The organism is Vibrio sp. VB16 (genome assembly GCF_015594925.2).
Taxonomy (GTDB): Bacteria; Pseudomonadota; Gammaproteobacteria; order Enterobacterales; family Vibrionaceae; genus Vibrio.
Genome location: NZ_CP087591.1, coordinates 1095758 through 1153428, shown reverse-complemented (window position 1 = coordinate 1153428; position 57671 = coordinate 1095758). Strand labels below are relative to the sequence as shown.

54 protein-coding genes, 2 pseudogenes and 1 riboswitch (2 of these 57 running past the window's edge) are annotated in these 57671 nt (G+C 43.1%); of the genes and pseudogenes, 23 read left to right on the top strand and 33 right to left on the bottom strand.

The window, feature by feature from the left end; translation table 11 throughout:
• Positions 1-362: the final stretch of an efflux RND transporter periplasmic adaptor subunit gene (locus IUZ65_RS21565; protein WP_195706065.1), read on the top strand. 964 nt of this gene lie to the left of the window's left edge; only the last 362 of its 1326 coding nucleotides appear in the window; its start codon lies off the left edge, out of view; it ends in the stop codon at positions 360-362.
• Positions 359-3487 (top strand): efflux RND transporter permease subunit, encoded by a 3129-nt coding sequence (locus IUZ65_RS21560; RefSeq protein ID WP_195706064.1) that lies wholly within the window; start codon positions 359-361, stop codon positions 3485-3487. The genes IUZ65_RS21565 and IUZ65_RS21560 overlap by 4 nt, the downstream gene beginning before the upstream one ends.
• Before the next feature lie 24 nt (positions 3488-3511).
• On the opposite strand, the gene IUZ65_RS23455 is transcribed toward IUZ65_RS21560, so the two are convergent.
• From IUZ65_RS23455 to IUZ65_RS21550, 3 genes are all read right to left on the bottom strand, one after another.
• Positions 3512-3640 carry a hypothetical protein gene (locus IUZ65_RS23455; protein ID WP_269213791.1) on the bottom strand — a complete coding sequence of 43 codons (129 nt, stop codon included), beginning with the start codon at positions 3638-3640 and terminating at the stop codon, positions 3512-3514.
• A 157-nt stretch (positions 3641-3797) separates the two neighbouring features.
• The gene (locus IUZ65_RS21555) at positions 3798-4397 is read right to left on the bottom strand and encodes a thiol:disulfide interchange protein DsbA/DsbL (protein ID WP_195706063.1); all 600 of its coding nucleotides are present in this window, start codon (positions 4395-4397) and stop codon (positions 3798-3800) included.
• Between the two features lie 127 nt (positions 4398-4524).
• Positions 4525-4833: a hypothetical protein gene (locus IUZ65_RS21550; protein ID WP_231363618.1), complete on the bottom strand. Its 309-nt coding sequence runs from the start codon at positions 4831-4833 to the stop codon at positions 4525-4527.
• Between the two features lie 214 nt (positions 4834-5047).
• Between IUZ65_RS21550 and IUZ65_RS21545 the strand changes: the two genes are divergently transcribed.
• The 3 genes and pseudogenes from IUZ65_RS21545 to IUZ65_RS21535 form a co-directional block, all read left to right on the top strand.
• Complete coding sequence (locus IUZ65_RS21545; protein ID WP_231363617.1) at positions 5048-5686, top strand: GNAT family N-acetyltransferase; 639 nt, start codon at positions 5048-5050, stop codon at positions 5684-5686.
• A gap of 339 nt (positions 5687-6025) precedes the next feature.
• Positions 6026-7405, top strand: a complete 1380-nt coding sequence (locus IUZ65_RS21540) for a short-chain fatty acid transporter (protein ID WP_195706061.1) — start codon at positions 6026-6028, stop codon at positions 7403-7405.
• Between the two features lie 358 nt (positions 7406-7763).
• Positions 7764-7941, top strand: a pseudogene (locus IUZ65_RS21535) (LysR family transcriptional regulator); the annotation flags it as partial.
• A 54-nt stretch (positions 7942-7995) separates the two neighbouring features.
• Here IUZ65_RS21535 and IUZ65_RS21530 read toward each other — a convergent pair.
• The 5 genes from IUZ65_RS21530 to IUZ65_RS21510 all read right to left on the bottom strand — a co-directional run bounded on the left by IUZ65_RS21530 (position 7996) and on the right by IUZ65_RS21510 (position 12810).
• Positions 7996-8694 (bottom strand): 3-oxoacid CoA-transferase subunit B, encoded by a 699-nt coding sequence (locus tag IUZ65_RS21530; RefSeq protein ID WP_195706472.1) that lies wholly within the window; start codon positions 8692-8694, stop codon positions 7996-7998.
• A 28-nt stretch (positions 8695-8722) separates the two neighbouring features.
• A complete protein-coding gene (locus tag IUZ65_RS21525) occupies positions 8723-9376 on the bottom strand; it encodes a CoA transferase subunit A (RefSeq protein WP_195706060.1) in 654 nt (217 codons plus the stop codon).
• Between the two features lie 58 nt (positions 9377-9434).
• Positions 9435-10643 (bottom strand): acetyl-CoA C-acetyltransferase, encoded by a 1209-nt coding sequence (locus tag IUZ65_RS21520; RefSeq protein WP_195706059.1) that lies wholly within the window; start codon positions 10641-10643, stop codon positions 9435-9437.
• 389 nt (positions 10644-11032) lie between these two features.
• On the bottom strand, positions 11033-11788 hold the full coding sequence (locus IUZ65_RS21515; protein WP_195706058.1) for a nitroreductase family protein: 756 nt from the start codon (positions 11786-11788) through the stop codon (positions 11033-11035).
• Between the two features lie 119 nt (positions 11789-11907).
• Positions 11908-12810, bottom strand: coding sequence for a LysR family transcriptional regulator (locus IUZ65_RS21510; protein WP_195706057.1), 903 nt, complete (start codon positions 12808-12810; stop codon positions 11908-11910).
• A 217-nt stretch (positions 12811-13027) separates the two neighbouring features.
• On the opposite strand from IUZ65_RS21510, the gene IUZ65_RS21505 reads away from it, so the two are divergent.
• Positions 13028-13549 (top strand): NADPH-dependent FMN reductase, encoded by a 522-nt coding sequence (locus IUZ65_RS21505; RefSeq protein WP_195706056.1) that lies wholly within the window; start codon positions 13028-13030, stop codon positions 13547-13549.
• A gap of 150 nt (positions 13550-13699) precedes the next feature.
• Here the strand turns inward: IUZ65_RS21505 and IUZ65_RS21500 are convergent, their stop codons facing one another.
• Positions 13700-14032, bottom strand: a complete 333-nt coding sequence (locus IUZ65_RS21500; protein ID WP_195706055.1) for an antibiotic biosynthesis monooxygenase family protein — start codon at positions 14030-14032, stop codon at positions 13700-13702.
• Positions 14013-14201: an NIPSNAP family protein gene (locus IUZ65_RS21495; RefSeq protein ID WP_195706054.1), complete on the bottom strand. Its 189-nt coding sequence runs from the start codon at positions 14199-14201 to the stop codon at positions 14013-14015. Before IUZ65_RS21495 ends, IUZ65_RS21500 begins: the two co-directional genes overlap by 20 nt.
• Before the next feature lie 88 nt (positions 14202-14289).
• Between IUZ65_RS21495 and IUZ65_RS21490 the strand changes: the two genes are divergently transcribed.
• The gene (locus IUZ65_RS21490) at positions 14290-14979 is read left to right on the top strand and encodes an ArsR/SmtB family transcription factor (protein ID WP_195706053.1); all 690 of its coding nucleotides are present in this window, start codon (positions 14290-14292) and stop codon (positions 14977-14979) included.
• Positions 14980-15250: 271 nt separating this feature from the next.
• Here the strand turns inward: IUZ65_RS21490 and IUZ65_RS21485 are convergent, their stop codons facing one another.
• Both IUZ65_RS21485 and IUZ65_RS21480 read right to left on the bottom strand, forming a co-directional pair.
• Complete coding sequence (locus IUZ65_RS21485) at positions 15251-15547, bottom strand: DUF6506 family protein (protein ID WP_195706052.1); 297 nt, start codon at positions 15545-15547, stop codon at positions 15251-15253.
• 99 nt (positions 15548-15646) lie between these two features.
• On the bottom strand, positions 15647-16615 hold the full coding sequence (locus IUZ65_RS21480; RefSeq protein WP_195706051.1) for a nucleoside hydrolase: 969 nt from the start codon (positions 16613-16615) through the stop codon (positions 15647-15649).
• 371 nt (positions 16616-16986) lie between these two features.
• Between IUZ65_RS21480 and IUZ65_RS21475 the strand changes: the two genes are divergently transcribed.
• Positions 16987-17325: a cytosolic protein gene (locus IUZ65_RS21475; RefSeq protein WP_195706050.1), complete on the top strand. Its 339-nt coding sequence runs from the start codon at positions 16987-16989 to the stop codon at positions 17323-17325.
• A gap of 152 nt (positions 17326-17477) precedes the next feature.
• Here the strand turns inward: IUZ65_RS21475 and IUZ65_RS21470 are convergent, their stop codons facing one another.
• From IUZ65_RS21470 to IUZ65_RS21455, 4 genes are read right to left on the bottom strand one after another with little or no spacing between them, the layout of a single operon-like run.
• The gene (locus IUZ65_RS21470; protein WP_195706049.1) at positions 17478-18671 is read right to left on the bottom strand and encodes an MFS transporter; all 1194 of its coding nucleotides are present in this window, start codon (positions 18669-18671) and stop codon (positions 17478-17480) included.
• 11 nt (positions 18672-18682) lie between these two features.
• Positions 18683-19114: a hypothetical protein gene (locus IUZ65_RS21465; protein ID WP_229638273.1), complete on the bottom strand. Its 432-nt coding sequence runs from the start codon at positions 19112-19114 to the stop codon at positions 18683-18685.
• Between the two features lie 12 nt (positions 19115-19126).
• Positions 19127-19360 carry a glutathione S-transferase N-terminal domain-containing protein gene (locus IUZ65_RS21460; protein WP_229638272.1) on the bottom strand — a complete coding sequence of 78 codons (234 nt, stop codon included), beginning with the start codon at positions 19358-19360 and terminating at the stop codon, positions 19127-19129.
• 10 nt (positions 19361-19370) lie between these two features.
• Complete coding sequence (locus tag IUZ65_RS21455; RefSeq protein WP_195706048.1) at positions 19371-20234, bottom strand: MBL fold metallo-hydrolase; 864 nt, start codon at positions 20232-20234, stop codon at positions 19371-19373.
• Positions 20235-20337: 103 nt separating this feature from the next.
• On the opposite strand from IUZ65_RS21455, the gene IUZ65_RS21450 reads away from it, so the two are divergent.
• Complete coding sequence (locus IUZ65_RS21450; RefSeq protein ID WP_195706047.1) at positions 20338-21237, top strand: LysR family transcriptional regulator; 900 nt, start codon at positions 20338-20340, stop codon at positions 21235-21237.
• Between the two features lie 242 nt (positions 21238-21479).
• On the opposite strand, the gene IUZ65_RS21445 is transcribed toward IUZ65_RS21450, so the two are convergent.
• The 3 genes from IUZ65_RS21445 to IUZ65_RS21435 form a co-directional block, all read right to left on the bottom strand.
• Entirely contained in the window at positions 21480-22115 is a 636-nt protein-coding gene (locus IUZ65_RS21445) for an alternative oxidase (RefSeq protein ID WP_195706046.1), read from the bottom strand.
• Positions 22116-22335: 220 nt separating this feature from the next.
• Complete coding sequence (locus IUZ65_RS21440) at positions 22336-22905, bottom strand: YdeI/OmpD-associated family protein (RefSeq protein ID WP_195706045.1); 570 nt, start codon at positions 22903-22905, stop codon at positions 22336-22338.
• Between the two features lie 129 nt (positions 22906-23034).
• Positions 23035-23979, bottom strand: a complete 945-nt coding sequence (locus tag IUZ65_RS21435; protein ID WP_195706044.1) for an alpha/beta fold hydrolase — start codon at positions 23977-23979, stop codon at positions 23035-23037.
• Positions 23980-24163: 184 nt separating this feature from the next.
• Between IUZ65_RS21435 and IUZ65_RS21430 the strand changes: the two genes are divergently transcribed.
• Positions 24164-24883, top strand: coding sequence for a helix-turn-helix transcriptional regulator (locus IUZ65_RS21430; protein ID WP_195706471.1), 720 nt, complete (start codon positions 24164-24166; stop codon positions 24881-24883).
• A gap of 119 nt (positions 24884-25002) precedes the next feature.
• Positions 25003-25458: a homocysteine S-methyltransferase family protein gene (locus tag IUZ65_RS21425; RefSeq protein ID WP_195706043.1), complete on the top strand. Its 456-nt coding sequence runs from the start codon at positions 25003-25005 to the stop codon at positions 25456-25458.
• A gap of 83 nt (positions 25459-25541) precedes the next feature.
• On the opposite strand, the gene ppsA is transcribed toward IUZ65_RS21425, so the two are convergent.
• Positions 25542-27914 (bottom strand): phosphoenolpyruvate synthase, encoded by a 2373-nt coding sequence (ppsA, locus tag IUZ65_RS21420; RefSeq protein WP_195706042.1) that lies wholly within the window; start codon positions 27912-27914, stop codon positions 25542-25544.
• A 167-nt stretch (positions 27915-28081) separates the two neighbouring features.
• Between ppsA and ppsR the strand changes: the two genes are divergently transcribed.
• From ppsR to thiH, 9 genes and pseudogenes are all read left to right on the top strand, one after another.
• The gene (gene ppsR, locus IUZ65_RS21415; RefSeq protein WP_195706041.1) at positions 28082-28915 is read left to right on the top strand and encodes a posphoenolpyruvate synthetase regulatory kinase/phosphorylase PpsR; all 834 of its coding nucleotides are present in this window, start codon (positions 28082-28084) and stop codon (positions 28913-28915) included.
• Between the two features lie 320 nt (positions 28916-29235).
• A complete protein-coding gene (locus tag IUZ65_RS21410; RefSeq protein WP_195706040.1) occupies positions 29236-29829 on the top strand; it encodes a hypothetical protein in 594 nt (197 codons plus the stop codon).
• 320 nt (positions 29830-30149) lie between these two features.
• Positions 30150-31595, top strand: coding sequence for a hypothetical protein (locus IUZ65_RS21405; protein WP_229638270.1), 1446 nt, complete (start codon positions 30150-30152; stop codon positions 31593-31595).
• Between the two features lie 192 nt (positions 31596-31787).
• A riboswitch (TPP riboswitch) is annotated at positions 31788-31885 on the top strand.
• Positions 31886-32023: 138 nt separating this feature from the next.
• Positions 32024-32404 (top strand): annotated as a pseudogene (locus IUZ65_RS21400) (phosphomethylpyrimidine synthase ThiC); the annotation flags it as partial.
• A 44-nt stretch (positions 32405-32448) separates the two neighbouring features.
• Positions 32449-33720: a thiamine phosphate synthase gene (locus tag IUZ65_RS21395; protein ID WP_195706037.1), complete on the top strand. Its 1272-nt coding sequence runs from the start codon at positions 32449-32451 to the stop codon at positions 33718-33720.
• A complete protein-coding gene (locus tag IUZ65_RS21390) occupies positions 33710-34483 on the top strand; it encodes a HesA/MoeB/ThiF family protein (RefSeq protein ID WP_195706036.1) in 774 nt (257 codons plus the stop codon). Before IUZ65_RS21395 ends, IUZ65_RS21390 begins: the two co-directional genes overlap by 11 nt.
• A 7-nt stretch (positions 34484-34490) precedes the next feature.
• The gene (thiS, locus tag IUZ65_RS21385) at positions 34491-34727 is read left to right on the top strand and encodes a sulfur carrier protein ThiS (RefSeq protein ID WP_195706035.1); all 237 of its coding nucleotides are present in this window, start codon (positions 34491-34493) and stop codon (positions 34725-34727) included.
• A 1-nt stretch (position 34728) separates the two neighbouring features.
• Positions 34729-35499 (top strand): thiazole synthase, encoded by a 771-nt coding sequence (locus IUZ65_RS21380; protein WP_195706034.1) that lies wholly within the window; start codon positions 34729-34731, stop codon positions 35497-35499.
• A 9-nt stretch (positions 35500-35508) separates the two neighbouring features.
• Positions 35509-36621 (top strand): 2-iminoacetate synthase ThiH, encoded by a 1113-nt coding sequence (gene thiH / locus IUZ65_RS21375; protein ID WP_195706033.1) that lies wholly within the window; start codon positions 35509-35511, stop codon positions 36619-36621.
• Between the two features lie 349 nt (positions 36622-36970).
• Here thiH and IUZ65_RS21370 read toward each other — a convergent pair whose 3' ends face one another.
• Positions 36971-37927 (bottom strand): IS110 family transposase, encoded by a 957-nt coding sequence (locus tag IUZ65_RS21370; protein ID WP_195706032.1) that lies wholly within the window; start codon positions 37925-37927, stop codon positions 36971-36973.
• 287 nt (positions 37928-38214) lie between these two features.
• A complete protein-coding gene (locus IUZ65_RS21365) occupies positions 38215-38697 on the bottom strand; it encodes a GNAT family N-acetyltransferase (RefSeq protein WP_195706031.1) in 483 nt (160 codons plus the stop codon).
• A gap of 174 nt (positions 38698-38871) precedes the next feature.
• On the opposite strand from IUZ65_RS21365, the gene IUZ65_RS21360 reads away from it, so the two are divergent.
• The gene (locus IUZ65_RS21360) at positions 38872-39975 is read left to right on the top strand and encodes a mechanosensitive ion channel family protein (RefSeq protein ID WP_195706030.1); all 1104 of its coding nucleotides are present in this window, start codon (positions 38872-38874) and stop codon (positions 39973-39975) included.
• A gap of 203 nt (positions 39976-40178) precedes the next feature.
• Positions 40179-41186, top strand: a complete 1008-nt coding sequence (locus IUZ65_RS21355) for a Gfo/Idh/MocA family protein (protein ID WP_229638269.1) — start codon at positions 40179-40181, stop codon at positions 41184-41186.
• A gap of 61 nt (positions 41187-41247) precedes the next feature.
• On the opposite strand, the gene aroG is transcribed toward IUZ65_RS21355, so the two are convergent.
• Positions 41248-42303, bottom strand: coding sequence for a 3-deoxy-7-phosphoheptulonate synthase AroG (aroG, locus tag IUZ65_RS21350; RefSeq protein WP_195706029.1), 1056 nt, complete (start codon positions 42301-42303; stop codon positions 41248-41250).
• Positions 42304-42627: 324 nt separating this feature from the next.
• Here aroG and IUZ65_RS21345 point away from each other — a divergent pair, with 324 nt between their 5' ends.
• Entirely contained in the window at positions 42628-43284 is a 657-nt protein-coding gene (locus IUZ65_RS21345) for a hypothetical protein (RefSeq protein ID WP_195706028.1), read from the top strand.
• An 11-nt stretch (positions 43285-43295) separates the two neighbouring features.
• Here IUZ65_RS21345 and IUZ65_RS21340 read toward each other — a convergent pair whose 3' ends face one another.
• The 10 genes from IUZ65_RS21340 to ssnA form a co-directional block, all read right to left on the bottom strand.
• Positions 43296-44171 carry a DMT family transporter gene (locus IUZ65_RS21340; protein ID WP_195706027.1) on the bottom strand — a complete coding sequence of 292 codons (876 nt, stop codon included), beginning with the start codon at positions 44169-44171 and terminating at the stop codon, positions 43296-43298.
• Between the two features lie 484 nt (positions 44172-44655).
• Positions 44656-46038, bottom strand: a complete 1383-nt coding sequence (locus IUZ65_RS21335) for an NCS2 family permease (RefSeq protein WP_229638268.1) — start codon at positions 46036-46038, stop codon at positions 44656-44658.
• A gap of 159 nt (positions 46039-46197) precedes the next feature.
• Positions 46198-47514: a guanine deaminase gene (guaD, locus tag IUZ65_RS21330; RefSeq protein WP_195706026.1), complete on the bottom strand. Its 1317-nt coding sequence runs from the start codon at positions 47512-47514 to the stop codon at positions 46198-46200.
• A 161-nt stretch (positions 47515-47675) separates the two neighbouring features.
• Positions 47676-49076, bottom strand: a complete 1401-nt coding sequence (locus tag IUZ65_RS21325; RefSeq protein ID WP_195706468.1) for a nucleobase:cation symporter-2 family protein — start codon at positions 49074-49076, stop codon at positions 47676-47678.
• A 292-nt stretch (positions 49077-49368) separates the two neighbouring features.
• Positions 49369-52245: a molybdopterin-dependent oxidoreductase Mo/Fe-S-binding subunit gene (locus IUZ65_RS21320; RefSeq protein ID WP_195706025.1), complete on the bottom strand. Its 2877-nt coding sequence runs from the start codon at positions 52243-52245 to the stop codon at positions 49369-49371.
• 2 nt (positions 52246-52247) lie between these two features.
• Positions 52248-53042 (bottom strand): molybdopterin-dependent oxidoreductase FAD-binding subunit, encoded by a 795-nt coding sequence (ygfM, locus tag IUZ65_RS21315; protein WP_195706024.1) that lies wholly within the window; start codon positions 53040-53042, stop codon positions 52248-52250.
• Between the two features lie 503 nt (positions 53043-53545).
• Positions 53546-54430: an FAD binding domain-containing protein gene (locus IUZ65_RS21310; protein WP_195706023.1), complete on the bottom strand. Its 885-nt coding sequence runs from the start codon at positions 54428-54430 to the stop codon at positions 53546-53548.
• Positions 54424-54894 (bottom strand): (2Fe-2S)-binding protein, encoded by a 471-nt coding sequence (locus IUZ65_RS21305; protein ID WP_195706022.1) that lies wholly within the window; start codon positions 54892-54894, stop codon positions 54424-54426. Before IUZ65_RS21305 ends, IUZ65_RS21310 begins: the two co-directional genes overlap by 7 nt.
• The gene (locus IUZ65_RS21300; RefSeq protein WP_195706021.1) at positions 54891-57083 is read right to left on the bottom strand and encodes a xanthine dehydrogenase family protein molybdopterin-binding subunit; all 2193 of its coding nucleotides are present in this window, start codon (positions 57081-57083) and stop codon (positions 54891-54893) included. Before IUZ65_RS21300 ends, IUZ65_RS21305 begins: the two co-directional genes overlap by 4 nt.
• Positions 57084-57097: 14 nt before the next feature.
• On the bottom strand, positions 57098-57671 hold the 3' portion of the coding sequence (ssnA, locus tag IUZ65_RS21295; protein WP_195706020.1) for a putative aminohydrolase SsnA. It continues 755 nt past the right edge of the window; 574 of the gene's 1329 nt are visible here — the last part of the coding sequence; its start codon lies off the right edge, out of view — the gene reads right to left on this strand; its stop codon occupies positions 57098-57100.

Below are 57671 nucleotides of genomic sequence, written 5' to 3'. Positions count from 1 at the left end.
CTCAACCCGGTAAAAAACCCCCTTTAATCAGAGACACATTTGTGAAAGTGACATTAAAGGCACCTGTGTTAAAAAATCAGATATTAATTCCCGCAAACGCTATCCATCAAGGACATGTTTATGTCGTTAACAGCGACGGAAACCTAGAGATCAAATCGGTCACTGTTGCTTTTATTCAAGACCAAGTCGCCGTAATTAAGGATGGGCTTTTGCCAAACGATAACGTTGTGGTGAGCAAGCTATCTCCGGCCGTCAAAGGCATGCCTTTGAAACCTCAATCAGACAAAAAAATGGTGGCATGGTTGAATGACATCACTGGTTTCTCTGTTGGAAAAACACGGAAAACGGAGGGTAAGTTATGATTGCCTTCTTTGCTCGGCATTCGACTGGCGCAAATGTGCTGATGATAACAATACTATTATTAGGCGCATTTGCATTGCCCAAATTACAGAAAGATACCTTTCCCGTCACACCAACCAAAGACATTGAAGTCCGAATTAATTATCCAGGCGCCTCGCCAATGGAGGTGCTAGAGCAAGTATGTTCACCATTAGAAGATTCTCTGGATAAGCTCAACGGGATCAAAGAACTCACTTGCGATGCGAGAGAAAACATCGCAATTGCCAACGCGGAAATTACAGCCGGTGAAGATATTGATGTCCTCACAGCAGATATCCAGCAACAGGTCAATGCTATCAGCAATTTTCCAGATCGAGTGGAGCAGATTACCGTAACCAAAAAGGATCGGACGGCGAACGTTGCCAGCGTGGCGATAACCGGTGACATGTCTGAACAAGATCTCTATTACTATGCACAAGAGGTGAAAAATCGACTCAAAGCCCACCCTTTAATCGCACAAGTTGTGGTCTCTGGTTTTTCTGAACAAGAGATAGAAGTACGCATCTCAGATTGGAAACTAAAACAGTATGGGTTAAGTATTTCTGACCTTTCTACCTTAGTTGAGCAACAAAATATCAGCAGCCCTGCAGGGGTATTTACCAATCAATTGGAATCGTTAAGTGTCCGCTTTAACCACCAAAGTAACCATGTTGAGGACTTCAAAAACTTAGTCATCAAAACCAGCGAAAAAGGCAGTCAAATTCGTCTCGGTGACATCGCTAAAATTGAACAAAAATTCGCACTAGACGAAGAGAAAATTCTATTTAACGGGCAACAAGCGGCCCTATTACAGGTATCAAAGACCTATTTTCAAGACACGTTAAAAGTAAAAGAAGCGCTAGATAAGCTGATAAAGCGCGAACAAAATATGGCCGCCGCTGGCATTGAATTTACGATCACTCAAGATGTCAGCGTAAACATTAACGAACGCCTTCGTATATTGACCAGTAACGGAATACAAGGGCTAGCACTTGCGTTTTTAATGTTGTGGGCATTTTTCAATATCCGCTTTAGTTTTTGGGTTGCAATGGGTTTACCTGTCTCGTTCCTTGGCTCTATCTTTGTTATGCATTTACTCGGCTATACCATCAATATGATGACCATGGTTGGTCTTATTGTTGCGATCGGATTATTGATGGATGATTCATTAATCATCGCCGAAAACATAGCAGCAAAACGCCAAGCCGGTATGTCATCATACGAGGCAGCAATCGTTGGCACTAAACAAGTATTCCCTGGGGTCATTGCCTCGTTTGCAACAACGTTAATGGTCATCGGCCCGCTCATGTTTTTAAGCGGCAAGCTTGGGGAAGTACTACGCTATATACCGATCATTCTTCTGATCACTTTACTGGTCAGCCTTATTGAAGCATTTTTGATTTTACCCTCTCATTTAGCCCATAGTCATATAGAGACCAAATCCAACCCGATCAGAGATCGATTCCTCTCGACCTTCGAACGGATAAGAGACAAAATATTTGTCCCTATCTCAGTCAAAGCCATGGACGCTCCCTACTTTACCTTAGGGTTAATGTTAATGGTTGTGCTCGTTTCAACAGCCACTTTTCCTGCTGGTTGGCTAAAATTCAAAGCGATGCCATCATTAGAAAGTGATACCTTACAGGCCAGAATTTTATTACCGCAAGGGAGCCTTTTGAATCAAACTGAAACGGTAGTAAGCAAAGTATCCGCGGCGCTAACTGACCTTAATCAAGAATATGCCGCCAAATTCCCAGATTCGCCTCCCTTAATTGAAAGTACAACTATCATGTACAACACCAACGTCGATGCCAATGAATCTGGCCCCCATTTAGCGACAATCAGCGCCGATTTACTCGCGGCGCAGTTCCGACAAGAAAGCATAAAATCGTTAATTCAAAGCTGGAAGAAGAAGGTTGGACCAACAGCAGACGTGGTATCACTCAAATTCACAGATAAAGAGCGCGGAATTGCTGGCAACGGTATTGATATTAGAGTGCAAGGTAGCTCTCTTGATGAGCTGAACAAAGCGAGCCGCTCTCTTATCAAGTGGCTGAAAGGTTTCGATGGTGTATTTAACCTTTCGAATGACCTACGTGATGGCCGAACCGAGATTCGTGTGAGTCTAAAAGATGAAGCGGGTGTCGTGGGTATCAATGCAGCGCAAGTTGCACAGACATTAAGAAGTGCAATAAAAGGTGGTACTAACCTTTCAGTATTCCAAAATGGCGAAACTCTAGATATTACCGTCAGGGTAGATGAATTCACCTATCAGGCAAGTTTGAGCGGTCTAAAAGATCTCGCGGTTACCGCTTCGAATGGACAATTGGTGCCTCTCTCTAGTGTGGCCGAATTTCAAGAGAAACAGTCCTATTCGAGAATCAACCGTATTAATTCGCTAAATACCGTTACTGTACAGGGCAACGTGAATACCAGAATCGCAAACTCCAGAGAAATTATGCAAAAATTCTATGGGGAGTTTGTACCGAATTCAAAGAAAAAATTCCCTGATGTCACTTTTTTTTCTCAAGGACAAGACAAAGAGAGCGCTGACACTGGTTCGTCACTATTGACCTTTTTTTCCCTAGGTGTGATTGGCATCTTTCTCATTCTGGCTTTTCTATTCCAGAGCTTCAGTCAACCCTTCGCCGTTCTGCTTGCAATACCGATGGGGTGGATCGGTGTTATTTGGGGGCATCTAGGTATGGGGCTAGATCTCACCATTCCGAGCTTAGTCGGATTCGCGACTCTTGCTGGTATCGTGGTTAATGACAATATTCTTTTGGTTAATTTTGTTAAAGAAAATATGGCGAAAGGCCAACATTTAAAAGAAGCGTGTAAAGAAGCCGTTCATGACCGATTCAGAGCGATTTTTATTACCTCATTAACGACATTTGCCGGTCTGTTGCCTTTACTTACAGAAAGTAGCACTCAGGCTCAGTTTTTAATCCCACTCATTGCGAGTATTGCGTTTGGGTTGATGACGGCAACATTACTCGCTTCCATTATCGTCCCCTGCGTACTATTAATATTGGACGACTTGAAGCTAACGTCTTTTGTCCCATTAGAAAAACAATCGGACACTAAGTCCCCAGTCTCGATTAACTAAACCATCATTCTAAACGGAAATAAGTTAAGAAATACGTTCGATAGCGATCTGGTGATTCGATTCAGTATCAATAGCGGCTCTTGGTCCTAAACCTGAGCCGTTACAGCACCCTGACAATAATAAAATGATAGTCACTAAGATTGACCATTTCATAATACTCTCCTGCTTATTTTAATTATCTATTCATAGAGTATAAATAAGCTAGGAGAGCAGAATGTGACCAAACTTATAAGTCCGTGATTTCACCTCCCTGTTAATCACAAACTTACTTCGTATTGTCAGAGCATATCGACTTGAGCCGTCAATATTTTTACAGCGTTAGCAGATAATTGACAAGCTGGTAGTACTCAGCAATTGTTTCTATGCCATCTGACTTAACGATGTACTTGTTGTTCACAACTACACCGGGGACACCTGATAAACCCGTCGCTTTAAACTGCTTATCAAAGCGTTTTTGCATTGAGTCTACTGCAAAACCGTTAAACGCAGAGTCAAACTTCTTAGCAGAAACACCGTTATCGGTAAAAACCTGACGAAGTTCGGCTTCATTGCTTGGGGCCTTCTTGAAGTCATGGATCTGTTTGAACATTGGCATCACAACCTGGTCTTCAACCTTCAACGCCACCATTGTTGCGTAAGCTTTTGCCATTGGAACAGCCATATTGTTGCCCATGAAAGACACGTGCACCTTCTGGAAAGATGCGCCATCAGGCAACTCATCCTTCAACCCTTCCATCACGGGTTCGAACCCGTAACAATGTGGACAATAGAAAGAAAAGAACTCTGTTACCGTTGGGGAGGAGGCCTTAGCGGTGTCCAAGACCGTATAGTGTTTTCCTTCAGAAAACTGTGCGGCATAAGCAGATAGGCTCATCAAGGTTGTTGCGACTAACAATATAATTTTTTTCATTTCAAACTCATTCTCTTAAAAATCCGATACGGATTTTATGCATTACTTTCTAATATCGTCACCAGTTTGGCAGACCCTAGGTCTTACCAAATACATGGTCTTTGATTCACGTTACAAAAAGAAAAAGTTAAGAGATTGGAGGCTTATAGAGGGATTGAACGAGGATATTCGTTTTGTTAGAGAGCTCTCTTTCAATAAGCGCCAAAGTATAAGAAGGGGTTAGAAGCAAACTCTGGCTCAGTGCAGACGGCGGATACAATGCATGGACAGCAGACATGCAACAGTGCGATGTCGAGTTAGCGTTGGTCTCTAGTACCAATGTACTATGCTCTACAGCATCAGCATAAACTATCTGTGTATTTGCAGCATCGATAGGGCATATGTCGTAATTACCAAATGACACAACCACAGACGCACTCGCATTAAAACTCATCATCAATAATGACATGAGCAAAAAGCAAGTAATCGTAATAGGTTGAGTACGAAGCAACATATAATCACTAATCGTTGAGAGTAGTTATCATCATACATAAAGGTATTCAGGTTAACAACGGTGAAATGGTTCACTATTGTAGGTGTCAATTCAAAATTGAGTTGAAAGGTGTAACCAATCAGCAGACAATCGAGGTTATACCATACTAAGAAAGTTTGTGGTCAAGGATAAACGTTTTACCCAACAAAACGGAATGGAAGGGACCGAATTGATTAGCACTAAATCTACGGGTAACCTATGCCCGATTCTGGAGACATCTCGATATATCATTCGAGCATTTGAGAGGACGGATCTAACTGTATTTGCACAATACAGAGCAGACAAGAATGTCGCTCGTTACCAGAGCTGGAACAATTACACCTACCAAGATGCTGTTAAGCTATTCGAAAGAATGGATTATTCCACCTTTGGAAGTTTGGGTCACTGGTACCAATTAGCCATAGAACAAAAATCCTCAAAGGTACTTGTTGGTGACCTTGCGGTTCATTTTATTGATCAAGAAAAAATGGAAGTTGGGTTCACTATCTCAGCAGAGAATCAAAGAGAAGGCGTTGCATTTGAAGCCCTGTCCGCTTTACTCGATTTTCTATTTTTCACACTCAATAAACAGAAAATCGTCGCCTTCGTTGATATGAAAAATGAGGCATCATACAAACTGTTAGAAAAAGCAGGCTTTAAACGTACCGCCAACCTAAAAGCCGATGATTCCCCGCAGGCGGGTTGGGGAGACGAGTATTTCTACATAAAACTTCATTCTATGCATAGCCATTCCATAAAGATCAACGACATCAAATAACCAGTAAGAGATGTATTTACCTCTTTCGTTGTCCTCCGTTCCCCCTTTTTTACTCTACATCCCATTAATGCAAACCCAGCTTTCGCATAGTGGAAGGGTATTCGTTAAAAAGTCTACCTCCCTCGATATAACCAAATGATAGCGAAGGTATATTTGTTATGCGCGTTATTACTACGTTATGTCTAGCGCTAACAAGACGCTCTTTATATTGGGATGTATTTTGTAGTTTCATTCCTTAACGTATTGAAAATAATTTATCAATAATTGATTAAGTGTTATCGCCACTAAAGATAATAATTATTTTTACCATATCCTACGGTCATAAATTAGGAGATATATATGTCAACTGAGACCCTACCGAATTCAAAACAAACACTGTTACAAAAATTTTCAGGCGTCTGTACTGCGATAATTCAACGGTACCTGCCAGACCCATTTCTTTTCGCGGCCATACTCACTTTTATTGTATTCTTATTGGTTATGCCTATTACAAATCAAAGTCCATTACAAGTTGTGGATGCGTTCGCTGGAGGGTTTTGGAAACTGCTCAAATTTGCGATGCAAATGGCTCTGGTCGTCGTAACGGGACAAGCCATGGCTTCTGCTCCTGTATTTAGGAGAGGATTGTCATATTTGGCCATGGCGGCAAAAACACCCGGCCATGCCATTCTTATGGTCACTATTGTGTCTGCCATTGCTTGTTGGATTAACTGGGGATTTGGTTTAGTTGTTGGTGCTATTTTCGCAAGAGAATTAGCCACAAGAGTGAAAGGGGTTGATTATCGCCTTCTTATTGCTTCCGCCTATACAGGTTTCCTATTCTGGCACGCCGGTTTATCCGGTTCCGTTCCGCTCGCATTGGCAAGTGGTAGCAATCTAGAAACAGTAACTGCAGGTGCGCTTACATCACCCATAGGTACAAGTGAAACGATTTTTTCCAGCATGAATATCATTATATTGTTGGTGATGTTGGCGGTTATCCCATTCTTAAATCGCGCTATGCACCCAACCGCTGAAAATGTCTTTACTATTCCGCCTAACTTATTGTTTGACGAAGAAGAAACTGAAAAATACGAACCGAAAACGCCCGCAGAAAAACTTGAGCACAGCCCTTGGATCAATCGAATTTTGGCTCTACTTGGTTTTACCTACATAGTGAGTTATTTTCTTGATAAAGGGTTTGCACTGAACCTCAACATTGTTAATTTTATCTTCTTATTTACGGCTATTTTGCTTCATGGTACGCCAAAACGATTGTTAAAAGCCGTCGCTGAAGGCACTAAAAATACCACCGGTATTTTACTACAGTTCCCTTTCTACGCAGGTATTATGGGCATGATGGTAGCAAAAGGGCCGGATGGTGTTTCACTTGCCGGCGCTATGTCTGACATGTTTGTGTCTATTTCAAATGAAACGACCTTTCCACTATTTACATTTTTAAGTGCAGGTATAGTCAACTTCTTCGTTCCTTCTGGAGGAGGTCAATGGGCTGTACAAGCGCCAATAATGATGCCTGCTGGCCTTGCATTAGGTGTCCCAGCGGCAAAAACAGCAATGGCCATCGCATGGGGAGACGCATGGACAAATATGATTCAACCGTTTTGGGCGTTACCGGCATTGAGTATTGCTGGCTTAAGTGCGAAGGATATTATGGGGTACTGTATTGTATCCCTATTGGCATCGGGAGTTATCATAGGTTTAGGGTTAATGATTCTATAATTTAATTATTAACGGGCTTTAAGAACCACAAATAATTCTATTTGTGGTTCTTTTTTTTTGGTATATCCAGTATCAACTCTCCCTTTCATAGCGTTCAGATAAATACTCTTTTAGCTCACATAAAGCCAAGCGTAATATCCAGACTGTAAATACTAAGTATAAAAGGCACATGGTTGTTAGTTATTACTATAAATCGAATATTTGGGGAGGTATGGAGTAATCATAATGTTTTCGTTTTACATCAACGGCAGTTTTATTGATTAGCTATCTATATTTATCTAACCTCACTAAGGTGTAACAAATACGATTACCAACCTAACCACTACATTCAATCTTTTTGGTTATACGGATGTAATTCATGCTCGATAGAATGGCTTTTTGTATCTATGTTATCCGTACAGGCTCTATCTTTGCAGCAGCCCGTAAAGTTAATGTTTTAGTTTCCGCAGGTAATCGATGGTGACAAAAAAAATGAGAAGAAATTTGAGGTAGTTTTGTATCGACGGGATAATCGTTTACTCAGCGCTTATCAAGCCACCAATGCCTTTACGACAACGTTGACAGGCAGCAAGATTTGGCGCTGATAGGCTTTAAGGCTGACACATCTGTTTTAGATTAGTAGAAATAGTAAGTTCCGCCTCTGTTGCTGCTTGCACTTGCTCAACACTATAACCAGCCGCGATTTCGGTCAGTTCCATTCCTTGTGGCGTAATAGTAATCACCCCCATTTCAGTCACAATCATATTTACTTGACCCGACGCTGTGAGGGGAAGCGTACAATTTTTGAGTAATTTTGCCTGTCCTTTTGCGGTATGCTCCATAGCAATAATTACCTTTTTAGCACCAACAACAAGGTCCATAGCTCCTCCCATACCCGGAACCATTTTTCCCGGTATGATCCAGTTAGCAAGGTTGCCTTTTTCATCTACTTGCAGTGCACCCAACACACTCACATCGACATGCCCACCACGAATAATGGCAAATGAATCTGCGCTATTAAAATAGCTTGCCCCCGTATCAGCCGTTATAGGCTGACCACCCGCGTTAACTAAATCAACATCGGTATCGCTTTCACCCGCCAATCCTGCAATACCTAATAAGCCATTTTCGGACTGCAGTAATACCTCGACATCGGAATCAACTTCATTGGCGACTAACGAAGGCATACCGATGCCCAGATTAATCACATCGCCATCGCTAAGTTCCTGAGCAATACGCCATGCAATAAGACGGCGCATCTGATGTTTATCCGCCTGCACTTTATTAGGAGAAACATTGCTTGATGGCATATTTTCACTATCGGTTTTCTGGGTCATCTTAGCGCCCTCCTTGATAGATATAATCAACAAATAAACCTGGTGTATGAACACACTCTGGTTCAATTTCACCTACTTTAACTACCTGTTCCGCCTCTACGATAACGAGATCGGCAGCCGTCGCCATTAGAGGGTTAAAATTTTGAGTCGTTTTCTTATAAAACACATTTCCACGTTCGTCCACCACAGAACCGCGTATAAAGGCGATATCGGCCCGAATCGGTTTTTCTAACAAAAATGGCTTTTCATCCACCATTATGATCTCTTTATTTTCCGCGACTAATGTCCCCAGTCCTGTCGGTGTTAATACCCCACCTAATCCAGCACCACCCGCGCGAATGCGTTCCGCTAGTGTTCCTTGAGGTACCAATTCAACCTCAAGTACGCCTTCGTTCATCTGTTTGCCTGTTTCAGGGTTGGTACCAATGTGCGATGCGGTTAATTTTTTAATTCGAGTGGCCGCTATCAGACGTCCGGAACCTTTGGTTGGTGTACCGGTATCGGTAGAAATTAATTTAATATCCTTAATCCCATTGTCTAGCAGAATATCGATTAACCCTTCTGGCGCGCCGTTTGCCATAAAACCACCGATCATTATCGTCATGCCGTCATGCAATCGATTGGCAATTGCCTCAGCTGATATCTCTTTTTTCATTTTCTCTACCTTATGATATCAATCACATTCGTTATGTGATTTAAATGAAACCACGTAATTATTTACATCGACGAATAATGACCGCCGTCCCCATTCCACCGCCAATACACAAAGAAGCCAAACCAAGGTCTTGTTGTTGTCGTTCCAGTTCATAGATAAGGCTCACCAGAATTCGGCTACCTGACGCGCCAAGTGGATGACCAAGTGCGATGGCGCCACCATTTCTATTGGTGCGCTCTAGAAGCCACTCTTGATCGACGTCATGCTGTGAAGCGAGCTGCTTTAAAACACCAAGTGATTGGGCGGCAAATGCTTCGTTGAGCTCTAGACAGGACATATCCTGTAGAGACAATGCGCTTTTCTCCAATGCTTTGGCTATCGCAGGTACTGGCCCCAGCCCCATAACCTCTGGCAATACACCGGCCTGTGCATAGCTAACCACTTCTGCAAGCGGAGTTAATTGATAGCGTTCAACCGCCGATTTAGATGCAAGTATGAGCGCTGCAGCACCGTCGTTAATACCCGAAGAATTACCGGCAGTCACCGTTCCTTCTTTAATAAACGCAGGGCGAAGTTTTGTCAGCGACTCTAATGTGGTTTCCGTTTTCGGGTACTCGTCAACATCCACGCTATATTGCTTACGACGATGAGAGACCGACACGGATTCTATTTCGCTTCTGAACGCATGGCTGTCAAGCGCAGCGGCGGCTTTCATCTGACTGTTTAGGGCAAATTCGTCCTGCTCTTGACGGGATATATTGAGTTTTTCAGCAATGTTCTCGGCGGTATTACCCATTGGATATTGATGAAATGCATCGGTTAGTCCATCAACAAAAATACTGTCTTCTACCACCTGTTGCCCCATGCGTACACCAGTGCGTGCTAGATGAGACTGTAGGAAAGGCGCTTGCGACATACTTTCCATCCCGCAGGCAACGACCACTTCCGCATCACCAGAACGAATGTGGCTAGCCGCATCCATAACCGTTTTCATACCGCTACCACAGATCATATTTAAGGTATAAGCGGGAACCGTTTCCGGGATCCCTGCTTGGATAGCCGCTTGACGTCCAGGACCCATTCCTATGCCCGCACTAAGTACATTTCCGACAATGACTTCATCAACAATCATCGGGTCTAACTTACTTTGCGTCAATGCAGCTCGGATAGCGATGGCACCAAGATCCGGTGCACTTAGGGGTGAAAGAGCGCCGTTAAAGCTTCCAATCGGAGTGCGCTTCGCCGCAACAATAAAAACAGGTTCCATACCGAATTCCTTGTGATTTATAGAGTGTGGTGTAAGAACTTAGTGTACTAGTGAACCTAAAAAAGTGTTATGGCGATCTGTTCAAACGCGGTTTGCAAAAATGCAAAGTGATGTATGCGACAAAAAGTCGAATGTCCTAAAGTTTGAAATAAAGCAGGCTATAAACGCACGGCGGTACTAAAAGCCGATGATTCCCTTCAGGCGGGTTGGGGAGAGGAATATTCCTACATAAAACGTCGTTCGATGCATGTTCGTTCCATAAAATTCAATAAAAAAATAGCCAGTAATAGTAATACCACGCTAAGTAAATTCGTCATCCATTACTTATCTAGATTGGTATAAATTACTGACTATTCATCGTCTATCTGAAACATCACGATTGTAACAAATTACTCTACCGTATCGTCAAAACCGAAGCCTTGCGCTTTTAGCGTTTTCGCGATTGTCGGAAAATAGACTTGGCTGTAAAACGAGCCTGTTGAGGCGGCATAACTAGGCATCTCTGTCATACCAATCTTATCCCACCATTGGCGAAGATCTTTATCGTATTGTTTTGCACCGTTCGCCACACTATCGGCATCATACTTCTCATTCATGGCGAAACTTTCTATTGCCACTCTCGGTTTAATCGCAGAAGGCACATTTTTATCTGGAACACCGATGGTTGTCCCTACTAATGGATACGTGTTTTTTGGCAAGCCAAGCAGCTCAATCATGGCTTGAGGGTCTCGACGAATCCCACCAATGGCAGTCGTACCATATCCCATTGCTTCCGCTGCAGTCTGAATGGCATTTAACATGATACCGGCATCAACAGCGCCGGCCATTATCCCCTCAGCAGCTCTAGGGATAACGATTTCTTGTCCAAGCTCTTTCATTACTGATTCGGCTCTAAAGTAATCCACTACGATGGCCACAAATATATCTGCGCCAGCAACTTGCGGTTGACCACCTGCAATATCCGCCACTTTCTGAATCGTCGCTTTATCCTGAATAACAACCAATGAAATTTGCTGGCCATTAACGGATGTTGGCGCTTGATGTGCCGACTTTAAAATCAATTCCAAATCTACTTGAGAAACCGCCTGACCAGAAAAACTGCGAACTGAACGACGATTTAGCATTTGTTCTATTGTAGGGTTCATTAATTCAACCTATTAAAGTTAGTTTTAATCGCTTATAGCGCTTTTCTATACTTAGCCATGCTATGCACTAGTAACCATATGATTATTATCTAAATAAACCAACAATTAAAGTAATAACTCTAATCCCCTAGTTCTTCTATTACAAAATCAATAAAGCAGCGTACCTTCGCTGACATGTGTTTTCTACTTGGATACACCATAAAAACCCCGACAGAGGGCTTAGCCCAATCTTGAAAGAGTTCAACCAGCTTCCCTGTCTCCAATTCATCTTTTAGCGCGAAACACGGAATCCGAAAGATCCCTTGACCTGCCACCGCAAGCCCAACTTCTAACGTTGAATTATTGGTCAATACATGACTTTCTACATGGACGAGTATCTGCTCACCGTTAAGATCCTCGAATGGCCAGACATTCGGTTGTTTCAGGTTGCTATAGCTGATGACTTTATGTCGATCCAATTCATAGGGATGTTGTGGCGTACCATGCTTGGCAAGGTAACTAGGGGACGCAAGCACTAACGCCTCTGAACTTGTTATCTTGCGGCTGATCAGACTTGAATCTTCAAGGCGCATAGTGGCTCGGATGACAACATCGAAGCCATCGGATACAAGGTCAACTTTTCGGTCATTGAGGTCAATATCTAACTGGATCTTCGGGTATTTTTCAATAAATTGATCCAAAATTGGGCCTAGATTAGAAAGACCATACGACATGGGGCAACTGATCCGCAATAGCCCATGTGGTTCACCTTGTTTCCCTACGATAGCGTTTTCTGCCTGCTCCGCATCTTCAATTATTTGATTACTCAGCTGAAAATAGAGCTCGCCTTCCGGTGTTAAACTCAATGACCGAGTAGTTCGATGCAGCAAGCGAACCCCTAATCGCGCCTCAAGTTTATTCACCTCTTTGCTGATGTAGGAAGAGGAATGCCCACTCACATCTGCGGCCAAGGTAAAACTCCCTAACTTAACCACCTGAACAAAAATTACCATGCCGTCTAACAGGTTGCTCTTTACCGCCATACGAGTGCCTTTTATATATCTGCTATAGCCATTGTTTTTCTATTAGGAACCACTTTCTGTATCTCGTCGTTTTCTATACACAATAAACGCAAAACAATTACCCTATCGCTCATTACAAGTCATTTGGAAATAATCAGTCCACATTTAGGGGATTAATAAACATATAAACTTCAATTAGAGTGTATCCATACCCCAAGAAAAAGAAAAGGCATTGATTATGAAAGTACTCGCATTCGCAGCAAGTAGCAGCAAAAACTCTATAAACAAACATCTAGCTCATTACGCCGCACAACAAATAGAAGGTGCACAGGTAGAGCTTCTAGACATCAATGATTATGAGTTACCACTATTTAATGAAGACCGAGAAAAAGAACTTGGCCAGCCAGAACTTGCGAAAGCATTCTATCAAAAGCTTGGCGAAGCAGATGCCATTGTTATCTCATTTGCAGAGCATAATGGTTCTTATACCGCCGCTTATAAAAACTTGTTTGATTGGACTTCTCGAATCAGCATGCAGGTGTTCCAAAATAAACCCATCATCATGCTAGCCACGTCTCCGGGTCCCGGCGGTGCAAGTAATGTTCTTGCCGCGGCACAAGGTTCTGCACCTCATTTCGCCGCCGATGTAAAAGGGGCGATATCTATCCCAAGTTTCTACGACAACTTTGATTTAGAAACCGGGCAATTAACCAATAAAGCTTTTGTTGATCAGCTGTTGAGTGCGATTTCTCAGCTCTAATCAACGTATCAACCCGTCATTGAACAAAAAAGGCAAAACAGAAGAACCATTCTGTTTTGCCTTATCGGCTAGCTTAACTCTCATTAGGGTATAAAAGTAAAACGCCTTCAAATTAATTTAATGGCGTTGTCGACAAAATTCACCTCTTCTTTACGCTAAATCCGCAGGTGCCTGCCGACGATCATTCATTCCATAATCACGAGTGACCTCGGCAACTCTTAGCCTGTAGTCAGAGAAGAGGTCATACCTTCCTTGTTTCTGCGCAAATTGATGTTGGATACTGTTCCTCCACTCTTTAACCGCATCTTCGTCACGCCAGAATGACAGGGAGAGAAAAGTGTCAGGGTTAATTAGGCTTTGAAAGCGTTCGACAGATATAAATCCATCGATACAACTTAACTCTTCTTTTAGCGATTGCGCAATTTTAAAGTAATTCTCTTTTCCAGTTGCTTTAGGCGTCACCTCAAACATTACAGCAATCATAAATATCTCCTTCTAGGGCTCTATCGTTACGACCTTCATGTGGCATGAAATAGCCCAATAAATCCCCCCCACACTGTGGTATTACCTGGCTCCAATTTTCAGCATCTTGCTCAAACAGTTCGACCTTGAACGGGTCAATACGATATTCAATGAAGCATGTGATTTGCATTGGTATTGTCTCCTCTTATGTTTTAAGGCAGTCTACGTCTTCTAAATAGATATGCTTCGATGACTATCGAACTAAGTAGCAAGTTTAAATGGAACCTAACATTGCTTATGTAGCGAATCTTGTCGGTGATCAAGCTCGCTCGAAAATGCTAATAGCACTAATGGGAGGGAAAGCCTTAACGGCAACAGAACTCTCCATTGAAGCTGACATAACGCCTCAAACGGCAAGCAGCCATCTACAAAAATTAGTTGATGGAGAATTGCTGACGGTTAGAAAACAAGGAAGACATAAGTACTTTCAATTGAAAAACCAGAACATAGCTGAACTTTTGGAACAACTACTCAATATCAGTGCCGCTATGGCAAGTAATAAGGTTGCAACCGGGCCAACCGATGAGAGATTGAAGCGTTCACGAGTGTGTTATGACCATCTGGCCGGTGAACTTGGTGTGATACTCTTCGACACATTGGTATCGCAAGGAATACTTATTGATACTTCAAATAGCACAGAGTTAACCGGCGAAGGAAAGAGCTTGTTTACGAGTTTGGGCGTTGATTTCACTCGCTTCAAACAAAGTAGACGCCCGGTATGTAAAGCTTGCTTGGACTGGAGTGAAAGACGAAACCACCTAGCCGGAAGTTTAGGGGAATGGATTCTAACGGATGCAATTAGTCAAAAGTGGGCGTTTCGAGATCTCGACTCTAGAGCAATCCATTTTTCTAAGAAAGGATTGGATGCCTTTGCTCGAAAGTACCGAATAGCAAAATCGACAATATGATTTGGAGTGTCGGTACATTGGCCTTAATGGAAACAACAGAGTCAGGTTTTAGCTTTTGATAGGTGTTTTTTTTGTAATTCAACGTTAACTGAAAATCTATGTTCGTACCTTGATTCACTACACATAAAGGGGCATTTTCGTGTTAACCAGTGGCAACTATTGTGGTTCAACAAAAATGCACGACCTGTCACAGGATATCTTCGTAGCTGCTAGCACGGAATTGGACAAAGGCTTGTTAGTCGACTGACTTAACTCATATTGACTCATCGTGTTATGACAAAAATTTCGTCAATTTGTGGTGTTCAGTTTCGGTAAATATAACGTAACCTATAGGTATGTTCGTATCCAGTTTTGATATTATAGACTCACTACTTTCTTTACCGAATCCTCCGCACAATTCAATCACTTCTACACCGAGATTAATCATTTCTTTGGCAGCATTAATAGCATCATCGTCATTACTTACGCCGATAATTTCTGTTTTAAACAAGTCTGTATCTAACAACTTCCGATCTACCTTATAGTCATAATTTTGAGCTTTGACGATAAATCCATAGTACTTAATCATGAGTCAATCCTTATAGGAGCGTTTCTACGCAATTGTAGATTATTGCGTCTAGATGATTAGCCTGCCACGCATTTCTGAACATTTGTGACAGAACCAACTCTACTCCTGCGAATAGTGTATTAATGTCTCTCTGTAGAGTGAGAGTAGAGTATCGCTGTCTACTTGAACGCCGACCTGTTGTGCAGGAAACAAGCCCCATTCATCATTCATATAGTTACGTTGATCAGCTTTCTGAATAGTCATCCCTTCCGCTGGCCCATCTGTGACAACCCTGACCGGACCACTACGAGTTGTAAAAAGAGATGGTTGGATAACATAAGCAATGGCTGATGGGTCATGAACATGACAAGCATCCATTCCTACTTTTTCAGAATAAAACTTTAAGTAGTAACGACTGATGTTCCAGATGAACTGCCCAACCTCTCCAGCGTCATCTCGCAACTCATCAAGGTATTGACTGGTAAAAAAGCTCTCCTGCGTAACATCGAGCCCGATAATGACTACTGGCCATGATGCCGTAAACACCTTATCGGCAGCATGAGGGTCATCATGAATATTCGCTTCCGCAAATGGTGTCACATTCCCTCTGTGGTCGTTTTCACCGAACGCGCCACCCATAACGACCACTTCTTTTACCAAGTCGACGATGTCAGGAGCAGCTTCCAATGCAAGTGCAAGATTAGTTAGAGGACCGACAGCCACAAGAGTGATCTCTCCAGGTTCAGCTCGAACACTGTCGATAATGAACTGATAAGCTGGCTTTTTAATCGCTTTAGAATCTAGCGAACTTGGTGCTGTCACATCACCCAAACCAGTCTCACCATGCACCACAACCGTTGCTCCAACGGGATCTCTTATTAAGGGCTTATCCGAACCTTTAGCAACGAGCGCCTTCATACTGAATTTCTGCTTCAGATAGAGAGCATTTTGAGTGCCATTGTCTATCGTCGCATTACCATAAACAGTCGTGATCCCCATCAGCTCAATATCTGGATGCGCTTCTGCAAATAGGATTGCCATTGCATCATCGATGCCCGGATCTGTATCTAAGATGATTTTCTTTGTCATATCAGCTTCTAATTAAACAGTTGAAAGGAGTAGACGATACCTAGAAAAAACACTGATAAACGTGACTTGAATCTCATGATGAGAGCATATTAACTTAAACGATAAAGGTTTGGATTATTCGTATAAATATTGTACTACGATCATTGTGTTTCCGTCTTTTCTGGGAAAATGAGTTACATTTTAATTTCTTTAGCTAACGGGTTAATTAATGAGCTGGAAGCACATGAAGACTTTGGGGCAAAAACGTGTTTCAAGTTGGCCTAATGAATGTTCGGAAATGGCACAGAATTAACGCCTTTACCAACTAAATATCTACTACGTTCACCCCTGATAGTGATAAAATCTCCACATCAGAATTATCGAGAACATCTATGTTTATCCATCATGTTAACGGCATCGACTGGCTGGTGATTACCGCCTTTGAAGAACTGAAACCTCTATTTATTGAAGAAGCCGGGGCGATTCCCGCTTGCTTCTCTAGCACCAGTGAATTGAGTCTGATTGATCAAGCCAAGCGCACTTATGGATATTTGCCTACACTCAGCGGCATCATCACCGATACCGGCACTTTTCAACGTCGGAATAATGAAGAAGATTTGAACCCACAGCTTGCCTGCCTAGTTGAGGGGCGTGGTCGGGTGTTTATCTATAACGGCGGCTTTGTGGCTTTTGTGGGTGACGAGCAAACCTTTATTACCCGAATGGACTGAAAATTATTCAGTAAGTTAAAATCGTAGAATTGGCATCCCTAGCCGTTCATCCGCAAGCGTTTCGTTTATTAACAGGGTGCAAATTGAATGGAGCCGGATCCTAGCTTCAAATAGCTTTCTGTTCGTCTGGTTCATCGAAAGTCATTTAGTTGCTAAATTGACCCTGAGCTTGCTCTGTTTACGATTCGGAGGTCTACCGCGACTAACAAAACTGGAAGCAATGAGAGAAGCATAACGATTGCCAGTGTCGAGATACTGCTAATGCCCAAAAGCCCCGACATGGCGACAAGCAGTGCTCCTCCTATCATTCTTAAAAAACCATCAATAGATGTTGCCAATCCTGCGCAATATTTGAAAGATTCCAGAGCCAGAGAAGTAGCAGAACCAGATAAAAGACTAAATCCAGCCGCTCCCAAGCCAGCCAAGGCAAAGAACAGATAAGTTGCATCAGAACTCACAAGCAATAGTCCTACGCCTCCAACTACGATAATTCCAGACCCAAAGCGCACCGTATTTCTACGACCAAACGATTTCATCAATTTAGGCGCAAAAAGACTGGCAAGTATTTGAGCTCCGCCAATGACTCCGAACATAACGGAGAACTGAACTTGAGAGAAACCGCCTTCGCTTATTGCCACAATAGGAGCAACAGAAATGTAGGTCAACAGCGCACCAAAGCTGAGCATGTTCGTCAGTGAGTAAACCAAAAATGTACGATTGCTTAAAATATCGCGCACGTTACATTTAAGCGCCTGTGTTCCCTCTATATCAACAGTGGCTTTAACACTCTGTTTAGGTTGGAGTACAAATGCTGATAGTACAAAAAGTGAGAACGCTAAGCCTGCCATGAGGTAAAATCCACTAGTCCAGCCCCACAAAAGTGCTAACCCGCTACCAATAAGTGGAGCAATCGTTGGCACTGCACTGGTCACGCCTCCCATATAACTCAACCATTTACCTGCGGCATCGCCTTCGTAGTTGTCCCGTATCCAAGCCATTGCCGTGATCATGGTGAAAGAGGCACCTACGCCTTGAAGAGCTCTTGCTGCATACAGCATACTCATAGAGGAAGATGCCACTACAGACAGGCTACCTGCGGCATACATAAATAACCCAAGCATTGCAGAGAATTTACGCCCTTTTCGGTCAGACACAGGGCCAGCAATTAGTTGGCTAATACCAAGAGCCAAAACGTAAATAGAAATGGTCTGCCTAATTTCACTGTCAGAAGCCGCGAAAGTCTCTATCATCTGGGGAAAAGATGGCAAGTAGACATCAATCGCTAGCGGCCCCAAAGGTATGAGTGAAAAAATGACTAGCAGCGGAAGAAATTTGTTACCTACCATCTTAAACTCCGTTACTGACTTATCGGTGAATATAACGACATACCAGAACGTGATGCTATGGCATTAACAAAGCCCATCAAACGTTCACTCACTTCAAGCTCAGCAATCATGGTGTAGTTTCTCACCTCGGAAAATGCGGCAATATCATCAACGTTCAATTCACGCTCACCTGACATAAGGGCATCAATATCGATGAATGATTCAAGGTCTTCCAAGAGTTGCTTAAGTTCAGGAAGGTAGTCTTGTGTCTTCTCCAGCGCCTGTTCAATGGATTGGCTTAATGTCTCTTTGCGTGACTCTACAAATATACTAAGAGCATCTGGTGTAGACAACTCAGGAAGATTGAGTTGTGGCAATCGTGGATATAGAAGCTGCGCAGAAACAGGGTAAAGCTGTTTTAGAAGGTTTTGTAACTCTTTCGATATTTCGTAGCTCGCGAACAACGGCTTATCTTGTTAATCCAAATAACGGATAATATCCAGACTCTCGACCATCACCGTATCATCATGATCATCCTGCTTGGGAAGCTCAAGTACGGGTACTGTCAATCGTTCCAATTTTCCTTCTAGTGACTCTGGTAATTGACCTAAAGTCATAGGGCTAATTTCACAATCCAGATGTTTAAGCCCAATAACGGTCTTAACACGAACACAAAATGGGCAGCTATCAAATACATGCAGTTTCATCATAAAGCTCCTATTAATTACCATGCCAAATCGAATAAGCCATGCGTTCTACATGAGCAGGCAAATACTCTTCATAGCCTTGCCAGTGGCTGAATTTAGGTAGCTTTATCGACTCTTTTAGCTCATCGACAGATTTTCCTTCTTGCAAACCATTCCAAACTGCGTCAAAAAGAGCCTGAGCAAATTCTTCACTTTCTTGTAGTAGTTTTGGCGAGTCGACAGGGACATGACCATTTATGATAGTGTCAAACTCCAGTTCTTTACGAACACGCTTTATCGTGTTCAATGTAGCAACATAGTCCTGCTCAATTAAGCGTCCTCCGCTGACTAAGTACTGTGGTAAATGCCAGTCTACTGCAACTAGTACTTTGTCTTCCGGCATGTGAACAATACTCATACAGTTGCCATCATTCTTGCCGTAGTAATGCAGGTCGACATTTTTGCCACCAAGACAAACGGTCATCTGGTCTTTGTAGGTTGTTGTTGGGTAGGCTACTTTGTCTTCTAGGTCTCGTGAAAGCAGATCGGTACAGTATTCTTGCGCGATAAATTCGGCGCCTTGTTCTTTGAAAATCTTGCCGCCACGAGAGTGGTCAAAGTGATCATGGGAGTAAATAACTTTTTTGACTGGCTTATCAGTCACTTTACTTATCTCTTTCATCATTTGTGCAGAGCGAACTTCCCCAGAAGGGTCAGTCACTATGACGCCTTCGTCGGTAACAACCACTAGGCTGTTATAAAAAAACTGGGAGTACTGATAAATACCGTCTTTTAGTTCTTTTAATACGGGCTTAGACGGGTCGAAATCCGCCGCACTAGCACCTGCGACCATTCCTAGCGTCAGAGTTAAAGTAGTCCGTTTTGAAGTAATCGACATTGTTCTTTCCTTTTCACCATTGAAGATAAAGTAAAATATAATTAATATCATCAAATAGAACAATACATCCAAAAGTAACTTTACTTAATACAAAAGGTATCAAATGGATAAATATCGGAATATGCAGCTATTTTGTACTGTTGTCGATAAAGGCAGCTTTTCCAAAGCAGCGAAAGCATTAGGTATTACCCCTGCTATTGTCGGCAGACACATTGCAGCAATGGAAGATTCTCTAGGGTTCGTGTTGTTGAATCGTACAACACGCAGCATGCATCTTACCCCAGGGGGAAAAACTTATTATGAAGGTGCACAAGCCGTATTGAGTGATATTGAACAATTAGAAGATTCGCTGACAACGGCTCACCAGAACAATCCTGAAGGCCTAATCCGGCTGTCTGCACCCGATGCGATGGGGCCTTTTTTAATGATGGTGATTAAAGAATTTCGCAAGGAATACACTGGGATTCGTTTTGACCTTGCTTTATCTAATAGCCACCTAAACTTAATCGAGGAAGAGATCGATCTCAGCATCCGATTCTCGTTCGAGTTACAAGATTCGTCTTATATTGCGACCAAACTCGGAGAGTCAGAGTTTGGCTTGTATGCGTCACCTTCATACATAAGCGAGTATCAAGCACCTTCCGATTATACCGACTTAAAAAATCATGATTGCTTACATATGGGAAATTCGAGAGATGGCGACTACTGGATGCTAACTGTCGATGGAAAAAGCCTTTCATATCGGCAGCCGTGGGTCGCTGTAATTTCAGATAGCAATACCTTAATACAAGCGACAGTGGATGGGATGGGTATAGCAATGATCCCTAGCATATTTGTTAATCCGCACGTTAACAGCGGTAGCTTAGTTAAAATTGAAAACGTAGCTGAATTTCCAATCGTGAACATTTATGGGATGTATCCAACTCGTAAACACGTACCTTACAGACTATCGCTGTTTTTGGAGCACTTAAAAGTTAACTTTGTTCGTATAGTTACGCCGTAAATAACTATACGTACTACGCGAGCTTTTGTTAGGACAATGTATAAGAGTGGTATTACGTTCGCCCTAACCCTTCATTAGAGAAAGTAAGGGAAATCAGAGTAATGGTGTAGAGAACTCACCAATATTGATGAGATAGCTATACTGATTATTCTAGGTAAGTGTCGATTTATAAAATATCTACGATGTTAAATATTATTCAAAAGACACTTATTATCGTGGTACTTGCTCAATACAGACAACTGTTAGTATTGATGTGCAGGTAAGTCTCTTTTTTCATAAGCATCTGCAAATGAGTGGTTTTTATCACGATGCTTGGCTTCATCCATACGGATCCTCAAGATGACATCGTATAACGTTGCGTCTGGTGAAAGCTGGTAATAGTCGATAGCAATTTGGGGAGCTGCAACGTTTTCAACCTCTCCGTCATCAATTTTACCAAGATACTCCGTATAGCTCTTACAAGCTTCCTCTTCAAAATAACCGACGACTCTATGAGCAATTTTTGAGGATACTAGGTAAATTAAAGTGTAAACCAATATAAATACACCTTGGCCAATAAGAACCAGAGCTCTTTCAATCCAGCTCGGTTTAGCAACATCCAAAAATATCATTAAGTGCATTCTTTCATTTTCTGCTTCATCCAATAATTCTCGGATCCAACCTTCATCGTCTTTCATGCGCCTTAACGCTTTCATATGGTTGAACATACCAGCGACCATTCCGGGAACAGCAGCGATGGTTTCTAAAATGACAGCACGCTTGGCATACTTGCTTCCGTAGAAAATGTTGAGCGTAAACTTCAGTATCTGAGTGATTTTATAGGCCACTTTCTCAGAGATTTTGGTGGCTGGTTTATGACTTAATTCAAAATGTGACATGGGAAACGCCTCTTATTCTCAATAACATCTTCAAGATACAGTGTTTTGGGAAAAAAGACTCAATTATTTTTTAATTTATCAAATTTATTTGTAAGAAAGTATTATTCAAAGTCAGTGTAAAGACGCGATGATTTGCGCTTTTTCGTATTAGTGTCATTAGAAGATAAACTGTCGGTCTAATTATCGAGCTTGAACTCATCTGTTTCAGAGGATGCCATATTTACTTCTTTCGCAAGGTTGGTATTTTTAAACCCGCTTCAGCTGATGCAATCAATATGCATAGCCTTTTTAATTGTGTTTCTTTTTTCTTGGCACTCATAACCCACCAAATAGAATCTCTTTTATAGGATGGCGCTAAATGAGTGAAGAATAACCAAGCGGGTTCGTTTCGCCTGATCTGTTCTTCATACTCTTTGGCAAGTGGCACATTTCTCTGCTCAGAGAAATAACCTTCTGTATCGGTTCTGTTGTTAAAAATATTGATTCCTTCTGGCTTCATCTTTCCAAGTTGTATTAATGTTTTTACCTTCTTTATGTTCACAGCACTCCATACGCTTTTTACTTTACGCGGAGTAAAGCGAATCATATAGCTTTCGTTATCGATTGTTTTTCGTATACCGTCAATCCACCCAAAACACAGAGCGCTGTCAACCGACGTAGACCACGTAAGGCTTGCACGCCCGGTGCTCTTTTTGTAAAAACCGACCCAAAGTTCACTAATTTCAGCATGATTCGCTTCTAACCAAACGTTAAACTCATCTTGGTTTTTGAAAAAAATCAGATCTGCCATCTTATTGTCTCCTTAGTTAGCCACCAATAGTTCGTCAACAATTACTGCATCGTCGAGCATTGTCTATGATATTCGAATATACCCACCGTCCTTTTGGAGGCTCAATTTCATCTAGAGGCGCCCTTAGGGCTAGGTTATTGTTTGATGTGCCAACCATTCTAAGATTGCTTGGTTTGTTTCTTCTGGCTTTTCTTGCTGGATCCAATGGCCACAATCTAGATTGACGATGTCTACATTAGGTACAAACTCTGTTAGTTTTTCAGATTTCGGGATCATATCTCGGTCGCCATAGATCATAAGCGTAGGCTGTTGGATAATTGGGTTCACTTCCGCCAGCAAGCGCCAGTTTCGGTCTAGGTTTCTATACCAGTTTATGCTGCCAGTGAACCCTGTTGAGTCAAAAGCTGATACAAAAACGGACAATTCATTGTTACTCATTATGGCCTCACCGAGCGGTGTTTCTACTCTGGCGAGATTGATCATCGCCATGCCTTGCTCTGGCTCTCTGGGCGGCTCATTTTTCCTGTACAGGTTGCGAAGGAACTGGAATGTATTCTGCTCCAATATGGCATCTGCGACACCTGGACGTCGATTAAAATGGACAAAATAGTAATCACTGCCAAGTATTTGTTCCATTAACTCGATCCAAGGGATCTCTCCACGCTCTTGGTAAGGCAAGCTCAGATTTATCACTTTGTTAACACGGTTCGGATGCAATAAGGCCAGCCCCCAAACGACCATCGCCCCCCAATCGTGACCAACAAAGGTGGCATCTTCGTATCCGTAGTGATCGAGAAGTGCGATAAGGTCACCTGACAAGTGTTCAATATCATAGGCCGTTACCTCTGTCGGGTGAGATGAGTTGCCATAACCCCTCTGATTTGGAACGATAACATGATAGCCCGCTCTTGCGAGCGCGGGTACCTGATAACGCCAAGAAAAGGCATGTTCTGGCCAGCCATGACAGAGCACAATGGGGTTTCCTACATTTTGCAAACCCGCTTCGAAGACTTCGAGTGTCACACCGTTGGCAGAAATAAGGGTGGGTTTAGGGAAATCGGTTGGATCAAACATTGTTTTTCTCCTTTATCTATTTTAAATGTTCAAACAGCGCCTCCTTTTAGGATGGCGCACTTTCCAGTGCCAGCGATTTACGGATGTACATTACACCTTCGTCATCTCTTTGCTGACGTGGACAGATAAAGTATATAAGGTAATGGTGACAAATAATGGCACCATTGAATGGAAACCTTACGATATGAATATTCGCTTACGACAAGACGCCATCGTGCGTATCCTTCGCCGCAACGGTACTTCAACGGTCGCCGACCTAGCGGATGAGGTTGGTACATCTAGGCGTACCGTATTACGTGATATCTGCACGCTGCGCGATGAGGGCTTTGTCATTCATTCTGAACCTGGGCCCGGAGGAGGCTTGCAACTTGATCCTCGCTCAATTCAAACCACAATTCGACTCTCGGTCGCCGAAGTCTTTGCACTTCTCATCAGCGTTGCATCGATGTATGCAACCGGAGGTATTCCATTTTCGGGGCTCGCAGATGTAGGGCTCGCCAAAATAGAGCGCGCATTGCCATCAGACAAGTTACGCGACCTGCGCCGTCTACTGGATTGCTTGTATGTTGCGAAACTTGCGCCGCAGGTGGACATAACCAATATGGGAGAAATGGACCCCGCGCTACTGCCCGCTTTCGAGACAGCCTTTTTGCAACGGCTGTATTTACGCTTTCAATACCGTGACGCAAAAGGAGCAGTAACCAACCGATATGTTGAACCGCAAGCTATGTTGATCTTGCCACCATTATGGTATTTGGTCGCTTGGGATCCGGCATGCGATGATTTCCGTCATTTTCGAATGGATCGAATCAGCACACCTGAATTTGTCGAAGGTAGCACATTTCTGCGGCGACACGTGCCGTTCGAAAATCACGTATCTCCAATTCGCAATCTGGCTCGTTAACTTTCACAAACATTATTCATTCGTTTGTTCAGGTCGGTCGAGTTGAGACAATTATTATACAGACAACAAGGGAAGAGGCTTTAGGCATCAACCTATCAGAGTTTGCGGCATTCACTCTATTGAACGACCCATATGGCGAAAGCTTAATCAAAGACTATTTTAAGCTCTATGTCGACTTAGCACTTCGATACGGAGTAGGTCTTCAATTGGAGTCCGCCACATGGAGAGCCAGCCACTCTTGGGGGAAAAAATTGGGTTATACAAAAGATCAACTTGAACAGATGAATCATAAAGCGACGGCAGAAATGGTATGCGCATGCACCATACCGGAGTACAAAGAAGCAACAGGAATAGTGTTAGCGGCTAAAGAGGCCGATATCCTTGTCGTTATTGGTTTCACATTAGAAATAGATGGTCGGCTACCTAGCAGCCAGTCTATGAGAGAAGCCATCGATTTTGTTGATAGAGAAACGCAAAACTACGTTTCGTACTACATGATTAATTGTGTTCACCCAATTCACCTAACGAATACCTTGAAGCGCAATGAATCAAGGAAAAAAGGATTCAAAGTATAAGAGTGAATGGGAGCGAAATCGTGAGAGGACGCTCCTTCTGATAACCACAAGCCCCGTGGTACAGATCCAAGATGCTTTAAGGATTACTTTTCTAACTGCTTACCTAAAGTTAACCATGTATCGACTACGGTATCAGGGTTAAGAGATATAGAACTAATACCTTCATCAATTAACCACTTAGCAAAGTCTTGATGATCTGACGGGCCCTGCCCGCATATGCCCACATATTTACCCGCTCGACTTGCTGCGTCGATAGCCATTTTCAGCATTGCTTTTACGGCCGCGTTTCTTTCATCAAAGATATGTGCCACATCACCAGAATCTCTATCCAGTCCAAGAGTCAATTGAGTCATATCATTAGACCCAATTGAAAAACCATCAAAGTATTGAAGAAACTCATCAGCCAACACAGCATTAGATGGCAGCTCACACATCATAATCACTTTCAGCCCTTTTTCACCTCTTCGAAGATCAAATTTTGCTAAAAGCTCAATCACTGAGGACGCTTCGCTTAGTGTTCGAACAAACGGGATCATTATCTCCACATTCTTAAGACCCATATTGTTTCGAACTCGTTTAATGGCTCTGGTCTCTAATTCGAAACAGTCTTCAAAATCCGATGATACGTATCGTGACGCCCCTCTAAAACCAAGCATAGGGTTCTCTTCATGTGGTTCATACTCTTTTCCTCCAATAAGATTGCTATATTCATTCGATTTAAAGTCAGACATGCGAACAATCACCCGCTTAGGCCAAAATGCGGCCGCTATCGTAGATATACCTTCTGACAACTTCGCGACATAAAACTCAATTGGATCGGCATAACCACGTATCAGTTGGTCAATTTTTTTTTGCGTTTCCACCGACTGTTTATTGTAATTAATCAGAGCCTTAGGATGAATTCCAATCATCTTGTTGATGATAAACTCTAAACGAGCCAAGCCAACACCTTCATTTGGCATACAAGCAAAACCAAATGCTCTATCTGGATTACCAACATTCATCATCACTTTTGCTGGCAATTGCGGTAACTCATCAACCTCTGAACGTCGAACCTCAAAATCCAACTCGCCCTGATAAACAAACCCGGTCTCCCCTTCCGCACAAGAGACCGTCACTAGCTGTTGGTTATTTAATTGTGAAGTGGCGTCATGACAACCGACGATAGCTGGGATCCCAAGCTCACGAGCAATTATAGCCGCATGACAGGTTCGACCGCCTCGATTGGTTACAATAGCAGATGCCTTTTTCATCACAGGTTCCCAATCGGGATCTGTCATATCCGTGACTAAGACATCGCCTTGCTGAACATATTCCATTTCACTCAAATCTTTCACAAGGCGAACAGGACCAAAACCAATCTTCTGACCAATAGACCGCCCTTCAACAAGAATATCGGCTTTGCTATTGAGTTGGAACCTTTCGATAACTTTGGTATCGCTTCTTGAGCAAACTGTTTCTGGTCTAGCTTGAACAATAAATAGTTCGTCGGTCAAGCCATCCTTAGCCCACTCAATATCCATTGGGCAGCCATAGTGTTCTTCGATGATCATTGCCTGATGAGCTAATAGAACGATCTCTTGTTCAGTAATTGAGAACGTTTCTTGCTCGGCAATACTAGTACTGCCGATCTCAACCTGCTTCCCTAATTGTCGACTGCCTCCATAGGTCATTTTTGTTAACTTAGAGCCCATGGTCTTCTTCAAAATTGGATGATACCCCATACCCAGAATAGGTTTGTGAACATAAAATTCATCTGGGTTCACCGCTCCCTGAACAACCATTTCACCCAACCCCCATGAGGAGGTAATAAATACAACCTGATCAAATCCGGACTCGGTATCCAAAGTAAACAGGACGCCTGATGCGCCTTTATCAGAGCGCACCATCCTCTGAATACCCGCAGATAATGCTACACCTCTATGGTCAAATCCTTGATGAACACGGTACGAAATGGCTCTATCGTTAAACAATGAAGCAAATACATGCTTTGTCGCTTCAATGACAGAATCTATCCCACAGATATTCAAAAACGTCTCTTGTTGTCCAGCAAAAGAAGCATCTGGCAGATCCTCTGCCGTCGCTGACGAACGCACGGCAACAGACATACTATCGTCACCATCGATAAGCTCAGCATAACAATGGCGAATATCTTGCTCTAACGATGGAGGTAGCGGAGCTTGTAACACCCAATTTCTGATCTTTTCACCAGCTTCTCTTAAGGCTACTACGTCTTCCACATCAAGCAGGTCTAAAATTGAATGAATACGTTCATCCAGTCCGTCAAAGTCCAAAAACTGATTAAAGGCATACGATGTTGTAGCAAACCCGTTGGGGACGGACACACCAACTTGAGCTAAATTCGATACCATTTCACCGAGTGACGCATTTTTTCCACCAACTTTATCCACATCATTCATTGATAAAGTATTGAACCAAAGTACGTTCTGTTTCACGTTGTTTCTCCTGAGCTGTGTCGCTAATCTTGTAGGGGGAAAGCAATTATTTCCGTCGTTATCTTGTTGCAAATATCCAATATCGAACAGAAAACTGATTTGCATGGTGTTAGTATCAGTATTATTCTTATACAAATATAAAATATTTTTGAATTATTCAACTTATTATGCAAAATTTAAACGAAAGACGTGATGTGTTTTATATTTCTGATGGAACAGCTATCACATGTGAAACTTTAGGCCACGCTGTATTAGGTCAATTTCCTTTTGTTGTCTCCGAGCAAACGATACCGTTTGTCGAAAACAGCACTAAAGCTCAGGAAGCCGTTCAGCGCATAAATCAGGTGAGCAAAACAGCGGAAAACAAACCTGTTGTTTTTCTATCAACGGTCGTTCCCGACGTGAAGTCGGTCATCATGACCGCTGATGCCCATATTTATGATATTTTAGGTACGTTGGTTGAGCCAATTCAGAACGACTTACAACTAGAAGCTAAACCTAAGTTGCAGCGCTCCCGAAGCGTAAATAAAGATGAGAAAGCATACTTCGACAGAATTTCGGCAGTAGAATACACGCTAAACCACGATGACGGTCTTTCAATTAAAGACATTGACCAAGCAGACCTTATCCTGTTAGGCGTTTCGAGGAGTGGAAAAACACCGACAAGTTTATACATGGCATTGCAGTTTGGCGTTAGAGTAATAAATTATCCATTTATTAGCGAAGACATGCAGCAACTCAAATTGTTACCATTATTTGAAATGCATCGACATAAACTATTTGGTTTAACCATAGACAGTGAACGACTTTCAGAGATAAGACATCAACGATTAGCAAATAGTACCTACGCAAGTGCACAACAATGTAGTAATGAACTACAGTCTGTTGAGCTGCTCTTTAGAAAAGAAGCCATCCCTTACCTCAATACTTCATCACTGTCGGTAGAAGAGATCTCGGCAAAAATATTGCAGTTGACTGGATTAAAAAGAAACTTATTTTAATTGACTATAAGAACCAAATTGGACGATTTTCACCCGTCGTCATGTTCAAGCAAGTAGAGCCATTCGTAAGAATACCGCTCTCTAAAACAATTTTTGGTCTCCAACACATGGTGTATTGCCAAGTGCAACTTGAATGGATCTCTGGCTTCATCCAGCATATCGATGCCACTGACAATGTTATAATTCATAAAAACCAATTAATGTTTTTGAGACACTATTTAGTCTGACCGCTCTCTCCGCCTTTCACCGACATAACTGGTATCTTGAGAGCCGGGTCTATTTATCTTTCATGGCCCAGCGTTAACACAAGTGAGTTAGGTATGCCCCAGATAGATCAACATCAGCACGTAGAAAACCAGCAAGCAATCAACAGTGACGACGGAAAAGAAGCCATGACGGCTATCGCTTTATATGAAAATCACCTAAAAGACGGCTGTCAGCAACTTCTGACCCTGAACCAAATACTGTTAAAGGCTGAACGTGGGCAAAGGCGCAGACAAACCCTCAATCGACTGAGCTGGATTTGTGGCCTGTCCGTTCTTGTCATTATAATCAGCTATCTCACCGTGGGTGTAAACCTGATAACCGCAGTCGGCCTTCTCGTTGCCTATTTTTCAGGTCTGATCCTGCACGATAAGCTATCACCAGCGATGATTGTCCCTGAAGAGACGAATCAGTTGTATACGCTTAACAATCAGCTCAGGGAAGAAATTGCCTCAGCAGAAGAAAATACCGATGGCTTACTCTTCCGCCTGCTTAAACAGGCCAACTTGTTGGAAATGGCTAGGAGTAGAGGGTTATTGCTGGAAGATAATAAGGTCGATCTTTACCAGCTCGAGGGTAACGGATTATATCAGTATCTGGACGCCATAAACCTGCTTATGGAACACAAAGACCGACTGAAAGGGCTGTAAAAATCGAGGTAATTTTAACACTTGTTTTGTAACGCCTTAAGAGTGTGTGTTAAGCCGCTCGCCTAACTCCCATAACATATTGATGATTCTGCCCGTTTTCATGACCAGCATAAAATACCCTAAGTAACATACACATAGAGTCTGTGGCATCCAATCATTAGCCTGTTAAAGAGGTTTCTTCATACAACTCTCGTTTTGCAGAATCGAACCAGTGCTCATTAACTCCTATTTAATTGATCTAGTTAGACCTTATCATTTGAAAATATGATTCAATAAAGCGTAACCATATTAATAATGAATTTTTTAGTAGAGGTTTTTAGATGAAAGACACACACAAGTCTATCGTTATACTGATTATGACCGCCCTTCTTATCGGTTGTGCCGTAAATCCTTCCCAAAGTAAGGGGCACAATTTTAATGCGACTGAGCCATCTCTACTGAGTAAGACAAAAGCCAAGTTGTTGCTATGGCGTAACCAACGGTTTGTTAGCGGTGGCGTATTTCTTTCTTATTTCGTAAACGACCAACAGATTGCAGAGTTTAGAAGTGGATTGGTTGAACTCGATCTAGAACCAGGTGGCTATGATATCACCATGGCATTCCCGTCTTATGTCGCAAGTGAACACCCTGTTCCACCATCGGAAATTGACGATAGTTTCGTGTGTAATGTGAAGGTGGAAGTAGAGGTGGAAAAGGTCTACAGCTTTTATTTCGATAAAGACTTAAGTAACAAAAACATGACGTCCAATTGCCGACATGCGAGCGGTTTAATTGAAGGTATTCATTCAAGTGCATACGATGCAACAGAATATGAACCTCAAGTACCCCTACTAATGAAAAGATACCCAGCAGAAAAGGATATTGCACCTCCTTCTCCTGCGATCCCCGATGAGATTGGCGATGCCAGAGTCGCGGCCCTAAAGAAAGAGTTAGCTGAAACAGAGACGAAGCTCGCTTTACAGAACCAAAAGAAAGCAGAAGCAGAGGCCTTAGCTTTATTAGCACTGAAACAAGAGTCGGAAAGATTGGCGGCTGAAAAGTTATTGGCCGAGAAAGTTACAGCTGACAGGTTAGCGGCGGAGAAACTAGCGGCCGAAAAAGTACTAGCCGAGCAAATTGCAGCTGACAAGGTAGCAGCGGAAAAACTAACAAAAAGCAAAGCCAATAACACTCATCACTCAGGTGCATCAGAACAAATCCTAGCCTCGGGTGGCGGTTATCAATGGAAACAAACCGCTGCTGAGTTAAAGACGCTGCCTCCCCAGCTTCAAGGGGGGTATCCGCTCTACAATGAATTATATTTTTATCCAGAAGGGTATTACCTACGTTTTATATGGCGACTAAATCCTAACAGTGGCAAACAAGAAAACGGCTCAATCTCTAATGGTGCTTGGCAACGGACAGGAAATAAAATTACGACTCAAGAGTACTTTTGGTCTCGCGGTAACAGATACGCATATTTAGAAAATAAGTACGTTGTAAACAATGATCACCTTGAACGCATATCCAGTACGCACTATCAGATCAGAGACACCAATTATATGACTGCTGGTGAAGTCAAAGAAATGCCAATATCGAAACACAAATGGATTGCTACCAGTGGTGATGGGCCAAGGTTATATAATGAATATCTTACTGGCGAATTCAGTGAATATATTGGGAAAGCCACAAGGAGAGATTTAAGCGTTAAAGAAGCGGAGAAAAAAGCAACGACGCCTTACAAATGGAAAGACGGAAAATCAATACAACCTTGGCAGGAACATTAATTCCGGTATAGGTATGAACAACGAGTAAAAATAGCGTTATGCTCCATCCTTTTCACTTAGTAAAAAGATGGAGCATTTTGAAAATATGAGGTGTGTGTCCTCATTGATTCGTGACGTTTTTTTTTATTGCGACGTCATCACTTTTTAGGTTTTGTTGTTGCAGTGACAAGTTCCCTTTCTTATACTCCCTCTTGAAACTTGTCGGAGTGCCACATGGCTGAGACCGTATTACGGGATCCGTTGAACCTGATCAGGCTAATACCTGCGAAGGAAACAAGAGAAAATTTTCTACCTAACGGTATTGATGAAAATATTATTGATATTTATGTTAGCGTATCAGATCATGCGACACATATTATGTGTACGCCTCTTGTTTATGTACCAACCCGCCAAGCAACTTTCCCTAAATAGCGACAAAGGAATTTGCTATGACGATTCGCAAACACGCGAGATTGGAAGCTAAACAATTTATAGATTCACTGACTGTAGAACCTTTCCCTAATTCACAAAAAGTGTACGTTCAAGGTAGTCGAACAGACATCCAAGTACCGATGCGTGAAATTTCATTGGCTGATAGCTTAATCGGTGATAATAGAAAGGATCCTATTTTAGAACCAAATGAACTGGTTCGTGTTTATGATACGTCTGGCTTTTATACCGACCCCAATCAACCCGCTAATATTTATGATGGCTTAGAAATAGTACGTTCAGGTTGGATTGAAGAGCGTGGCGACACCATATTATTGGGGCAATCAAATTCAATTTATACCAAAGAACGTTTATTGGATGAAACCCTTGATGAATTTCGTTCTCGAGGCAATGAGCTATATCACTCTGTTCAAGAGGAAATCTAATGAGCTCGTTATGTTTACCTGATTATTTAACGCCACTGCTTAGGCATGTTGAATTGCTGCTTGCAAATGCAGAACAATATCAACTTGGTGATGCCGTTAGTGTTAGCGTGAGTGAATTGAATGCTGTAGAGATTAAGATTGAAGAGCGCCAGCTCAGTCTGCTTTTCAACCAGACTGAAGCCGATTTCTCAGGATTCGAAATACAGGATCAATGGTATGCCCCGTATCCTAACGTTAGGGAAATGCAAGTAAAAGTTGAACAAGACAGCCGCATGATTGTGTGTGGTCTTCCTACTGAGAAGGGCTGTGTTGATATTTGGCACCACAATGGTGAAGCGCGTGCGGTTTACTGCCATCATGCTAGAGGCAGTGAGGCACAACGTGCCATGTTACTTTGCGCATTAGCCTTAGATTACCCTTTGGAAGATGCCGTGACATTAGCGCGAGCTCATGCGTGTGGGTATCAAAGTACTCACCAAAATGGTCACGTTGAAGTTAGCTGGCCATTATCTCGTGAGTTGTTTCCTCGTCCGTTAACGGCGAATCATCCTGAAGTGGATGCGTTGGGTTGGCAAAGTAAAGAACTGGCTGTTGAACCGTTCTCTGCCACTGATTCACAGAAACTGGCGCTATATCCGGTGGTTGATACGGCAGAGTGGATAGAGCGTTTAATTAATCTTGGTGTAAAAACCACACAATTACGGATTAAGAACCCGCAAGACCCACAACTTGAAACTCAGGTACAGCAAGTTATAGCCGCGGGTAATCAACACAAAGCACAAGTATTTGTGAATGACTATTGGCAACTGGCGATAATCCATAAAGCGTACGGTGTCCACCTCGGTCAAGAAGATCTTGAAACAGCAGACTTAGTGGCGATCCAGCAAGCGGGTTTACGAATTGGCTTGTCGACGCATGGTTATTACGAAATCTTACGTGCCGTTGAATTCTCACCAAGTTATATCGCACTGGGTCATATCTTTCCTACCACGACAAAAACAATGCCATCAAAACCGCAAGGTTTGAACCGTTTGGCGTTATACCAAAAGTTAATTGGCGATACATTTCCAACGGTTGCAATTGGTGGCATTGATTTACCTTGTGCTGAAAAAGTGTGGTGTACGGGGGTTAGTAGTGTTGCTGTGGTACGTGCAATTACCGAGGCTAGCGATGTTGGAGCGGTAGTTAATGCATTTAACCATTTATTAGTGCGCCCTGAATTTCCTAAAGCAATTACCGAGAAAGTAATGGGTGGTATTGATGCTGACTGATCAAGAATTTTTACGTTATAGCCGCCAAATTATGCTGTCAGATATAGCAGAGCTTGGGCAACAGAAATTAATTCAAGCACAAATACTGCTTGTCGGTGCTGGTGGTTTAGGTTCCGCAGCCGCGCTTTATCTTGCAGGGGCTGGGGTCGGAAATATAGTGATTGCCGACGACGACGTTGTCGAAAGTTCCAACTTACAGCGTCAGGTTATTTACCGTGATGCTGACCAAGGTAGAAGTAAAGCCAAGATGGCAATTGAACATCTTCAGGCCTTAAACCCTTATATAAAAGTCAGAGCGGTGCAGACACTATTAGCTGGTCAGCAATTAGCCATTGAAGTGGCACTGGCAGACATTGTCTTGGATTGCTCTGATAATTTGCCAACACGTCATGCAGTCAATCAAGCGTGTGTTAAAGCGAAAAAGCCCTTGATATCAGGGGCTGCTATTCGTTGGCAAGGTCAGTTAATGGCATTTGATAATCGTTCTGGGATAGGACCGTGTTACCACTGTTTATTTCCAAACCAGCCAGATACAACGCCAGAGTCTCTAAGTTGCAGTAACACAGGTATTGCAGGCCCGGTGGTTGGCATTATGGGGACGATGCAAGCTTTAGAAGCCATCAAATGCATCACTGGAGCAGGCATTGTGGCCTTTGCCGCTCTGCAACAATTTAATGGACTAACCATGGCTTGGCAGCAATTTAATATTGCTGCAGATCCACAGTGTCCAGTGTGCAGCCAGCACAATGACAACGGAGAGTAAGTCACTAATGACAACCCATATCGAGAATTCAACCGATGTAATGATCCAAGTGTTGGTCAATGAGAAACCGGTCGAGTGTTCAGTAGGCTTAGATCTTGAAGCGCTACTTACTGAATTACAAATGCCCTTACTAGCAACAGCCGTTGCCCTTAATGACGATATTGTTGCGCGCAGCCAATGGGCTAGCACGATATTAAGTGCAGATGACCGTATTGCTTTATTTCAAGCTATAGCTGGAGGCTAAGATGTTAACCATTGCAGATAAAACGTTCTCTTCTCGTCTTTTTACCGGAACGGGTAAATATGCCAATAGTCAAGTGATGGCGAGATCCATCATTACCTCTGGATCTGAGCTGGTTACGATGGCGTTAAAACGTGTTGATATTGATAACCGTGACGACGACATTCTTGCTCCCTTGATCCAAGCGGGAGTTAATTTACTTCCTAATACTTCGGGCGCGAAAAATGCGAACGAAGCCATTTTTGCCGCCCAGTTGGCTCGTGAAGCCTTGGGCACAAATTGGCTGAAGTTAGAAATTCACCCAGACCCTAAATACTTAATGCCCGATCCAATTGAAACATTGGCTGCAGCTGCCGAACTAGTGCGTCAGGGTTTTATAGTCTTGCCGTATTGTCATGCGGATCCAGTGTTATGTAAGCGTTTAGAAGAAGTTGGCTGTGCTGCCGTGATGCCGTTAGGTGCACCGATTGGTTCAAATAAAGGGCTGGCATCGCGTGATTTTCTTGAGATTATTATCGATCAGGCGCGAGTGCCAGTTATCATTGATGCGGGTATTGGCGCGCCATCTCATGCATCTGAAGCCATGGAAATGGGAGCTGATGCCGTGTTAGTGAATACGGCGATTGCCACTGCAGCCGACCCTATTACCATGGGACGAGCGTTCAAACTAGCAGTTGAAAGCGGGCGTATGGGGTATGAAGCAGGTTTATCTAACACCATAAATCATGCAATTGCGTCAAGCCCATTAACGGCTTTCTTAGATCAAACTGCATAAGGGGTGAGCATGAGTTACGTTGATGTTTGGAAGCAATTGAATTGGGATGATATACGCCTATCTATTTATAGTAAAACTGCAGCAGATGTAGAGCGTGCATTACGTAAACCAAAGCGTGATTTGGAAGATTTCAAAGCGTTGATTTCTCCAGCGGCTGAACCGTATTTAGAACAAATGGCACAGCAGTCTGCAGCATTAACCCGTAAACGATTTGGGCATACCATGTCGTTTTATGTGCCTTTGTATCTTTCTAATCTTTGTTCGAATGCCTGTACTTATTGTGGTTTTTCAATGGAAAACCGGATTAAGCGTCGTACGCTTACCTTGGAAGAAATTAGCCAAGAATGCCAAGCTATCAAAGCGATGAACTTTGATAGCATATTATTAGTGACGGGGGAGCATGAACGCAAAGTGGGCATTGAGTATTTTCGTGAAAGTGTGCCGGCAATTAAACAACAATTTAGCTATGTGGCTATGGAAGTACAACCGTTAGCGCAAGAAGAATATGCAGAACTGAAAACATTAGGGTTGAATGCCGTGATGGTGTATCAAGAAACTTATAATGCTTCTACGTATGCAGAACATCATTTGCGTGGCAATAAAATGGACTTTGAGTATCGCCTTGCCACACCCGATCGCTTGGCTAAAGCAGGGATAGACAAAGTTGGGATCGGGGTGCTGATTGGGCTTGAAGAGTGGCGGGTAGATTGTTTCTTTGCTGCGACTCACCTTGATTACCTTGAACGTACGTATTGGCAAACCCGATATTCTATTTCATTCCCGCGTCTACGCCCTTGTGAAGGGGGCTTACAGCCTAAGGCGATAATGAGTGATCGTCAGTTAGTTCAGTTGATCTGTGCCTATCGGATGTTTAATTCGCAGGTGGAATTATCGTTATCGACCCGAGAATCTCCCGAGTTTCGTGATAATGTATTGCCACTGGGTGTAACAAGCATGTCGGCTGGCTCGAAAACTCAGCCGGGTGGTTATGCTAACGATGAACCAGAACTAGAGCAGTTTTCGATTAGTGATGACCGTTCGGTTTCAGATGTGGCACTTGCCGTTAAACAGAATGGTTTTGAAGTGGTATGGAAAGATTGGCACTATATTTACTCCGGCTAATGAACTATAAACAAGAGCATCAAACTGTCTGACTGTTCATTTTAAGTTCGGTATTCATAGTGATCGGCTCCAGTCAGACTAGACGCTTCTCTGAGCAGTCCAACATTTGTCTTTTCAAAGTGAGCTAGGCCTAGGTACCCAAGAGCACTTTGCGGATTAACTCAGATATTGGAAAACATGTTAACTATCTATATGCAACAAACCAATTTATCCCATCCACTACAACTCTGCCTGATTTCTTCGATAAATTTGCTGGCCATGTTACTCACCCGGATAGGTTGATCCCGTTCCATTTCACATTTTAACCAACTACAATTTGCCCCTTAACAAGGGGCTATGGTGTCAATAGCTAATTTTTTGCTACGGTTTCATCCCACATTACACCATCCCTTAACATTGAATTTAAGATAACAACCATTTTTCTTACACAGGCAATAATAGCGACTTTTTTTGGTTTCCCCTGCTGAAGAAGTCGCTGATAATTCCGTTTAAATATAGGGTTGCATTGCATAGCTGACATCATCGCCATATAGAGAACGGTGCGAACTTGAGAGCGGCCACCTTGGATAGTTCTTTTTCCTTTAAACCGACCACTTTCCTTAGTTATTGGAGCGACACCAATAAGCGAAGCTGCTTGTTTGTTGGTGATATACCCTAATTCTGGAACATTGCTGATAATGGACGCCGCGACAATTTTACCTACTCCAGGCATACTTTGTAGGATCATGTTTTTAGCCTGATACTCAGGGCTCTCTTCTATCATCTTTGCTATCTTTAATTCAATTTTTGTTATCTGATTTTTAAAAGCCGTTAAAATGGGGTTTATCGTTGAAGCTAGAGATTTTGGCAATATCTGAAGTCGATTCTTTTCCATAGTTTGCATGTTGAGTAACTGGTTTCTTCTTGCGACCAAATCACTCATAGCTCTCATGTTTTCAGGTCTTAATTGAGTTAAGGTTGGCTTTATAGCTTCGGAATAATGCGCAATAAGCTCTGCATCCAGCCTGTCGTTCTTTGCTCGCCTACCAGTTGCCCCAGCAAAGCGTTTTACATGTATTGGATTAGCAATAACGAAGGGTAGATTAGCCTCAGCACAAGCGATAATGAAGGGCATTTCTAACCTACCAGTGGCTTCTATGACGATTCGTTCAGGAGAATACTTCTTGATAGTTTTAATCGCTTCTTTTATGCCTTTGTCATCGTTAGATACGGTGAAGTAAATGTCGAGTGGTCGAATGTAGAAATCTAATTGCGACTTACCAGTATCAACACCGACATTAATGTTTTGAAGTGTACTTGTATTCATAATAAGCTAACTCTTGCTTGCGTAATGCGGGTTCGAGACCCAGTGGGCTATTCGAGTGTTTTGCTCGGAGTCCTATGCAGCGTTCGTTCTTGTTATCGGTCTCTCGACAGAGGAGCCAGCGTTTAATCGAACTACTGCATAGAAAGCCTAAGTTGCAGCTTAGGCTTGGGTCTCACATTACCCAAAAGCAGAGTTAATTTCCCATACAAGGCGTTGTATTACTAAATTCAGAGGGTAAGAAATACATACTGCAATTTCTGTATCGACAAAGATGTTGGGGAATAACCTTAAGTAAGTTTCCTATGCATTATATAGCTATCAACATAACCAAGTCTTTTATGGCGGTATGCGTGGGGAATAATACCAATAATAGAAAAACCTAATTTTTTCCATAGGTTTACCGCTATTTCATTTGTAGACACAACTGAATTGAATTGCATGGCTTCAAATCCAAGATTGACGGCGATCTCGATTGAATGGACACATAATTTCCTAGCAATACCTTTACCTCGCGCATTCTCATTGACTATGTAACCACAATTACAGATATGATCACTTGGTCCCTGAGCATTTGGTTTAATGTAGTAGGAACCAAGTACCTTGCCGTCCTCGATAAAAACATAAGTTTTAAGTGGGGATTGGCACCATAAATCGTATGCCTGTTCATAAGTCATTTCAGGGTCAAACGCATAAGTTTCTTGAGCTTTGATTACCTTTTCAAAACAAGGCCAAAATTGCTCGAAGTCTGATTTTTGGATCTCTCTAATCATAGGTGTCCTCCCTTTTTCCAATCACCGCTGTATCTGGGCCAGCCTAATCTAACTTGATCTCACATTCATTAACATAAGTTAAGTTCAAACAAATTCTAAATCACTACTTTATCTAGAGAAAAACCGTAAAATCTGCTAGTTTTTCCCTACACTCAAAAAGGATGTCACCGCTCAATGGATTCGATACTTGCGCAACTACAAGCTTATTTTTCTCAGCCTAGCCAAGACTGGGGCAATGACGTTCTTCTCATTACGGGTATAAGCTTTGTTGCTTGGCTCGCTTGGCGGATTATCTATGGTCGACTAGAGGTGATTGCGAACAAAACCAAGTTTCAATGGGACAACGTCATTATCAATGCTTTAAAAACACCAATAAGTACACTACTTTGGTGTTGGCCTGCAACCGTTTCTATCGGTTTGGTCATGCAGAGCTATATAGAACACTCTCTCGATTGGCTAACAACGCTCAAAATGTTGCTCGTTATTGCCATATTCATTTGGATTATCCTTCGACTTATTAATAACGTAGAAGAATACGTACTTCAACAAAAAAAGCGAGATGAATCTACGGTACAAGCCATAGCTAAAGTGGCAAGGCTACTGTTCATCATCATGGGTGTCCTCTCCGTTATGCAGACTTTAGGCTTAAGCCTGTCTGGTCTTCTTACCTTTGGCGGGGTGGGTGGTTTAATCGTAGGTCTGGCGGCAAAAGATCTGCTCTCAAACTTTTTTGGCGGCATGATGCTTTACTTCGACCGCCCTTTCAAACTAGGCGATTGGATACGTTCACCGGATAGGCAAATAGAGGGCACGGTTGAACGAATTGGCTGGCGAATGACCATCATTCGAACCTTTGATAAAAGACCTCTGTATGTACCTAACTCCGTTTTCACTAATATCGTTGTGGAAAACCCATCTCGCATGTCGAATCGACGAATCTATGAAACGATTGGCCTGCGATATGAAGATGCACACAAAGTCGATGGCATCATCAAAGATGTAAAAACAATGCTAGAGAATCATCCAGATCTAGATATGTCTCAAACCTTGATCGTCAACTTTAATGCCTTTGGCCCATCATCATTAGACTTCTTTATCTACTCATTCACAAAAACAGTGAACTGGGTGCACTTTCACGAGGTAAAGCAAGACGTGCTATTAAAGGTAATGGGTATTATCCATGGCCACGGTGCGGATGTAGCCTTCCCAACTCAGACTTTAAAAGTAGAGCAATCAACGCCACCCAGTGGATTCCCTTTTCCATCAGTAGGGAAATAACATTTTGATTCTATACGGCCAATAATCGAACAAACACTGCTACAGCGTTCATCTCAACCACGTTAATTGAAAACACCGCAGAGACAGGTATGTCACTAATTGGGTGAGAAATAAATCCACTTTTTAGATCCGCTGTTGCCGTTGTTTGAGCTAAACCTCAAACGCTTTTTGCGCATTACTGCAAAATAACGACATTCTTTAAAATGGACAACAATAACGACATGGAACAGATGATCAATTGGGGCATCATTGCCCCGGGACGAATAGCCCATCGGTTTGCACAAGGGTTTAGCTCAATCGATGATGGGAATCTTTTTGCTGTTGCGAGCCGTAATGTTGAGCGAGCAACACACTTTGCCATGCAATATGACATACAACATGTCATGGCCGACTACGAAGAGATGATCCAACATCCGGATATCGACGTAATCTATATCGCCAACCCTCATCGATACCATCATGAGACTGTTAAGAAGTGTCTTCTTGCAGGTAAAGCCGTACTTTGTGAGAAGCCTTTAACGGTGACAGCAAAGCAAAGTATTGAGCTATTTGACTTAGCACAAAAACAAAACGTCTTTTTAATGGAAGCGGTATGGAGTCGTTTTTTACCCTGCTGGACCCAAGTAAAAACGTGGTTAGAAGAAGGAATGATCGGAGAAGTTCAACTCCTGCGCTCTACATTTGGTTTTCAACCTCCTAAAGATGAAACCGATAGGCTTTTTGATATCAATCTTGCCGGTGGTGCCCTTCTCGATACGGGAATCTACAATATTGCTCTTTCTGAGTTTGTATTAGGCAGGCAGCCAGATAGAATACAATCCGCTGTTTTGGTTGGCGAGACCGGTGTTGATGAACGCTGTACCGTGACGTTAGATTATGGCGACGTAACCAGTCAATTCACTTGTACCTTCTTGAGTAAACTAGACAACCAATTTCACATCATCGGTGATAACGGAAATATCGTTGTCGACGGGAATTTTTGGGATGCCCGCAGTGCAACCTTGACCACCAATGTTGGTGAGGTGCTTAAATGCAATAAGCCACAGCGCGCAAGTGGTTTTGAGTATCAGGTAGATGAGGTTCATCGCTGCCTAAGAAATGGGCAGATCGTTTCAGATAATATGCGACCAGAAGTCACCATTGCCAATATGAAAGTAATGGATCAAATATTAGAAGAGGCTGGTGTGGTTTATCCGTTCGTAGAAAGATAACTAAGAACGTGTATAAAAAAAATCCTGCTTTATTAAGCAGGATTTTTTATTCTAAATCGAACTACTTCGTTTTACGGCGCGCTTCTACCGCATCGGCCAATTGTCGAAGTACTTTTTCGGTATCATCCCAACCAATACAGGCATCGGTAATTGACTGACCATAGCAAGCGGCTTTTCCGTCCACAAGATCTTGACGACCTTCCACTAGGTGCGACTCAATCATTACACCGAAGATAGCATCCTCACCGTTCGCCATTTGATCAGCAATGTCTGTTGCGACAACCATCTGGCGCTGAAATTGCTTAGAACTGTTGGCGTGGCTGAAATCAATCATCACTTTCTGCGGTAAACCCGAAGCCGCCAATTGAGATTTCGTGGTTTCCACATGCTCAGCGCTGTAATTTGGCTCTTTACCACCACGAAGTATGATATGACAGTCAGGGTTACCTGCCGTTTCTATAATCGCAGAATGACCGTATTTAGTGACAGAAAGGAAATGGTGAGAAGCCTCCGCACTACGAATGGCATCTGTCGCAATCTTAATATTACCATCGGTACCATTTTTGAAACCCACTGGGCATGAAAGGCCTGAAGATAGCTCTCTATGCACCTGAGATTCCGTCGTTCGTGCGCCAATAGCACCCCAACTAATAAGATCGGCAATGTATTGCGGCGTGATCATATCTAAGAACTCACCCGCTGTCGGCATTCCCATATCAGTAAGATCGAGAAGAAGCTTACGACCGATTCTCACACCATCGTTTAACTTGTAGGTATCGTTAAGGTAGGGGTCATTAACCAGCCCTTTCCAACCTACTGTTGTACGAGGTTTTTCAAAATAAACTCGCATAACAATTTCAAGACGATCCCCTAGCTCATCACGTAAAACTTTCAGTTTTTTTCCGTAATCGAGTGCCGCTTCAGTGTCATGAATTGAACACGGACCTATAACAACCAATAAACGATCATCTTTATCGTTTAAGATATTGGAGATTGCCTTACGAGCTTGATAAGTCGTTGTGGCCGCTGTTTCGGTCGCTGGAAACTTCTCTAATACCGCGATAGGAGGAAGTAATTCTTTTACTCTATTAATTCTTACGTCGTCAGTCTGATGCATTTCTAATACTATTCCTATTCATATTTGTGAGCCAGTTTGATACAGATACAGCCGACTCATCCATTCTCTATTCTTGTAACTTATCGAGTAAAAAAGATAACTTCAACCATTTTTTTAATCAAAGTTCAATAAAGACATCAAATTTACACTTTACACGACTCGTAACGTTAACTTTACGCTTTATTTATTGACACTATTTTCAGGTATTCTCACCATTTTTTACCCATTAGAGGTTAAGAACCTGAGTATTTAGGTTATATTTTAGCGTCAAGCATAGAAATCACACGTACAAATCATTATGGAACCACTCCTTAGGTGTTCGCTATGAAAAAATTCGATATTACGTTTCTCCATACCGACGAGATTCATATTAACAATTTTCAATTATTAATAGATGAGCTAGCGCCAGAACTAACGACTCATCACATTGTAAATGAATCACTTTTACTTCACGCTCAGAAATACGGGGTTGATTCAACATTGACTGAGTCATTGAATGCATTGTTATTGCCTCTCAGTGAACAATCTCGATTACTTCTTTGTACCTGTTCCTCTATAGGTTCCGTCGTCGAAAAAATGTCGTTTAATAATGATTGCTCATTTCAACGTATTGATAGAGCAATGGCAAACGATGCGGTTGAAAAATACCAAAACATACTGGTCGTTGCTGCACTAGAAAGCACCATCGAACCAACCAAAACACTTTTAGAGGAGTCATGTATTGCAAAAAACAGACAGCCTAGTGTTGACCTTATCATGGTCAAAGAGGCGTGGTCGTATTTTCTTTCAGGTCAACAAGACAGATACCTGATGGCCATTGTCGACGCTGTACAGCAAAAACAAGAAGATTATGATGCGGTGATTCTTGCGCAAGCTTCCATGGCTGCGGCTTCGACTAAAGGGACGTTTTCAATACCGGTATTAAGTAGCCCTAAACTAGGTATCATTCATGCATTAGATACGATAGACGCGTTAACCTGAACCCAATTCAATTATTGCCACATCACCAATGTGGCGGCCATCGCGATCATAATAAGTGCCATAATATCTTTTCTTTTTACGCTTTCTTTAAGCCAAAAAAAGGAAATGAGCATCGTGAAAAACACCTCTACCTGTCCTAATGTTTTTACATACGGTACCGTCTGAAGAGACATCGCACTAAACCAACCTAAAGAACCAACAAAACTGGCAACGCTGGTCATCACCACTAACTTTGGCTTACGAAACATAGCCGTTAATGTGGCCCTGTCTTTCAGCAACATATAACTGGTCAAGATGAGTGTTTGCAAAAATATCACTGAAAATAGTACCCATGCAGCACGATGTGGAAAGGGTACGGATAAACTTAAGCTCGCCTCACGGGCCCAAAGAGACGTTAAAGCAAAGGCACTACTACACGCAAGTCCCAATAGTGCCGTACTTTTCGATAGGCTTCGGAAGCCTTGTGGGCAACTGAGTATTAATACTGCGATCCCCCCTATTAAAACGCCTACCCAACCCAAAATCGGTAATGAGGTGCCAAAAAATAGAACCCCGATCAATGCGGCCATGGACGCTTCACTTTTTGCTAGCCCAGCCCCAATTGCAAAATTTTTCTGCTTAAACAGAACGACCATCAATGCTGTCGCAACAATTTGCATGATGGCGGCCCCAAATACATAAAATAGCGTATCGCTGGTCACGAGTGGCAGTTCAGCGGGCTGCCAAACATAAAGAAAAATGAGATAAAGCAATGCTAAAGGGCTCGCCCATAAAAAACGAGCTAAGGTCACCCCAACAACATTAAGATCAGCGCTAAGTTTACTCTGAAAAGCATTGCGCCAAGACTGACTAAAAGCAGCGAGTAAAGTAAATAATATCCAGCTCAAAGTGGTTATTCATCCATTAAGTTAAACAGTTATCTTAGGAGCAGTTGATATTAAGTGGCACTGTAAACGTGAGTGGCAACTTTAAATGATTGACTTCACCACAAACCAAGAGACCAAGCTAAATAGGTTTGTGATCAACATGCCTATGACTCCGCAGACCAATCAAGACGTCCTTGTACGCTTAATAATGGGCAAAACGGAAAACTATATTGCTTCAATGTTGCCTCGACGACAAGCCCGAACATCGCAATACTCTCTATCGAGAGTCGGTAAGCTGTCCATTGGTGCCTGTTCCATCGTATCCATATTATTGCTCCGTTAACTCTTCAGATAGGTATGAGTCCAGTAGCGCTACTGGACTAAAAAAATCGGCCTCTAACTGTGTTAGAGGCCGAACATTTTATTTATTTCGTCAAAATCCTATCTCACTTAGTCATGCTCTGTCGTCACCCTCTTTATAAAATAAAGAACGGATACCGCCATTTTAAATAGCCCAACCACCAGCATAGAATGCAACGAGTACGACCGCAATCAACACAGTACCCACATTAAGACGATTGAATTCACCCGCAATAACACGGCCAATAACCAACGAGCTGAAGCCCAACATAATACCGGTAACAATGTTCCCTGTAAGCACGATAAACACAGCACACATAAGACCCGACAAGGCGTCTACAGAATCGCTCATGTCAAGCTTGCTGACATTACTTAGCATTAGTAGACCAACATACATCAACGCGGGTGCCGTTGCATAAGAAGGTACAAGATAGCTTAGAGGCGCTAAAAACAACATCAGCAAAAACAAGCCACCAACGATGGTCGCAGTTAGCCCTGTTTTACCACCTGCAGCAGTACCCGCAGCAGATTCGATATACACAGCAGCGGGTGCACCACCTACAAAACCAGCAAACATGCTACTGATTGAATCCGATGTAAGCGCCTTACCACCATTAATGATTTGGCCGTCCTTATCAAGCAGGTTCGCCTGACCAGCTACCGCACGTATTGTACCTGTAGCATCAAAGATTGCCGTCATAACCAGCGCCAGAACACTCGGGATAACAATCGGGTTAAGCGCGCCCATAATATCCATGGTACCTAGCAGTGATTCACCTTCAGCGCCGAAAGAAGGCATAGCAAATAAGCCTTGATACGTTACGTTAGGGTCGAAAACCAAACCAAAGATAGAGATCGCAATAATGACGAGTAAAATGCCTCCAGGTACGCGACGACGCTCTAGACCGAAGATTGCAGCCAGACCAATGACAGACATTAGTACAGGCAAAGAAGTGAACTCACCAAGCGTTACAGGCAAACCTTCATATGAGTTTTTCTCAACTAATCCCACTCCGTTTGCGGCAATAAGCAACAAAAACAGACCAATACCTATGCCTGTACCATGCGCTATTCCCGTTGGTAGATTAGTAAGGATCCACTGGCGAACGCCTGTCACCGTAATCGCGGTAAACAAAACCCCCATCAAGAAGACCGCACCGAGTGCAACAGGGATACTTATTCCCTGCCCTAACACTAGGCTAAACGCAGTGAATGCGGTTAAAGAGATGGCGCAACCGATCGCCATTGGCAACTTAGCCCACAACCCCATTAACAGAGAACCAAACGCTGCCACCAAACAGGTCGCGATAAACACCGCACCTTGGTTAAACCCGGCGGCGCCTAACATGCTCGGCACGACGATAACTGAATAAACCATCGCAAGGAAGGTGGTTAACCCTGCAAGCATTTCCTGTTTAACGGTACTACCGCGAGCCGAAATTTGAAAATAACCATCTAATCCGCTTTGTTGCACGGGCTCTTTTGGTATATTGACTGGATCACTTTGTATTGTACTATTTTCAGACATGGTGATATTTCCTTGTTAGTCATTGAGTTCAAAGAGTTCGTATTAATTAACTCGTCAAAATAAGACATACCCTTTACAACTCAGAAAGTGTGTAAATGTTCCATTCCACGTAGTTTAAATTACCTATTAAATTTTTTTTCGTTGTCAAAAAGCGACGGATTAACCACGTTCATAAACGAGTCGACCATCGACATAGGTTCGGTAGATACTGCGATCATCCCCTAGTGTCATCAGCAAAAACAACTTGTCAGCTAGATCTTTTGAACTGTCGTATCGCAATTGCTGTAAAGGCGTTGCACAAGGATCAATGACGACGAAATCAGCTTCTTTACCGATCTCAAAGTTGCCAATCAAATGGTCCAGAGACAGTGAGTTTGCTGCGCCTAAGGTTGCAAGATAAAAAGCTTCAAAAGCGGATAATCTATGCTGCTGCAATTGCATTACCTTGTAGGCTTCATTGAGGGTCTGAAGCAGGTTAAACGTCGTGCCAGCACCAATATCGGTCCCTATTCCGACCTTTATATTGCGATTCCATGCTTCCTGCAGTTTGAATAGACCACTACCGAGATAAAGATTCGAGGTAGGACAGAACGCAATGGCAGAATCTGTCTCTTGTAAGCAATCCCACTCCTTATCCTCAAGATGAATGCAATGAGCAAACACGCTCTTGGGTCCCGTAAGACCATGGTGATGGTATACATCAAGATAGCCGTCTTGTTCGGGATACAATTCTTTTACCCACGCAATCTCGTCTTTGTTTTCACATAGATGTGTATGCACGTATGTATCTGGATACTCGGCTTTTAGTTTACCTGCCATTGCCAACTGTTCTGGAGATGACGTTGGGGCAAAGCGTGGGGTAATGGCATATTGTAAACGACCTCTTTTATGCCATTTCTCTATCAGTTCTTTGGATTGGTTGTAGCCAATTTCTGGCGTATCAAGCAGATAATCGGGGGCATTGCGGTCCATCATGACTTTGCCGGCAATCATCCTCATATTGATTTTTTCAGCTTCTTCAAATAGAGCGTCCACTGACTCAGGGTGAACCGTACCGAAGACCAAAGCGGTTGTTGTACCATTGCGCAACAATTGCTTGATGAAAAATGTCGACATCTCCCGAGAGTATTCTTTATCTTTATAACGAGCTTCTGTAGGAAAAGTGTAGTTATTTAGCCACTCAAGCAGTTGCTCCCCATAGGCGCCAACCATTTCTGCCTGAGGGTAGTGAATATGGGTATCGATAAAGCCCGGCATAACCAGTTTTCCCGGATAGCTTCTAATACGGACCGATGCTGGGACTTTGTCTTTTCCCTCTTCCCAAGGACCCAACCATTCAATACGCCCGTTATCAACAAGCATTAACCCGTCTTCTATAAAGCGAACATTTTCTTCGATATCTCCTGGCTTATCTACTACACGCGCAATATCCATGAACGAAGCACGAATTGCCTTAATAGATTGAGAGTATTCCATAGTTACCCCTATAAATTTTTTATACGCACATCTATTTGTTTCTCATCACCGGACGGCCACAAATAGCGTACAGACCAATTTTAAAGTTCTAATGTAGAATTCTAAGTATTCATAGATGGCAAGAAACCAATCGGCTCCTTGCCCGTTTATTCAGTGTCGATTTACGCTTTCTGACGAGCCAAATTTTCTTCTTCTTCCAAAGCTCGATTACACACTTCACACTCTTTAATTTGCTCTTCCAACGCTTCACGTTTTTCGGTAGCACTTTCCGCTTCATCCGCGCGATTAACGCCTAGAGCAACATTCAGTGCAAGTGCGACCAATGAGCCAGTGGTGATACCTGAGCCGAAAATGACTTTCATGGACTCGGGCAAGTGGGTAAGTATTTCTGGACGAACGGTTACGGCCATACCAGAGGCTACACCTACTGCAATAATCAACATGTTACGTTTGGTGAAACTAATACGTGAAAGGATGCCAATACCCGCTGAAATAATCATGGCAAACATGACTAAGCCTGCGCCACCAAGTACTGGTGAAGGGATCGTTACCACTATACCGCCCAGCTTTGGAAATAAACCAGCCAACAGCATGATGAAACCAGTAAGAGCGACCACATGACGGCTTGCCACACCAGTAATAGAAACAATACCGACGTTTTGGCTAAATGATGAAAAAGGAGTGGCACCAAACATAGATGCTAATGCACTACCGGCCCCATCACACAAGATACCCTTCGATAATTTCTTACCCGTTAACTTGGTATGAGTCGCATCACTCAATGCCAAAAAATCGCCCGTTGATTCCATGATCGTAACCAGATAGGCAATCGACATGCCGATGATACCGCTCACGGTAAAACTAAGGCCAAACGGCATTATTTCAGGTAAAGCAAAGAACTTAGCGTCACGAACGGGAGAAAAATCAACAATACCCATAAAAATAGCCGTCAGATAGCCTACAGCCATGCCTATTACAATCGCTGCGGCTGAAATAATACCGGTACCGACTTGTGATAGGACAATAACAACAACCAGTACCAAAAGACCTAACAACAGGTTACTAAGTTGACCGTACTCTTCCTGACCCACAAATCCACCAGCAAACCAATCCACGGAAACAGGTAGAATAGTTAAACCGATAAGTACCACAACGGTACCGGAGACAACCGGCGGAAATAATTTGCGGATCTGAGGCATAAATCGGCTACCGATAATCATCACCAGAGACCCCACTAGCGAGGCACCGAATATACCTGAAATACCGGCATCTAAACCAATAGAGATAGAGATGGCAACAAAGGTAAAACTTGTCCCCATAACAACAGGTAAACGAATTCCAACCGGGCCTACACCTTTACACTGAACAATCGTGACTACTCCAGAGACCATAAGAGCAGCATTGACCAAAATAACCATTTGATCAGTAGGCAACCCGATCGCACTTCCCACCACAAGAGGCACAGCAATTATGGCCCCCATTGCAGCAAGCATATGTTGTAAAGCTAGTAATATTGCAGCTCCCACAGGAGGCTTATCTTCCACGTTATAAAAGAGTTTCATTTCAATACTATCCATTTTATAGACTTTTCACAGACGACTGCGCTTTAAGGCTTCTTATGTGCCTATTCAGTCAAACAGTATCCACGAAAAGATTGGACGAGTATGGAATCGATAACCTAGCCAGAAAATCCCCAAGGAGCTCCCACCTAGTAAATAACTAGGTGCTGCCTTACCCCATTTCACTACAACTAAATCTAAATTAGTTCGTATCAGCCAAGCTATGACAACTCACTCGCAAATTAAAAAAGCGGCTATTTCCCATCCCCTGAAAATTAACCGCTTTTAGTTCAATTTACAGTTTGTTGAGTCCTCTAAGTACCTTCTCTGGTGTAAAGTTCCATTCTCTAATCCATACGCCACAGGCATCATGGATGGCGGTAGCGATGGCCGGTGAAGCACCATTTACGCCAATTTCTGAGATAGACTTAGCGCCAAATGGCCCAACAGGATCATCACTTGGAACTAACGCCGCTCGAAAATCTAATGGGATATCACCAATTTTCGGTGCACCGTAACTCTTAAGATCGGTATTGATTGGCACACCGCTCTCGTTATACATCAACTCCTCAGTCATGCTGTGACCAATGGCACGCATACTGGCTCCATAGATCTGACCCAGCGCCAAGTCTGGATTGATTGGCGTACCACAATCGAGAAGGGCATGAAATTTATTCAGTTTTATCTGACCGGAGCGAGTATTGACCGCAACCTCAACGAAATTGGCACCATATGGAAACGCAAAATCAGAGGTAATAAAGCTACCACTCGTGAGTAACTGCCCCCAGCCTTTACCACCTTCAGCTTGATGCGCAATTTCACCATAGGTGACTTGTTTACCATCTTTGGCTTCCACCGTTGCAGGGAAAACAAGTTTGACACTTTCAACCTGCTCACCAAGCATCTCTGCTCCACAAATGAGTATGCGTTCACGCATTGATTGCGCCGCTTTCATTGCCGCATTTCCGGAGAAACATGTTCCTGACGATGCGTATGCACCTTTATCAAACGGGCAGTGGTCGGTATCACCAGAGATTACCGTCACTTCTTCCAGCGGCATTTTCAATGTTTCTGCTACGATCTTACTCACGACCAAGTCCAAGCCAGTGCCAATATCTGCGCCTCCAGAATGGACAATCATTGTGCCATCTGAGGCCAATTTGGCTTTACAGTTCGCCTGGTCGATATCTGGGATACCCGATTTTTGCTGCATAATTGCAACGCCTCGACCAATTTTCCAGTCAGGTCCGAGATCTTCTTTCGGTGTGTCCCAGCCAAACTCTTCACGTCCACGACGCAACACTTCGGTAAGCGCACACGAGAGTACTCTAGGCGGTTCTGTCGGTAAATCACCTTCACCAACTGCCGCTTTGATTTTTAACGGGTCACCTTCATGAACTCGGTTCTTTTCAATAATATCAAGAAGATCCATGTCCAGTTCATCAGCAAGTTCCGCTAGCATCATTGTTAGGGCAAAAACGCCTTTAGGAGCACCATAACCTTGATAAGCACCGGTAGGACAAATGTTTGAGTAGTAGGTTGTCACTTTAAAACGCACATTATCGATTGGATAAAGCGGCAGTGACAACGCAGGGCCGTTGGAAGGTACCGTAAGAGCATGGTTACCATAAGGGCCTGTATTGGCTTGGAAATCCATGTCAATTGCCGTCAGAGTACCATCTTTTTTCATACCTACTTTTAGGTTGACCTTAGCAACGTGACGCGTAGAACAAGCGATAAATTCTTCTTCACGAGTATAATGAAGATAAACAGGTCGTCCGGTCATAAAGGTAGCGAAAGCCGTAAGGTCTTCAACCAAGATATCTTGCTTGGACCCAAATCCACCACCAACACGCTCTTTAATTATGTGTACAAGGTTTTGCTTAACGCCAAGGATCCTAGCGATCTGACGACGTACATGGAATGGCACCTGAGTGGAAGCGTGCATAACCAAACGGTTTCCATCCATATAGGCGTAGCAGATATGGGTTTCCGTTGGCGCTTGCTGTGCCTGTTTGGATTCGTACGTTCTCTCCAAGATTATATCTGCATCCGCAAAGCCCTGATCGATGTCACCAATCTGACCATGTACCGAAGCGGCGATATTTTCGCGCGGCTTACAGCCTATTGGGAAGTTAACAATCAGCTTACCTTCACGTGGATCGGCATCTCTGTTTTGTTCTTCGAGATCAGAGGGTGCTCCCGCAAGATATTCAATAGGTTCATTGTGGATGATTGGCGCATCTGCCGCGGCGGCTTCATCGATACTCATCACGGGCTTAAGTACTTCGTACTCAACATCAATAAGTTTCAAAGCCGCTTCAGCTATATCGACACTTTCCGCGACAACGGCCGCAACACGGTCGCCAACATGGCGTAGTTTCTGACAGAACATACGTCGATCTAAAGGCGATGGCTCCGGCCCCGTTTGACCACCAGGCGTGTAAGGAATATCTGGACAGTTTTCGTGCGTCATAACAAACACAACACCGGTTAGCGCTTCGGCTTTACTGACATCCAGACGTTTTATCCACGCATGTGGATGAGGACTGCGCAGTACTTTAAGAACACACGCATCTTTAGGAATTCTATCTTCAACATAACAAGGTTTAGCCTGAACCATTTTCACCGAGTCGTCTTTCGGACTCACCTTGCCGACGACATCCAAGTCATCACAAAACTCCGGTGCCACTTCCTCATTGTAATCAGGCGTATGTTTACGGTTTGCAGCCAAACTGACCACTTGGTAGAACTGTTGATAGCCAGCATCACGGCTAAATAGACCAGAGAGCGCATCATCTATCTCTTCGCGAGTAGGGTTGGCAACTCGCTCAAGCAAATCCGTAATAATCAGTGCTGCCGCTGGGTCATTATATCCTGACTGAACAACACCGACATCAATCATCGCCTGCTGAACGACATTTAGGTTATTGTGAGTGCTTAATGATTCCGCTGTAAATACGTCACAACCTTCGAGTTGCGCTGCAATTAACAATGAAGCATTTACTAACTTTCCGTTTAGTAAGATGACATCAGAACCTGCATAGCCATAACCATCATCACTGTTACGTACAGAGTGTAGCCCCATACCGTGCAGTAGTTTTTGTACATTTTCACCAAGAGCACATTGGAGTTCTTGAGGGCGACTATTTAGAGTAAATTGAATGGTCATAATTAAGCCTCCTCAGCCAATAGCTGACACTCTGTCAGTAGATCTGTTACAACGACACCCGCTATGTAACGCTTGTATTCCGCACTACCTATGATATCCGCAACGGGATGAACCGCATCCGCTACCGCTTCTTCTAACAACTCGCCTTTGAGGTTTTGACTTTCAACATCTCGCAAACGGATAGGTTTTGCGGCGCCATTATGCAAAGGGGAAACGCCATCAAGTGCAATAACCTTATTCCCTTGGCTGTCTACTGAAACTGCAGCGGTGACAACTGCTAATCCCGCAGCAGAGCGCGATATGTTGTAACCAATGCAGTTGAGGTTCACATCAGGAATAATAACTTTAACAATCAAATCTCGTGTATCTATTGAGATGTACTCTTCGACATCGCATTCTCTATCATCTGCCAATACTACGCGGGCTTTCAATGCAATGAGACTGGGTATTAATCGCGCTTCTGTCTGTAAAGCTGCAATCTCACCACCAAGTGTGGCCTGGTTGCGTACGTGCCGAGAGTAAATGAAGCTAGCTGATTGTTTCAACGCAACCGGTACTAGCTCGTTATCTATCAAATGCTGAATCTTGCACGTCGCACCGATGTGGATGGCATCATCTAACTGTTCAATATTATCGAACGCCAGATTATCAAGCGATATCGCAACCGTTTTATCGGTTTTACTTGGTGTGGCGTTAAGCTTGGAACCACCGGCGAACCACGTTGCTGTGCCAATATATTGCTGCATGAGTTCTAGAGCCTGGGCGGTAGAGTCTGGTCTGAAGTAGTGCTCAATCATTATTCTTACCCTTTAGATTTCTACTTATCTTTGAGTTCATGGCCTATTTTATTAAGCGAGGCCCTGGACGATACTTTAACTATTCTTAGTCAAGAAAATAGCAACTATTGCGCCAACCTAGACCGAGGACTTAATAAGTGAAGCGTTTCGTGAACTTCGTCTGAAATTGAGGCAGAAATGAGAGCTGAATCATCGATAGAATCTGAGCACATCGACAAATTTAAGATAGATAAAAAACATCAAATAGGAATGCTTATCAATACGTTAGTAATATCTATCAAAATAATATTTTTCCACTATCAATTTGATATCTATCAAACGTGATAGTTGATAATACCGATACTACAAGGTCACGTTTCAGGTGAAAAACGTGTAGTAATTCCAACTTGAAAACGTCATTGTTGAGCAATATGTATGCAAAGGAATAGGCATAAGAAAGGGGGGCATAGCCCCCCTTTCTTCCTCAATAAAACACGATGAAACATTGATATGGTCAATAACCTTTATTGGCAACTTAATTGACTAAGCCAACGCCGTAAAAGGTTAAGAGACGCCTGAAGGCGATAATCAGCCGTAGAGCGTTGATCATCAATTGGATGAATAATTTTGCCATACAAGGTTATCACTTCTTCGATAAAACTTGGCTCTGAAAGTTGCTCGACGGGTAACCCAGCAAATAGAGACTCAAGTTGACGACTGCGAACCACTGTCGGACCAACCGCACCAAAAGCGATACGACAATCAACTAATCTGCCCTCTTTAACGTTTGCTAGCCCTGCAACCGAAAGCTTAGTCAGTGCATTTGCGGCACGGGTACCAACTTTATGGTAGAACGTCACAGGAAAATCAGCTTGCGGAATAATGATATGAGTGAGCATCTCATTTTGCCTAAGCTGGGTCCGTCCCGGAGCAATGATAAAGTCTTCAAGTTCTAATTCACGCACCCCTTGAGCAGAAGACAACACGACACGTGCATCTAGCAAGTATAAAGCAGGCAACGTATCCGCGGCGGGTGAAGCATTACAGATATTACCCGCCATAGTGGCACGATTACGAAGAGCAGGTGCCGCTATTTTGGCTGCACTCTGACGCAAGACATCTGGCACCATGGGGTGTTTTTCAATCTGGCTTAATGTCACTCCAGCGCCAATAACCAGTGCGGTTTTTACGTCACCGTTTGAATCAGCGCCATCGCTCGTCTTAGTAATATGCTTTAGCGCTTGGATTGCATCGACAAAAACGACATCCTGATTAAAACTCGGGGTCATTCCCGGCCTAACGCTGTGTTGTACCATTAGATCAGTACCACCAGAAAACAGCGTATGACAACCAACCGCGAGCCTATCCAATGCCTGCTCTAAAGTGTCCGGACGATATGCTTCTACCATAACCCTTCTCCTTTTTCGCTGGCAATTTTCGCGGCGTCAACGATCATCCCATACCCTGTGCAACGGCATAGGTTACCTGATATCGCCGTCCGAATCTCCAGCTCGTTCGGATGGGCGTTGGCTTCAAGTAAGGCATACAACGCAAGCACCATACCCGGAGTACAAAACCCGCACTGCACCCCTTTTGCTTCAAGAAGCGCATTAATGACACACAAACCTTTTTCCGTTTTTCGCAACCCTTCCAGGGTCATCAACTGACCACCTTCGGCTTGACCAATAGGCATCATGCAGGCGTTTACCAATTCGCCATTAAACAATATTGAACACGCGCCACACTCCCCTTCACCACAGCCTTCTTTGGTCGCCATGTGACTAAGGTTAATACGCAGTGTATGCAGTATTGATTGCAGGGGATCCGCTTCCACTTCGACCAACTCATCATTTAAATAGAATCCGATCTTCATTTTGCCTTGCCTCCGCCAGTAGTATTCTGTGCTCGTTCATTTTGATAAATCGCCTGACATATTTTCTCTGGCGTGACGGGTATTGATGATAAACGTTCGCCAATAGCGGATTCTACTGCCGCTGAAAAGGCGGCCGCACCGCCATTATGGGTTAACTCACCTCCCCCTTTCGCACCATTTGGTCCGTAAGGGTAAGGGTTATCAACGAGGTCGCTTTCAATTGATGGCACATCCAATGCCGTTGGAATGACATAATCGGCCATCGTTTTTTGAGCAAAAACACCCTCTGCATTTAACTCCATTTTCTCGCAACTGCCATAACCAAGCGCTTGTACCAAACCTCCATCAATCTGGCCTTTGAAAACAGCTGGGTCAATCGCATGGCCAATATCGTATACTGCCCAAGCACCGAGAATATCTGTTTCACCGGTGGCCATATCGACCTCTACTTCAACAATATTCATGCCGTAGCTTGTTGCTTGATACGCGCTGCCTTGATAAGTATTTTGATCCCAGACATGATAGTCCGGCTTGCGGTACACCTCTTCGATTTCTAGCGGTTCACCTTCGTGCCAATTATCTTTTATTTTTTTGGCCGCTTTTTCCAACAGGTAACCAACAATCAATATTGATCGAGACGCGACCGTTGGCCCAGAATCCGGCACAATGCCAGTGTCTGGCACCGCTAATTGAATTGTATCCAATGGTTTATTTAGGGTATCGGCGACAATCTTACGAAATGTCAGGCTTAGGCCTTGCCCAATATCAGTATTAGAAGCAAGGATCTGAATAGTACCGTCCGCCAATTTGAGCAAACGCACCTTTGCGCGTACCAGCGTATCTTCTAAATCTCCAGCAAAACCACAACCGTGTTGGAACACGGCCAGCCCAATCCCTTTTCGTTTTTCGTTGTCTATCCCTTGTCTCTGAGCTCGTTCATTTGACAGAATCGTATTTTCGTCAGTCTTGTTGTTATAGTCTGATAAGTTCAGTATCCGTTCCAACATTTGATCCAACACTAATTCGCCGAAGATAGCCGCGCCGGTCAAGGTAGTCGAGTCTGATTTTAGGAAATGTCGATGCTTGAAAGACATTGGATCTTCACCAATCTGCTTGGCAATATGATTCATATGGGTTTCCATACAGAAACACGTCTGTGGCGAACCAAAGCCACGAAATGCACCTGTTGGCACGGTGTTCGTTGTCCAAGCATGCCCTTCTACGCGAACATTAGGGATATCGTAGACATTGGTCGCTGTTGTGAGAGAACGCTGTAAAACAATGCCAGAAAGGCTAAGGTATGCACCTGAATTAATATCAAAGTTGAGTTCCATGGCAACAATATTGCCATCAGCATCAATTCCGGTTTTGTAGTGAAATTCTACCGGGTGTCGCTTAGACGTAAATTGAATGTCTTCGCTACGCTCCAGTACGATTCGAATAGGTTGTTGCAATTTCTCAACCGCAACGGCCAATGGCCCAGCTAAGACATCAGGATAATCTTCTTTACCACCAAACCCGCCACCTGTCGGGCATTGAATAGCACGAACTTTATCATGACCAAGTAGTACCGCCATACAGTGATGAACATAGAAAGGACACTGCATCGATCCCTCTATAACAATTTTCCCATCCTTTGGATAACCAACACAGCCTTGTGTTTCCAGATAGATATGTTCTTGATAACCCGTACTGCACGTCTCTTCAATAATGGTCACTGCACGGGAAAATCCCTCTTCAACATCGCCTTTTGTTAGCGAATGGCTATCAAGAACGTTGTCCGTTGAGTGAATCGCACCATCGATAAGCGCTTTAGATTGCTCTATCGTATACGCCGGTTTTAACGGCGTGTAATCAACCTTAATTTTATTCAGTAACGTCTCTATCACATCTGGATTTGGACCAACCAAAAGATAGATAACCTGACCAACAAACCGCACTTCAGTGCAAGCGAACGCTGGCCAATCTATTTCTACTATAGGGAGCGCATTTTGCCCCGGAACATCATCAGCACCAAATAAATGGTAGCCTTCTGGCAGTTCCGGAAGTTCGACCGATTTAATAACCCCTCTGGGACAAGAAGAGCGGTAGAACCGCCCTTCTAAAAGTCCCGGGTAATGACGGTCGGCAATATACTTAGCTTCACCAGTGGCTTCTTCCCACTTGAATCGAGTATTAACCGTATCCATATCGAGATCTCACATTAGTCTAATCGATCCATTGTTTTCCAAAGGCGTTGCGCTACTTTGCGTGCTTCTGCATAGATTGGCGCAATATCGAATGGGAAAGACCGATCTTCATACACAAATCTTCCTTCAACGATAACACTGTTGACGTTGCCCGCATTGATACCAAAAGCAATATGCCCTGGCAGGTTATCGGCAACAAATGGCGTTGGACTGGTGTAATCGAGAATCGTTAAATCCGCTTTGTTTCCCGGGTCCAGACGACCAAACTTGGCCCCAAAGTTACGTGCAAGAATTTCGTTTCCGTTCCATAGGTTACGGGTAAAGCTATCTGGCCATAAAGGACCGCCAGCATCACGATGTTTGAAGAAAGCGAATTTTAACTCTTCAAACATATCTGCACCAATACCATCGGTTCCCAATGCCACATTCTTAAAGCGAGTTAGCTTGCTGTTGTAGCCTACATTATTGTTCATGTTAGAACGGGCGTTGTGTACTAAGAAACCGTCTTTCGCGTTCAAGATATCAATGTCACGATCAGACAGGAATAGACCATGTGCCAACAGTGTTTTCTCATTAATTAAGCCAAAA

What these genes read in the sequence shown, in the direction of transcription:
- IUZ65_RS21560 (WP_195706064.1), top strand. Translation starts at nt 359, where the DNA reads ATGATTGCCTTCTTTGCTCGGCATTCGACTGGCGCAAATGTGCTGATG.
- IUZ65_RS23455 (WP_269213791.1), bottom strand. Translation starts at nt 3,640, where the DNA reads ATGAAATGGTCAATCTTAGTGACTATCATTTTATTATTGTCAGGGTGC.
- IUZ65_RS21555 (WP_195706063.1), bottom strand. Translation starts at nt 4,397, where the DNA reads ATGAAAAAAATTATATTGTTAGTCGCAACAACCTTGATGAGCCTATCT.
- IUZ65_RS21550 (WP_231363618.1), bottom strand. Translation starts at nt 4,833, where the DNA reads ATGATGAGTTTTAATGCGAGTGCGTCTGTGGTTGTGTCATTTGGTAAT.
- IUZ65_RS21540 (WP_195706061.1), top strand. Translation starts at nt 6,026, where the DNA reads ATGTCAACTGAGACCCTACCGAATTCAAAACAAACACTGTTACAAAAA.
- IUZ65_RS21530 (WP_195706472.1), bottom strand. Translation starts at nt 8,694, where the DNA reads ATGCCATCAAGCAATGTTTCTCCTAATAAAGTGCAGGCGGATAAACAT.
- IUZ65_RS21525 (WP_195706060.1), bottom strand. Translation starts at nt 9,376, where the DNA reads ATGAAAAAAGAGATATCAGCTGAGGCAATTGCCAATCGATTGCATGAC.
- IUZ65_RS21520 (WP_195706059.1), bottom strand. Translation starts at nt 10,643, where the DNA reads ATGGAACCTGTTTTTATTGTTGCGGCGAAGCGCACTCCGATTGGAAGC.
- IUZ65_RS21515 (WP_195706058.1), bottom strand. Translation starts at nt 11,788, where the DNA reads ATGAACCCTACAATAGAACAAATGCTAAATCGTCGTTCAGTTCGCAGT.
- IUZ65_RS21510 (WP_195706057.1), bottom strand. Translation starts at nt 12,810, where the DNA reads ATGGCGGTAAAGAGCAACCTGTTAGACGGCATGGTAATTTTTGTTCAG.
- IUZ65_RS21505 (WP_195706056.1), top strand. Translation starts at nt 13,028, where the DNA reads ATGAAAGTACTCGCATTCGCAGCAAGTAGCAGCAAAAACTCTATAAAC.
- IUZ65_RS21500 (WP_195706055.1), bottom strand. Translation starts at nt 14,032, where the DNA reads ATGATTGCTGTAATGTTTGAGGTGACGCCTAAAGCAACTGGAAAAGAG.
- IUZ65_RS21495 (WP_195706054.1), bottom strand. Translation starts at nt 14,201, where the DNA reads ATGCAAATCACATGCTTCATTGAATATCGTATTGACCCGTTCAAGGTC.
- IUZ65_RS21490 (WP_195706053.1), top strand. Translation starts at nt 14,290, where the DNA reads ATGGAACCTAACATTGCTTATGTAGCGAATCTTGTCGGTGATCAAGCT.
- IUZ65_RS21485 (WP_195706052.1), bottom strand. Translation starts at nt 15,547, where the DNA reads ATGATTAAGTACTATGGATTTATCGTCAAAGCTCAAAATTATGACTAT.
- IUZ65_RS21480 (WP_195706051.1), bottom strand. Translation starts at nt 16,615, where the DNA reads ATGACAAAGAAAATCATCTTAGATACAGATCCGGGCATCGATGATGCA.
- IUZ65_RS21475 (WP_195706050.1), top strand. Translation starts at nt 16,987, where the DNA reads ATGTTTATCCATCATGTTAACGGCATCGACTGGCTGGTGATTACCGCC.
- IUZ65_RS21470 (WP_195706049.1), bottom strand. Translation starts at nt 18,671, where the DNA reads ATGGTAGGTAACAAATTTCTTCCGCTGCTAGTCATTTTTTCACTCATA.
- IUZ65_RS21460 (WP_229638272.1), bottom strand. Translation starts at nt 19,360, where the DNA reads ATGATGAAACTGCATGTATTTGATAGCTGCCCATTTTGTGTTCGTGTT.
- IUZ65_RS21455 (WP_195706048.1), bottom strand. Translation starts at nt 20,234, where the DNA reads ATGTCGATTACTTCAAAACGGACTACTTTAACTCTGACGCTAGGAATG.
- IUZ65_RS21450 (WP_195706047.1), top strand. Translation starts at nt 20,338, where the DNA reads ATGGATAAATATCGGAATATGCAGCTATTTTGTACTGTTGTCGATAAA.
- IUZ65_RS21445 (WP_195706046.1), bottom strand. Translation starts at nt 22,115, where the DNA reads ATGTCACATTTTGAATTAAGTCATAAACCAGCCACCAAAATCTCTGAG.
- IUZ65_RS21440 (WP_195706045.1), bottom strand. Translation starts at nt 22,905, where the DNA reads ATGGCAGATCTGATTTTTTTCAAAAACCAAGATGAGTTTAACGTTTGG.
- IUZ65_RS21435 (WP_195706044.1), bottom strand. Translation starts at nt 23,979, where the DNA reads ATGTTTGATCCAACCGATTTCCCTAAACCCACCCTTATTTCTGCCAAC.
- IUZ65_RS21430 (WP_195706471.1), top strand. Translation starts at nt 24,164, where the DNA reads ATGAATATTCGCTTACGACAAGACGCCATCGTGCGTATCCTTCGCCGC.
- ppsR (WP_195706041.1), top strand. Translation starts at nt 28,082, where the DNA reads ATGCAAAATTTAAACGAAAGACGTGATGTGTTTTATATTTCTGATGGA.
- IUZ65_RS21410 (WP_195706040.1), top strand. Translation starts at nt 29,236, where the DNA reads ATGCCCCAGATAGATCAACATCAGCACGTAGAAAACCAGCAAGCAATC.
- IUZ65_RS21405 (WP_229638270.1), top strand. Translation starts at nt 30,150, where the DNA reads ATGAAAGACACACACAAGTCTATCGTTATACTGATTATGACCGCCCTT.
- IUZ65_RS21395 (WP_195706037.1), top strand. Translation starts at nt 32,449, where the DNA reads ATGAGCTCGTTATGTTTACCTGATTATTTAACGCCACTGCTTAGGCAT.
- IUZ65_RS21390 (WP_195706036.1), top strand. Translation starts at nt 33,710, where the DNA reads ATGCTGACTGATCAAGAATTTTTACGTTATAGCCGCCAAATTATGCTG.
- thiS (WP_195706035.1), top strand. Translation starts at nt 34,491, where the DNA reads ATGACAACCCATATCGAGAATTCAACCGATGTAATGATCCAAGTGTTG.
- IUZ65_RS21380 (WP_195706034.1), top strand. Translation starts at nt 34,729, where the DNA reads ATGTTAACCATTGCAGATAAAACGTTCTCTTCTCGTCTTTTTACCGGA.
- thiH (WP_195706033.1), top strand. Translation starts at nt 35,509, where the DNA reads ATGAGTTACGTTGATGTTTGGAAGCAATTGAATTGGGATGATATACGC.
- IUZ65_RS21370 (WP_195706032.1), bottom strand. Translation starts at nt 37,927, where the DNA reads ATGAATACAAGTACACTTCAAAACATTAATGTCGGTGTTGATACTGGT.
- IUZ65_RS21365 (WP_195706031.1), bottom strand. Translation starts at nt 38,697, where the DNA reads ATGATTAGAGAGATCCAAAAATCAGACTTCGAGCAATTTTGGCCTTGT.
- IUZ65_RS21360 (WP_195706030.1), top strand. Translation starts at nt 38,872, where the DNA reads ATGGATTCGATACTTGCGCAACTACAAGCTTATTTTTCTCAGCCTAGC.
- IUZ65_RS21355 (WP_229638269.1), top strand. Translation starts at nt 40,179, where the DNA reads ATGGACAACAATAACGACATGGAACAGATGATCAATTGGGGCATCATT.
- aroG (WP_195706029.1), bottom strand. Translation starts at nt 42,303, where the DNA reads ATGCATCAGACTGACGACGTAAGAATTAATAGAGTAAAAGAATTACTT.
- IUZ65_RS21345 (WP_195706028.1), top strand. Translation starts at nt 42,628, where the DNA reads ATGAAAAAATTCGATATTACGTTTCTCCATACCGACGAGATTCATATT.
- IUZ65_RS21335 (WP_229638268.1), bottom strand. Translation starts at nt 46,038, where the DNA reads ATGTCTGAAAATAGTACAATACAAAGTGATCCAGTCAATATACCAAAA.
- guaD (WP_195706026.1), bottom strand. Translation starts at nt 47,514, where the DNA reads ATGGAATACTCTCAATCTATTAAGGCAATTCGTGCTTCGTTCATGGAT.
- IUZ65_RS21325 (WP_195706468.1), bottom strand. Translation starts at nt 49,076, where the DNA reads ATGAAACTCTTTTATAACGTGGAAGATAAGCCTCCTGTGGGAGCTGCA.
- IUZ65_RS21320 (WP_195706025.1), bottom strand. Translation starts at nt 52,245, where the DNA reads ATGACCATTCAATTTACTCTAAATAGTCGCCCTCAAGAACTCCAATGT.
- ygfM (WP_195706024.1), bottom strand. Translation starts at nt 53,042, where the DNA reads ATGATTGAGCACTACTTCAGACCAGACTCTACCGCCCAGGCTCTAGAA.
- IUZ65_RS21310 (WP_195706023.1), bottom strand. Translation starts at nt 54,430, where the DNA reads ATGGTAGAAGCATATCGTCCGGACACTTTAGAGCAGGCATTGGATAGG.
- IUZ65_RS21305 (WP_195706022.1), bottom strand. Translation starts at nt 54,894, where the DNA reads ATGAAGATCGGATTCTATTTAAATGATGAGTTGGTCGAAGTGGAAGCG.
- IUZ65_RS21300 (WP_195706021.1), bottom strand. Translation starts at nt 57,083, where the DNA reads ATGGATACGGTTAATACTCGATTCAAGTGGGAAGAAGCCACTGGTGAA.